The organism is Arcobacter arenosus (genome assembly GCF_005771535.1).
Classification (GTDB): domain Bacteria; phylum Campylobacterota; class Campylobacteria; order Campylobacterales; family Arcobacteraceae; genus Halarcobacter; species Halarcobacter arenosus.
Map to the genome: position 1 here is coordinate 331151 of NZ_VANU01000003.1, position 57671 is coordinate 388821.

Genomic DNA, 57671 nt, shown 5'->3' on the forward strand with positions numbered 1-57671 from the left:
ACTATTTTTTAAAAAACTAGCAACAATTCTAATTAAAATCATTACAACTAAAACTTCAATAATAGCAGCTAAAATAAAAGCATAATAATAAAACTGTGTAATAGAATGAGTATGATAAGCTAATGTTGCAACAGCAATTAAAAGTGTAATTGGCATCGAATGGGAAAAACCAATCATAAAAAATTTATTCCATCCCATCTCTTTAATAAACAACATAGAAGCTACAAATCTAATCCCTACCATAGCTACAACAATTAAAATTGCACTTACAAGTAATCCATCTTGTAATAATGCATCCAATTCAAAAGAAGCTCCAACAGAGATAAAGAAAATAGGCACTAACCATCCAAACCCAAAATGCTCTAACTTGTGTGAAAGTTTATTGTTATGCTTCTCAAAAAATGTTGTAATAAATGTTCCAGCAATAAATGCTCCAAAAGCAACTTTTAAATGTAATGCCATCATAACAGCAATCATTAAAAAGAAAATAGCCATAGATACTCTAATATCTTGTTCTTGGTGATCTTGCTCTGGCATAAGTAAAGCTTTTATTTCAGGAAACCACCAAATTAGATTATGAAATAGTTTGTAAATAAATAGCATAGAAACTAAAAATGCAATAAATAAAACCATTGTTTTATAAAACTCAATATTAATACCAAACTCTAATGCTGCTGATACAGTTGTTAGTGCAAAAATAGAAACGATTTCTCCAATAAGTCCCACTGTAATTGAAAGCTTAATCCAATCAACATCACCATACTCTTTCTTTAAAGCAGCTAATAAACCAATAGAAATAAGTGGTAACACAACTATAAAAATTAAGCCAAGATCTAAATAAATAGCAATTAATGCAGATAAAGAGAATAAAATCACATTATAAAATATAGATTTTCTTAAAATTGTATTTGATATGGTCATAAGCTTTTTTAAATCAACTTCAAGTCCTGCTAGAAACATCAAATATAAGAAACCTAATTCCGCAACAAGTTCTAATACAGCATGCTCTGTAATAAAAGCAAAATATGCTGCTAAAGCCCCTAACATTATCTCAATAGTAATAGTAGGAAGTTTTATAAACTTTGATATTAATGGTGAAGAAAATATAATCAAAGATATAGTGATAATGATTAATATTTCTTCAGTCATTACTTATTCCTAGTTAATTTCTCTAGTAATAGAAAAACCTAATTTTTCAAGTTCTCTTATATCATCTTGTGGAGATTTTCCTGCAGTTGTTAAGTAATCGCCTATAACAAAGGCATTTGCACCTTTTTCAAAGATTTTATACTCTTCATCTCCAAACATCAATTCTCTTCCACCAGCAACCATAATTTTTTTTGCATTTGGAACCATTTTTCTTGTTAAGGTAATAAGTTCAAAAGCCTCTTCTCTTGTTATAGAATTTTCTACTATTGGTAAAGCTTTATTTGGATGGAAAAAATTAATAGGAACATTCATTGGATCCAATGAAGCAATTGATTCAAGCATTGATACCCTTTGCTCTTGAGTTTCACCTAATCCAAAAATTCCTCCACAAACAAGTCTTAGTCCAACTTGTTTTACATTCTTACAAGTTTGATATCTTTCATCCCAAGTATGTGTTGTAACAATTTCAGGATAGAAATCCCTTGCAGTTTCCAAGTTATGATTATATGCATCAACACCAGCTTCTTTTAAAGTCTCTAATTGCTCCACACTTGCAGTTCCATTACATGCAATTAAAATCAATCCTAGATTCTCTTTTTTAACTGCCCTTGCTGCTTCACAAACAAAAGCTAATCTTTTGTCTGTAAGACCTTTTCCTGCAGTTACTAGACAAAAACCATTTGCGTTATTTGCTCTAGCTCTTTTTGCTTCTTCAACTATTTGTTCAATCTGTTTTTGTTTATATCTTTGAATATCAGCTTTATATTTTACACTTTGGGTACAAAACTTACAATCTTCATTACATGTGCCACTTTCAATATTACAAATTGCACATAAAAATATTTGTTCACTTCTCATAAATTATCTCTTTTTTTAAAAACTCTTTTTTATTTATATCCCTTGAGTAATAGTTGATTATATACTCATTATCTTTAATTTCAAGCAACACACATTCTACTAAAGGTTTCTCTCTAGCGCACACTTCACCAGGATTTAGAAAAAGTGTATTATTTTTATATTCACTTTCAAAAATGTGTGTATGACCAAAAATCACCACATCACAATCACCTGTCATATAATAAGGTAAATGCATTAACTTAAAAGTAGTCTCCTTTATCTTGAAAGGATAAGGCTCCTGCTTTATATTATATTTATTGGAAATAGAGATTAATGACATATCATTATTTCCAAATACGCTTACATATGTAAGTTCAGATTCTTCTAATAATTTTAAATTCTCTTCCAAGCATAAGTCACCAGCATGGATAAGATATTCTGCACCATTCTTTTTTAATAGAGAAATCACCTCTTTAGTATATTCTACTTTGAAGTGACTATCTGATAAAACCCCTATTTTCATATTAAAATTTATTTATCTGTTTTTTTAGTCGTTGTTTTTTTCGCTGTAGTTTTTTTTCTACTAGTGGTTTTTTTTGCTGTAGTTTTTTTTGTTGCACTACCCTTTGATTTTGGGTCTTTAGAAATTATCTCTTTTACTTCTTCTAAAGTTAATTCTTGGGCATCAACACCTTTAGGAATTTTAAAATTTTTTCTTCCTTGCTTAATGTAAGGTCCATATCTTCCATCTAAAATCTGAATCTTATCTTCTGCAAAATCTTGGATTAAAGCCTTAGCTTTTGCTTCATCAATCTCTTGAATAACTTCTAAAGCTCTAGGTAATTCAATCGTATAAGGATCATCAGTTTTAAGTGAATAATATTTTGTTTTAACCTGTAAATAAGGACCAAATCTTCCAATATTTGCTTTTATATCTTCACCCTCATTAGTTTGCCCAACGACTCTTGGTAAAGTAAATAAAAATAATGCCTCTTCAAGGGTAATTGTATCCATATTTAAATGATCAGGAATAGCAACGAATTTTGGCTTTTCTTCATCATCTTTTGTTCCAATTTGAACAAATGGACCAAATCTTCCAACTCTTGCACTTATTGGTTTCCCAGATTTTGGATCAATTCCTATCTCTCTTACTTGAAGATAATCTTCTTTATTAACACTCTCTTCTTTTTCATTTATTGTTTTTTTGAAATCACCATAAAACTCATTCATAACTTGTTGCCAAGCTATTTTTCCATCAGCAATTTCATCAAACTCCTCTTCAACTTTTGCAGTAAATCCTAAATCTACAATCTCAGGAAAATGGTCAACTAAGAAACTATTTACTATCTCACCTGTTGGTGTTGGTGCAAGTTTTTTATCTTCTGTTCGTTCTACATATTCCCTTGCTTGAATAGTTGAAATAGTTGGAGCATAAGTTGATGGTCTTCCAATCCCTTCACTCTCTAACTTTTTAACCAAGCTAGCCTCAGTATATCTAGCAGGCGGTTTAGTAAAATTTTGTTCTAAATCTAGTTTTTCTAAATCTAAAATTGTCCCAACTTTAATAGTTGGCAAGATTTTTTCACTACTATCAAGGGCTGCTTCAGGATTATCACTTCCTTCAGTATAAGCTTTCATAAAACCTGCAAAAATAATTCTTTGTCCCTTTGTTTGAAATTCAAACTCTTTATCTTTTCCTGCACTAATTTTATAAGTGGTGTTTGCTATTTTTGCTGGTGCCATTTGTGTTGCTAAAGTTCTTTTCCAAATTAAATCATATAATTTAAATTGTGCATTATCAACATATGGTTTTATTTCACTTGGTTTTAAAGCTAAATTTACAGGTCTAATTGCTTCGTGAGCCTCTTGCGCTCCCTTTGCTTTTGATTTATAAACTCTTGGTTTACTTAAAGAATACTCTTTTCCATACTCATTTTCTATAACTTCTTTTGCCTTACTTGTAGCAACTTTTGAAAGATTTAATGAGTCAGTTCTCATATATGTGATTAAACCACCTGAATGTCCTGGAATATTACCAACATTTCCTTCATATAATTGTTGAGCAATTACCATTGTTTGTTTTACAGATAATCCAATCTTTCTACTAGCCTCTTGTTGTAGTGTTGAAGTTGTAAATGGAGCAGCAGGATTTCTTGTACTTTCTTTCTCTTCAATATCTATTAATTGGAAATTACCTTGATTTATTGAAGATTCTATCGCTTTTGCTTGTTGTTCATTTTCTACTTTTTCATTTTTTCCATCTATTTTTGCCAATAATGAATCAAAAGATGGATTTATAAACTCAGCTTTTATTCTCCAATACTCTTCAGGAACAAAGGCTCTAATCTCATTTTCTCTATCAACAATAATTCTAACAGCAACAGATTGAACTCTACCTGCACTAAGACCATATCTTACTTTTTTCCAAAGTAATGGAGAAAGTTCATAACCAACAGCTCTATCTAAAATTCTTCTTGCTTGTTGAGCATCTACTAAGTGTTGGTTTACTTCCCTTGGGTTATTAATAGCTTCTAAAATAGCATCTTTTGTAATTTCATGAAATACAATTCTTTTAAGTGGGTTTTTTTCAATTTTTAGTGCAGGAATTAGGTGCCATGCAATAGCCTCTCCCTCTCTATCTTCATCGGCTGCTAGGTAAATAGTAGTATCTTTTGAAATCTCTTTTTTTAAATCACTGATAACTTTTTTCTTATCAGTTGAGATTAAATATTTTGGTTCAAAATTGTTTTCTGGATCAAAGCCTAATTTTGACTTTGGAAGGTCTCTTACATGCCCCATTGAGGCCATTACTTTATAGTCTTTTCCTAAAAACTTTGATATTGTTTTTGCTTTTGCTGGTGACTCTACTATTACTAAATTCTTCACTAAAACTACCCTTACACTTATTATAAATCACGCATTCTAGCATAAAAAAATTAAAAGCATTTAATATTAAAAAATTATGATCTCTTCTTGAATTTCTATATTAAACTGCTCTTTTATCCTATTTTTTGCTTCATTTATTAGATACATTGCATCCTCAAAAGTTCCTTCACCCTCATTTACTAAAAAATTCGCATGAACCTTTGAGAAACTCATATCACCTTTTTTTAATCCTTTTAAACCAACCTGCTCTATCAATCTTCCAGCATAATCACCTTCAGGATTTTTAAAACAACTTCCCGCACTTGGAGTGTGGGGTTGGTTATCTCTCATTTTTTTAAACATTTCACTTTTTTCTTTTGAATACCCAGAAGATAAATTAAATACAAGCTCATAAACTATAGTATTGATATTTGTAAATCTATACCCATATTGAATACCTTCTTTTTTTATATAACCATCTTTTGTCTTAATAGAATCTATATAATTAAAAATCTCCCATTCTTTTAAGCCTGCATTCATTTTTATAAGCCCCCCTAAATTACCAGGAAGTCTCCCTAAAAACTCAAAATTAGCTAAATCATGTTTTTTGGCATATGATAAAAGTTTACCTGATTTTACTGCACAACCCACATAAAGTTTGTCATCTTTTTGTTCAATATACTCAAAAGCTTTTCCAAGCTTTGCAAATTTTGGTGGGTCATTTGATACTAAAATATTATTAGCTTGTCCAATAATTTGATAATCATCATAATCACCTATCTCATTTATGTTTAAAACTTCACAAATGGGACCTATTTTTATTGAACTATATTTTTTAAAATCAATCTCTTCAAAGAAGTTTTTCATTATTTAGCTCTAAATTCCTCATACTCACTTGGAATTAAAAAATCTTTTGCTTTTATTAGATTTTCATAATACCCATGTTTATATCCAAGCTCAAAAAGTTTGTCTAATGCTTTAAATTGAATTTCACTTAGCTCTACAGAGTTATCATTTGCATATAAATCTAAATATGTATCTAAAGTATCAGCATCTACCCTAATTAAACCTTTTTCAAGTAACATAGGAGCTAAAACTTTTCTATTTTTATTTGCAACATCAACAGCTTTAATAAGTGTGTTCTCATAATCAATTGCACTATGAAGAGGAATTGATCTTCTTAAGCACATACCTCCTAATGGTAATGGTAAGTCACCTCCACTAAGTTCAACCCAAATATCCCACATCTCTCGTTCTACTTCAAGTTCATCATTAAAAGTTAGAATTGACTCATGAATTAATACACCTGCGTCAACTTCTCCATCTAATACAGCTTGTTCGATATCTAAAAAGTTCATATATGTGATTCTAGCTTCAGGATAAGCTATTTTAAATAGAAGTGCATTTGTCGTAAACTCACCACTAAGTGCAACTTTAAAATTTCTTTTTAGTTTTGTACCTTTTTTCTTAATTAGTTTAGGTCCGTAACCCTCCCCAAAAGAAACAGCCGTTTTAAGTAAAGCATAATCATCCTTTACTAAAGGATATAAGGCAAAAGAAATGGCACAAACATCATATTCACCTTTTAAAGTTGCTTGATTTAATGTCTCAATATCATCAGCTATATTTTCAAATTTTGCATCTTTAGCAGTAACCCAACCAAACTTAATAGCATAATACATAAAAATATCATCAGCATCAGGAGAATGTGCAACACTTATTGTTTTCAAGATAGACCTTTTATCATAAATTTGTATGGGATTGTAACAAGTTATCAATTACTTTTTGTTTAGCCTCGTTTGTACACTAAATATTCAATTATGTCATGCTAAATTCATAAAGAAGTGTTAAAATTTTATAAGTACTCAATATAAGGGGGAACTCATGAGAGTTAAAATTATTGACTGTACGGAAAAACAACATAAAGATGTTGAAAAAATTGTAAATTTTATAAGTGATTATTTACAAAAAAACAATGTCAATTACACAAAATTAACTTTAAAAGAGTTACAATTTGCTCAATGTACTGAATGTAGATGCTGTACACAGAAAAAAAGTGATGAACCTGTAAAGTGTGTTTTAAAAGATGACTTAAATGATGAACTAGATAATATTGAAGCTGCAAATAGATATATAATCTTAGCAGATAGAAATAATCTATTCTCAAAAAATAAGGTTCATGAAAAATTCTCCCAAAGACTAGTTGCATATTACTATTGGCCATATGGGCAAGTGCAATCTACATTAAGAAGAGTAGCTCAAGCAAAAAGCTCTATTTTGATAAATTATAATACTACAAAATATTTTATGAATCATAGTTTTTATACCTCTAAACACTACATGGAACATACTTCTGCCTCAATAGGAGCAAAAGTTATCGACTGGCAAGCAATAACTCCAAAAAAAGATATTATCAAAAGCTATGAAAAAAGATTAATTGAGATGATAGATAAACTTTTACACTCTTTTGTACAAAGAGCCTCTTAAATTTTTTGGACATTAGGAAAAATCCTAATATCCTGAAGTTTGTACATAGTACGAAATAATCTCTAATAATGGGTCAACCATAAAAATTGAAAGAATTGTAATTATTGCACAAAAACCAATTACTGTTTTAATTGAAGTAGTTGCATTTGCCATATATTTTACTTCATTACCTTCAATTGGGTCTTTTAAGAACATATAAACAATTGGTTTTAAATAATAGTATCCTGCAATTGCAGAGTTTATAACCATAATAAGTGCTAATAACATATATCCAGCATTAACACTTGCTCCAATTAAATACATTTTTCCCCAGAAAAGTGCAAATGGTGGAATACCAGCTAATGATAATAAAAATAATCCCATCATTGTTGCAGTAAATGGTGAACTTTTTATAAGACCTGAATATTTTTCCAAAGCATGGTCTGAAGAGAATTTATAATCTTTACTTCTATTTAACCAAAGCATTGTAAATCCACCAAGGTTTGTAACTAAGAACATAATCCAATATAAAAATAGTGCATTTGTTGCTTGTGTAGTTCCTATTAAAATTGCTGCCATTGCAAACCCTGCATTTGAGATTGAAGAGTATGCAAGCATTCTATTAATATCATTTTGAAGTAGTGCAATAATATTTGGAATAGTCATTGATAATACAACAATAACATAAAGAATAATCTCTACAAATCTATCACCACTTGCTATAAATATCTCAAAAAATCTTAAGGCAACAACAAAACCTGCCATTTTTGGAACAATAGACATAAATCCTGCTAAAGCTGCTGTTGCTCCCTCATATACATCAGGAACCCAAACATGAAATGGAACTAGTGATATTTTAAAGGCTAAAGCACCTAACATAAAGATAACACCAATTAACATTACAGGATAGTTATCAAAATTTGATTCAACTAAAATTTGTGACATAAGTCCTAACTCAACAGTTCCAGTTAAAGCATAAAAAATCATTGAACCAAAGGCAAAAAATGCAGTTGCTAAAGCACCCATTGTAAAATACTTAATAGCTGCTTCTAAAGCATTTTTTCTATTATGCATAGCAATAATTGTATATAAAGACATAGAAGCTGTTTCAAGACCTACAAAGATTAAAATTAAAGAATCTGAACTAACCATAAATTGGAACCCTGCAATCATAAATAAATATAAAGCAAAGTACTCAGGATATCTATACTCTTGAAATCTTAATTTACCCATTGCCGTAAAGATAAAAAGAAGTGAAGCAATTACAATTACACCTTGAGAAAGTATCGAGATACCATCCACAAGCATTAAATCAAAAAAGCCTCTTACGTTTCCAGAAAAGCCAATCAATACCCCAAAGTCAACAATTAAAAATAAAACTGTTAACATGATATATAAAGATTTATCTAAATTTCTATTAACTAAATCAATGATTAAAATTACAAGTGCTCCAACTATTGCAACAAGCATAGGAACTATTGTTCCAAAATTTAAACTAGCAAATTCAATTGATACAGGTGGTATATTTATCATTTTTCACCTCCTTGAATACTATTAGACTCCATAAGTCTAGTCTTTGTAGTAGGATTTACTGCTTTTAGTTGCATAACTTCAACAAGGGCAGACACAGATGTATCTACAGGTTTTAAAATAGGTTTTGGATAAACACCTAAGATTACAACTAATGCAACAAGTGGAATTAATGCTGCTAATTCACGCCCTTTTACATCTTCAAGATTTTTATTTTCTTCATGAACAATAGGTCCAAAGAAAGATTTTTTATACATTACAAGCATATAAACAGCACCTAAAATAATTGTTAGTCCAGCAATAATTGTTAATACAGGAGATACTTTAAAAAATCCAAGTAAAGATAAAAACTCACCTACAAAACCAATAGTTAAAGGAAGACCAACAGATGCCATTAACATGATTCCAAAAATAGTTGCATATCTTGGCATTACAGAAGCTAATCCTCCAAAATCTTTTATCATTTTTGTATGTCGTCTATCATATATTACTCCAACAAGCATGAACAGGGCTCCTGATACAATACCATGAGAAATCATTAAGAAGATTGAACCACCAATCCCTTCTACATTTAGAGCAAAAATACCTAAAATAATAACACCCATATGTGAAACTGATGAGTAAGCAATAACTTGTTTCATATCCTCTTGGGCATAAGCTACCATTGCTGTGTAAACAATTGCAATAAGAGCTAAAGCCGCCATTGGATATGTAAAATAAACCGAAGCATCAGGGAATAGTGGTAATGAAAATCTTACAAAACCATAAGTACCCATTTTAAGTAAAACAGCGGCTAAGATTACAGAACCTATTGTTGGTGCTTGACCGTGAGCATATGGAAGCCATGTATGAAATGGGAACATTGGAACTTTGATTGCAAAACCACAAAAGAAAGCAATAAATAACCAAGTTTGCATATCAAATGGTAAAATAAGCATATTCCAATCTAAAATACTAAAGCTCCAGTTTCCTGTTGTTTGGAAATATACATATCCTAGGTATAACATACCAATTAGCATCACCAATGAACCAATAAAGGTATATAAGAAAAATTTTATAGCTGCGTAAATTCTAAGTTGTCCACCCCATGCTCCAACAATATAAAGCATTGGTACTAAAGATAATTCCCAGAACATATAGAAAATGATTGCATCTAAAGCTAAAAATACTCCGACCATAGTCATTTCTAAGAACAATACTGTGATAATCATATGTTTTAGATTTCTTTTTTCAGTTAATCCAATAACTGCAATCATAGTCATAAAAGTAGTCATAATCACTAAAAATAGTGAAATTCCATCAATACCCACTAAATAATTAATACCATATGAACTTATTATTGGTAAGGTTTCATTAAACTGCATTCCAGCTACACTTGTATCAAAATTTGCCCAAAGAAAAATACTTAAAACAAATTCTAATGCAGTAACAACAATACCATACATTCTAATAGAGTCATTTTTAACTAAAAACCCCACAAATGCTGCAAATGCTGGAAAAAATATTAAAATTGATAAAATGTGTTCCATCTACTTAACCCCTTACTTTGCAATACCAAGTGCCACACTAAGCACTAGTAATACAGTAATACCAACAACCATCAATCTTAATGAAGTTGATAAATTTCCACTTTGAATAGGCCTACTTGCCTCACCACTTTTGTATATAACTTTTGCAATACCATCAACAATAGCATCAACAATTTTAAGATCAATATTTTTCCATGAAAATTTAGAAAGTGCCAAATATGGTTTATTGATTACATTCTCAATAAAGTGTGGCATAAAATATTGGTTTGCTAAAACTTTATAACAAAGTCTATTTTTAAATTTCTCACTAAAATATGTACCATCTTTTCTAAATTTAATAACAGCGAAAGCTATACCGCCTAATGCAATTCCAAGTGTTATTACAATCAAAATCCATAAAGTTGCATTACTTACGTGAATCTCAAGTTCTGGTAAAACCTTTGTAACCATCTCAATAAATGGTCCTTTAAAAAATCCTGCAATAACAGCTAAAATAGCAAGTGGAGTCATAGCAGCAATTACAAATGGATATGTTTCATGTGGATGATAATTGAATTTTTTGAAGTTCTCTTCCCCATGGAATACATACATAACAAGTCTAAATGAATAAAAAGCAGTTAAACCAGCAGTTACCCATAAAATAGCCCATAAAATATATGAATGGTGTCCAAAAGCAACCTCTAATATCAAGTCTTTAGAGAAGAAACCTGAAAGTGGGAAGATACCAGCTAAAGCTACTGAAGCAACTGTCATAATAATTGAAGTTCCTTTCATATGCTTATGTAGTCCACCCATATTTTTAATATTTATCTCATCATTTAAAGCATGCATAACATTACCAGCTCCTAAGAATAGAACCGATTTAAAGAAGGCATGAGTAGCAAGATGGAAAAGTGCTACCCAATAAGCTCCAAGTCCAGCAGCTACAAACATATATCCAAGTTGAGATAGTGTTGAAAATGCAATGATTTTTTTAATATTAGTAGCAACAAGTGCCATTGAAGCTGCACCAATAGCGACAAGTGCTCCAAGACAAGCAATAAAATAACCAACTTCTGGAACAACTACAAAAATCTCATTTGCTCTAATTACTAAATAAACCCCTGCTGTTACCATTGTTGCAGCGTGAATTAGTGCAGAAACTGGAGTTGGTCCTTCCATAGCGTTCGCAAGCCATTGGTTAAATGGAAATTGTGCTGACTTACCCATAGCACCAATAAAAAGGAAAATTCCAATTGCAACTATAATTGAAGTATCTAAGCTTCTAATATTTGCAAAAACTTCATCATATTGTAAACTTCCAAGATTCCAATAAATTAAAAATAATCCAACTAACATTCCTAAATCGGCAATTCTATTTGTAATAAAAGCTTCATTTGCGGCAAAACTAGGGCTTATTGATGAAAATGGTGATAAAGTTGAAAATGGTGATTTGTAAATATCATCTGATTTTTCCCTATCTGCAACATGGTACCAAAATCCAATTAATCCCCAAGAACAAAGTCCAACACCTTCCCATCCAATAAATAATCCTGCAAAGTTATCTGACATTACTAAAATCATCATTGAAAATACGAAAGCTGAAAGCCATGCAAAAAATCTATTAAATGATTTGTCATGATCCATATAACCAATTGAATGGATATGAACCATTGTAGAAACAATTGTTACAACAACCATCATCACAACACTAACTTGATCAACAACAAAACCAAATGGAATATCTAATTTTCCTATTTGTATCCAATCAAGCATTCTTACATGAACAATAGCTTCTGTTGAATAAACATATTGAAGCAATATTAAAGAAGCTATCATTGAAACAGCAAGCAAAGCAGATGTAATAATTCCAGTAAAAAGCATTTTAGGTCTGTTTGAGAAACAAGCAGCAATCAAAGAACCTAAAAGAGGGGCAAAAAGCGCAATATATAAATATTTTTCCATCATTAGCCCTTCATACTTTGTAAACTATCTAGATTAATAGTACCAGTTTTCTTGTACCAAAGAATTAATAATCCAAGACCTATTGCAACCTCACTTGCAGCAATTGCTACAATAAAAAAGGCGAACATTTGACCTGTTAAATCTCCATGAAACTTTGATATTGCAGCAAGACCAATATTCACTGCATTTAACATAATCTCAGTAGAAAAAAATAACATAAGTAAATTTTTTCTTCTAATAACACCGACCATACCTATTAAAAATAACACAGCCGAAAGTATAAGGTATGCGTTTAAACTCATTTATTATCCTTTGCCAATGTTTCATTTTCCAATGCATCAATCTCTTCTTCACTTAAATCAGAATAAGAAACATCCATTCTTTTACCAGCCAAAATAATCCCACCAATCATCGCAACAAGTAACATAACTGCTGCAACTTCAAAAGGAATAAGATATTTAGTAAATAAAACAATACCAACATCTTGAGTGTTTCCCCATTCAGGATGAACTGGATATTGTGCTTCAATGTTATTTCCAATAATTGGACTTACAAAGATTATTACAATAATCAAAGCACTAATTCCAGTTAATAAAAATATCAATCTAGGATTATTAACTTTCTCTTTTACAGTTGAAAGTGAATCAAAGAACATCATACCAAAGGCATATAAAGCCATTACAGCACCTGTATAAACTACAATTTGAACTGCACCCAAGAAATCAGCATCTAATAAAAAGAAGAAAGCTGAAATAAAAATCATCCCTGCAGCTAAAGAACTTAAAGCATACAGTGAATTATTTGTAAAAACTGTTATAGAGAACATAACAATTGTTAAAATTGAAAATAGATAAAAAGCTACTATCTCAAACATTTCCCCTCCTTAATAAGACAATGGAGTTTTCTTGATTTTTTCATCTGCATCAGGAGATACAGCACCAAAACCAGGATACTCTTTTTGTTGTGCTAATTTATCAAGAGGAGTTAATAAATCCTCTTTTAAAACAAAATGTGCTCTTTGTTCACTTGCATTTTCATATCTTCCACCATGAACAATAGCAAGCTCAGGACAAACCTCAGCACAATATCCACAGAAAATACATCTACCCATATTGATTGTATACTCCATAACTTCTTTTCTAGAGTTTTCATCAATTTTAGTATCCATTCTAATACAATCAGCTATACAAATCTTTTCACAAAGTCCACAACCAATACATCTGTTTTCACCAGATTCCAAAAGCCCAAGAAGTTTATGAACTGCTCTATATCTAGGTCCTAATGGAGCTTTCTCAATAGGGTACTGAATTGTATGCATCTCATTTTTAAATAATGCTCCAGTCATCATTTTCCAAACAATTTTCAAACCTCCAAAAAGTTCAAGTTTTACTGACCTTTTTGAAACTTGTTTAAATTGTTCCCAGGGAGTTTTTGGATAATCATTTTCTAAAACATTGATATAGTCTCCCATACTAATGTTTCTATCTTTTAGTTTTTCTAAACTCATTCACGACTCCTAAAACATCATTACAAAACCAGTAATTAAAATATTAATTACTGCTAATGGCATTAAGATTTTCCAGCATAACCACATCAATTGGTCAGGTCTAATATGTGGCCAAGAAGCTCTTGTCCATAAAAAGAAGAAAATCAAAAACATAACTTTTAAAATAATTGCTAATCCACCAGGAATAAACCAAAGGTCGTTATATCCACCTAAAAAAACTAATGAAATTAAAAAACATATTGTAAATAGATTTGCATATTCACCAATAAAAAACATACCCCATCTAAGACCTGAATACTCAGTTGCATAACCTGCAACAATTTCAGCTTCATGTTCTAAAAGGTCAAATGGTGTTCTATTTGTTTCAGCAAATCCAGCAATAACAAAAAGAATAAAAGCTAAAGGTTGAGTCCAAACAAACCAATCTCCTAAACCTCCTGCTTGTGCATCATTTATATCAATTAAAGATAAACTTCCAACTATCATAAGTGGAGCAAGTAATGCAAGTCCAGATACAACCTCATAAGATAAAAGTTGAATTGCTGTTCTTGCTCCTCCAAGTAGTGACCATTTATTTGCACTACTCATACCACCTAAAAGTGGTCCATAAAGTCCAATTGAAGCAACACCCATTACAAATAAAATACCAACATTTACATCTGAAATAATTGGTCTTACTGTATATCCAAATAGCTCAAATTCAGGGAAAAAAGGAACTGCAGTCATAGCTATAAAAGCAGTTGCTGCTGTAATAATTGGTGCAATCATAAATACAGGTTTAGCTGCATTTTGTGGAATAAAGTCCTCTTTTGTAAAAAGTTTAATACCATCTGCTGCAAGCTGTAAAACACCATGTGGTCCAACATGCATAGGTCCTAGTCTTCTTTGCATAAAAGCAAGAACTTTTCTTTCGATATATGTTGTAAAACCTGCTAATGCAGAAAATACTGCTAAAACTACAACAGCTTTTACAATGGTTTCAATAATAAATCCTGTCTCCATATTACGCCTTTTTTATTACAGCTTTACTGTATCTATATTGCTCAAATAAACTTTTAGTAGCTAAATCTTTTTGGAAAGTTGAAACATACCCTATTTCACCATCAATTTGTTCATCACAAAAAGCATTTAACTCTAAAGAAGTTCCATTTGAAGAAACATTAACCTTATCACCTTTTTCTAAACCAAGCTTTTCAAATAATGATTTTGAAGCAAAAAATCCAGATTCTAAATCTGAAGCAAATTCGTGGGCTATTGCTGTAAATTCATTGAATTGATTTATTGGATTAGCTCTATAGATAATCATCTCATCTTCATTTAATTCTAAAGTTTTACTTGTAGCTTCATCAAGTTCTTCAACTATAAAAGAACTATTTATACCCTCTTGAAGTTTTTTCTCTTCAACAATTTCAATAGGTAAAATATCATAACCTCTATATTCAACTCTATTATTTCCAAAGTGGTTTGATAGTTTGTCAAAATGAATAGCACTAAAACCTTTTTCTTCAGGTAATTCAATTGTGTATTCAATTGTATATTCAACATCTGTATCAAGTACAGCATTTGCTATATCATTTAAAACATACCCTTTATACCCAATTGCAACATTTGTTGGAATCACTTTTTTGTCAATATTTGTGAACGTTCCCTCTTGTTGGTTAAGTGCTGGCATATCTAAATCACCATCACCTAAAGCACTAATTTGGAAGTCTGCTTTTTCATTATAACCTACACTAAATCCACTTGCATCTTCTTCTAAATCACAAAGTAAACTAACTCCAAGTGTATTTGTTTGACTAGGGATAATTACAATATCAAAATCTGTAAACCTATCAATTAAACCACAAAGTTTTGCTAAATTCTCAGCCTTTGGATGAGTATATAAATCTTCCCCAACCATTAATGAAAACTTATCTTTTTTAGCTAATAAAACATCAATAGTATCTAATAGAGTTTCATCTTGACCTATATTTTCAAGCAGTTTTGTAAACTCATATTCTACTTCTGTTGAAACCTTTTTAGGTACTACTTTTTTAACCTCTTTTTCTTCCCCTGTTTCTTCATCTTTTACGATATTTACAACAGTCTCTTTTATTGTTTCTGTAACAGTTTTAGTTCTTGTTTCTTTTAAACTATCAAGATATGTTTGAACATCTTGAGGCAAGTCTTTTCCAAACTTATCCAAGATTAGATATAAAATTGATTCTTCACAAAGTGGTTTATGGTAAACAAACTCTGTTGTTTTACCTTTTTTACCAATCTTTTCCATAACTGGGTCAGAAATTGGATGAAAATAAACTCCTGCACCTTTATTCATGATAACTGAATTATTAAAGGCATATCTTGCATTTGGTAAGTCTGATTTAAGATATGAACCTACTGATATTACAAAATTTGAATCATGAACATCTTTTAAAGTTGAGCTATATAAAGATTTACCTGAAGTAGTTGAATAATTTTCTAAAAACTTTTTATAATAAAAAGCATCTTTATTAACAAGTTTTGCACCAGTTTTAGAAGCAATCTTTTGTAAGATATAAGCCTCTTCATTTGTAATATATGAATTAAACTTTATAACTTCTGCTTTTTTAAAGGCTTCAACTGCTTTATTAAAAGATTCCTCATCTTTACCACCAACTTTATTTTCAAAATCATAGGCAAATCTTGCCGCACCATTTAAAGTCGAATAGTGGTGTTCATTTGTAACTCTATAGATTTTTTCATCTGAATTTTCAATTGATTCATGTTTTGTTTCATAATACATAAAAGCACAATCACTTGAATGTGGATTTGCTGCAGGAATTTTATTTAACTCCCAAGCGTTTGATTTGTATTGAAAATCTGCACTTACAAGAGCTCCAACTGGACAAACAGAGATACATTCACCGCAATCAGTACAATTATCCTCTTCAAATCCAATTAAAGATTTGTTTAGTTTATTCCACATTGAGTAAGCATCTTTAGGCATTGTATCTTTGAATACTTTATCAATTCCATCTGAGTCTCTTTTTACAGTACTCAAAGCATTTGAACCAATCATATCTTTACATACAGTTACACATTTTTCACAAACAATACAAAGTCCAGGGTCATATTTCATTACTCCCCAAACTGCTGCTGGTCTATCAACATCTTTTATAGTATAGTTTTGAGAATCTACTTTCATATATAATGAGTAATTTTGAAGTTCACACTCTCCACTTTGATCACAAACTCCACATTGTAAAGGGTGATTAACATCATAAACTTCCATTATTGCTCGTCTTTCTTTAGCAATATTTTCAGTTTGAGTTAAAACATTTATCCCCTCTTTTACTTTTGTATTACATGAATATGCTTGCTTCCCATCTATTTCAACAAGGCAAAGTCTACATGCTAAAGTAGGAGAACATCTAGTTAAGTAACAAACAGCAGGAATAAAAACATCATTTGCCCTTGCCACATTTAAAATATACTCACCCTCTTTAGCTTGAATACTCTTTCCATCTATTGTTAATGTAATTAAATCACTCATTATGCATCAACCTTTTCAATCTTTACTTGTTTATACCTATAACCTTGAGATAAGCTACTAGAATCTTCAGTATCCATTGCACATAAAGCAATAGTTCCATAAAGATCTTTGTTAACAGAAAATTTTCTTTTAATCTTTTCACCATTAAAATTAATATAAATATCATCACCATCTTTTACTTTTGCAATTCTCTCAAAAGATGCACTTCCAACTAAAGTATTAGTATCCTCTTCCCCATAAAGTCTATAAACCACTGTTCCATTATATGAGTGTAACTCTTCAGGTTCTTCTAATGATTCATCACAAATTTCATCTAAAATCTTTTGATACTCTTTTTCTAAACAAACAATTTTTAAATCAGAAAATTTGCTAATTACTGATAATATTTTTGTAATATTTTCTACTCTTTCATGGGAAAATATATCTCTTCCAACTATTAGTGTTTTATTAATTTTTGAATTAGCTCTTTCTAAAGCTTCTTCAAACTCTTCTTCCCCAGCAGAGCTTTCAGCAGAGATATAACCGATATCTAATTCAGCTATATAGTTTTGAATTTTTTCATCACTATTTTTTACAAAAGTATCTAATAAAAGTGAAGCAATCCCCTCTTCACTACCAACTTCATATTTAATAAACTGTGAATAGTAAACTTTTAAATCGATATTATCAATTGGATGCATATAAACAAATTCTGCTGTATTTTTAGCAATTGCTTCGATAATTGATTCTTGAATCTCAATATTATCTGCTGCTAAGAATGACCCGAAAGTGATAATATAATCACTTTTTGAAATAATCTCTTTTATATTTTCCATTTTTACTCTTCACTACTTTCTTCAATTATTTTTTCTTCAGGTTTTACTTTTTTAACTACAATAGTCCAGTCAACTTCATTAAATTTTAAAGAATTCATTAAAGTATATCCTGCTTCATAAATCACATCTGCACTTTTTTGAACGCAAGAAAAATCTCCAATTTCAAAAAGGAAAATTGCATTCTCACCTGTCTTTATATCTTTATCCATAAGTTCTAACATTCTGTCATAGAAGTTATCTTTTAATGGTCTTAAATCATATCTTTTCATTTATAACTCCTATACTAACGGTCAATTTCACCAAATACAATGTTTAAACTACCAACAATAGTTACAACATCAGCTAATTGGTGTCCAGGTAATAAATCTTCAAAAATTCCTGTATGCCAAAAAGATGGAGCTCTTAATTTCATTTTATATGCATATGGACTTCCATCACTAACAACCATATATCCTAATTCACCCTTTGGTGATTCTGTTGCAACATAAATCTCACCTTTTGGTGGTCTCATACCTTGCGTCACTAAAACAAAGTGTTGCATTAATGAATAGTTTTGAGTCATAATATCTTCTTTAGATGCTGAAATATATTCAGGTGCATGGGCCATAAGTTCACACTTACTTTCATTATACATAGGAATTAATTGTTTTAAAATCTTTGAAGATTCTCTCATCTCTTGCATATAACATTTATATCTTCCATAAGAATCTCCTGTTGAAGAAACAGGAACATCAAAATCTAACTCATCATATAATCCATATGGCATCTCTTTTCTTAAATCCCATTTGATTCCAGAACCTCTTAAAACAACACCTGAACATGCCCAAGTTTTTGCTAACTCAGGAGAAATAGTTCCTACATTTTCAAGTCTCATTCTCCAGATTCTATTTTCAGTTAAAAGACCTTCATATTTTTCAATCTCTACTTCTAAGATTTTTAAGAAGTTTTCTAACTTTTCACACCAACCTTCTGGTAAATCTAAAGGAACTCCACCTATTCTAACTGCACTATGAGTAAGTCTTGCTCCACAATAATCTTCAATAAGATCCATTGCGAATTCTCTTTCTCTAAAGGCATAAAGGAAAACAGACATTGCACCAACATCAAGTGCATGGGTTGCTAACCAAAATAGATGTGAAGTGATTCTATTAAGTTCTAAAAGCATAGTTCTAATAACCTCAGCTCTTCTTGGTGCTTCTATTCCTAAAAGCTTTTCAATTGCTAAGGCATAACCATAATTGTTTGAAGTTGAAGCAATATAATCCATTCTATCTGTTGTTGGTAAAAATTCATTATAAATCATATTCTCACCCATTTTCTCCATACCTCTATGAAGATATCCAACACCAGGTCTTGCTTTTACTACTTCTTCCCCCTGAAGTTCTAACATTAATCTCATTTGTCCGTGTGAAGATGGATGCTGAGGACCAAAGTTAACAATCATTGTATTATCTTCAGTTTCAAAATGAATATTCTCAAAAAAAGGTTTTAATCTATTTGCTACTTGACTCATTTTTCTTACCTCTTCTCATCTAATGTAATTGATTCGTTTTCATCAAGTTTTTTGATAATTGGAATTCCACCCTCTTCTTGATAAGCTAGTGGAGTATGTTCTGGTTCTTTTCCATCAGTTATATCAACTCCATATGGAACTTCATGACCAAGTCTTGAGAATCTTTGTGTATCATATCTATCAACTTTTGCACAATCTCTTTGTTCTGGTCCAATTACATCTCTATACTCTTTACCAAAAATTTTATCAACCTCATACCATTGAGCTGATTCATCTCCTGTTAATGGATATGTTTTTCTAAGTGGATAATCGTACCAATCATCAGGCATAATGATTCTTTTCATGTTTGGATGATTAGTGATTTTAACTCCATACATATCATACATTTCTCTTTCTGCCCAATTAGCCATTTTAAATACACTATAAACAGATTCAATAGGTTGTTTTTGTCTAATAAAAGTTTTAACTCTCATTCTTTTTCTTTTTGACATAGATAACATCTCATAAAAGATTTCAAAACCACCAAGACTAGCAATATAATCAATTGCAGAGATCTCCATACACATGTCATATTCTAGGTTTTCTTTTAAATATTTTAAAACCTTTACATTATCTTCAGCTTTTATATGAATAACTAACTCTTCAATCTCAATATAAGATTTTGAAATTTCAAATTCTGCAATTAAACTTTCAATATCTTTTGCATAAATTTCATCACTTGAAGGTTCAAATTTTGGAGTTTGAGGAGCCACATAAAATCTATCATTAAAATATGATTTCTTTTGTACATCATTTTTAGGTGTATATTTTCTCATTACACTAACCTTTTTTTCTTCATACTTTTAAATGCTCTTTCTCTTCTTATTTTCTTTTGAAGCATCATTAATGCATATTGTAAAGTTTCAGGTCTAGGAGCACATCCTGGAAGATAAATATCAACAGGTACTACTCTATCAACACCTTGAACAGTTGCATAGGTGTTAAACATTCCCCCTGTATTTGCACATGACCCCATTGAAATAACCCATTTTGGATCAGGCATTTGGTCATATAACCTTCTCATAAATTCTGCGTGTTTTTTTGTTAAAGTTCCTGCAACAATAATACAATCTGATTGTCGTGGAGAGGCTCTAAAAATTGTCCCAAATCTATCAAAGTCGTATCTTGAAGCTCCAGTTGCCATCATCTCAATAGCACAACATGCAAGACCATATGTCATTGGCCAAACTGAATTTGATCTACCCCAGTTTACAACTTTGTCGATAGTTGTAAGTGCAATTGGTGCACCACCATCTTTAAAATAGTTTACTTTATGCTGTGCCATTCAAGAGCTCCTTTTTTCCATGCGTAAACAAATCCAATAGTTAATAATAAAATAAAAAGAATCATCTCAACAAAACCAAACCAGCCTAAGACTTTAAAGTCTACTGCCCATGGAAACATAAAAATGATTTCAATATCAAATAATATAAATAAAAGTGCCATTAAGTAGAACTGTACAGATATACTACTTGGTTGTTTAGTAACTTCTGGTCCACACTCATAAAGAGTTGACTTTAGTTTTTCAGTATCAAGCCTCGCTAACTTTCTTCCTATTCTTCTTGCAATCTCAACAACTACAATGAAAGCCCCAAATGTAAGTACAAACATAAAAAATGCACCAAAATAGGGATGAGAGAACTCCATGTGCGTCATCTTTAATCCTTCATTAATTTTAAAAATTACTTTTAAAGATAATATCCAATCTCCTATAAAGTAAGTCTTAATATAAGAGATTGTTATATCGTTAAATAAATCTTGTTAATTCATAAGTTTATATTATTAAGAAATTCAATTAAGTTAATTTTAATACAGTGATATAATAATAGAATGAGAATTAAGTAATTCTTAAGTGGGTTTTAAAAAAATCCCACTTTATTTTCAGAATCAAATTGCCCCTTCTTCTCTTTCTCAATTTGTTCTTCAAATGCCTTTACAGTAAAAATAGGCTCATCATTTACAGCAATTTTAAATGCTGTATTTTTGATTACCATCTCAATTTGACCACCAGTTAACTCATGTTTTGCCAAAACATTTATATCAAATTCACTATCTAAAGGTAGTTTTTCAGGTAATAGTTTCTCCCATAAATCTACTCTTTGTTCTAAATTTGGTTTCTTAAATTCAATCTTATAATTAAATCTTCTTGAAAATGCTTTATCAAGAGATTCAAGTAAATTTGTAGTTGCAATTAATATTCCATCAAACCGTTCTATCTGTTCTAAAAATATATTTTGCATCTGATTATGCATTTTTTCACTACCACTAGTACTAGATGTTGTTCTTGAACTTAAAAACTGGTCTGCTTCATTTAGTAACAAAATTGGTTCGGTTTTACTTTTTTCTTTTAGCTCATAATACTTATCGAAAATTGCCCTTACATTTTTTTCACTTTCACCCACATACATTGATAAAACCTTAGAACAGTCAAAACTAAGAACCTGTCTTTTTAAACTCTTTGCAAGAGCCAAAGCAGTCAAAGTTTTACCAGTTCCTGCAAAACCATAAAAAATTATCCTTGCTTCAATTCCACTTTTTTTATCTTTTAATCCCCATTGCTTTAATCTATTAAAAACTGTTTTATCCATTTGTTTTAATAAAGCATTTAATATTTCTCTTGTTTTTGTATTTAAAACTACATCATCTAAAGATTTATTAGTTGATATTAGTTCAAATGTACTTTGTTCTTCAATCAAAGATTCTAATTTAACTCTTCTATTTCTCGATTTTTTCTTATTTGGATTTGGGTGAGAGATTTTATATAACACATCTTCAGGAATATAAAAATTTCTATTTATCCCACCAAATGGCGTTAAAACTTCATCATAATCAACTAAACCATTTGAGATTAATTTTGAACTTTCTTCAAGTAAACTTCTATATTTAATTTTTTCATAATCATCACTTGATACAAGTTCAATTAAAGAATTCATATCTCTTATTGTTCCATCTCCACCAGAATATTCCTCTTTTAAAAGTGCTAGAAACAACATTTGTTCTTGTTCATTTAAATCATTAGTTTTAAAGAAATCTTCAATCATAATCTCATTGCTTGTTTCTTTTAATCTATCTCTAATTCTATTTTCAAGAAGAGTTAACTTTGTTTTTAATCTATTAATATTTGGCGAATTTTCATCAAAATTTCTTTTTACTAAATTTAATTGTTGTGCTAAATCAATTTTAAAGAATTGATCTTGCAAATACTCTAAATGATCGGCATAACTCTTTACTTCAGGTAAAACAAACTCTAAAGAACCTTTTTCAAGAAGTTTTAAATATGCAGGGGATAAAGTTACTGCTGAATTTAAAAGTTCAAGTCTTGACATATCGCTTAACTTTATATGGTCAAAACTATTTTGAACTAACCAACCAAGTCCCAAAAGAGATTTAATTTTTTCAACATGGTGTAGATGTTCAAAGTTTTTTACATCGTAAAATTCTGCAAGAATATCTATAACTATTAAAGTTTCCCTTCCTGTTGTGTACTCTTTTGTAATATATTGTAAAATCTTTGCTTCTTCATTAGAGCATTTTAGATGCTTAAAAAACGTAGTTTCTTCTACATTTTTAGCTTTTATAAAATCAATAATCTCATTCATTAATTTATTTTTTCCTTTAAACTTTTATAGAATTTGTCAATATTCTTTTTTTCTTTGAATTTTATAGTGTAGCTATTATTTATAATAATTGCCATATTCTTTTTTTCTATATTTTTTATTTCATTTAATTTATATATAGTTTTATTTTTCTCTAAATCAACGGTAAAACTATTTGAAATCTCCATAACTTCATCTTCACAAATTCCTTTATAAGACCCTTTAGAGTAAATGATATTTTGACAGTTTTTTGATTTAAAATAGTTTTCTATTTTCTGTAAGTTAGAATTATCCATTACATTTAATACAATTACTATTAAAGCTATAAAACCAAAAACTACTAAAAAAATCATTTCTTTAACTCCTTAAAACAAAGAATATATTATTATATTACAACAAAGTTATTAAAGGTTAACCATGAAATTAATTCTTTTTATTTTATCAATAATTTATCTTATCACAGGTTGTTCAACAAAAGAGCCAAAGAAAGAGATTTCTAATATTCAAAAAGCTAAAGAGTATTATTTTGTAGAGGAATTTATTTACAAGAAAAAACAAATAGAATATTTTGAAAAAGAGTTTGAAAATATTTTAAGTTCAAATAATCTTGAAGTGTTAAAAAAGTTTAAAAACTTTTATGAAACTAACTCAAGCTATTTTTTGAATAGTTTCAAAAAAATAGAACTTTTAGAAGAAAAAATTGACAATATTGAAAAAACAAATACAAATTCACACAGATATTTACTAACTAAAGCTTTAAGCGCGAATAAACAAGAAGCAGTGAAAATTTATGAAAAACTTGCAAATGAGGGAAATATTTTTGCAATGAGGGAGTTGGCAAATATATATAAATATGATAATAAAGTTTTATCAATTATATGGTTTGAAAAACTTGTTGAAAAAAATGATATCCAAAGTATAAAAGATTATGCTTTTGCAAATTTACATATGGTAAGTCCTATTCTTGTTCAAAATGTAAAAAAAGCTGTTGAATTATATGAAAGACTAGATTTACTAGGAGAGGTATCAGGATTAGTACACCTTGGAAATATTTATGAATATGGTTACTTTAAAAATGAATTTCCAATTGATAAACAAAAAGCTTTAAAATATTTTGAAAAAGCAGCAAATCAAAACTATACACCAGCTCAAAAGAAATTAGCTAAAATCTATTTATGTGAAGAGTGTGAAGGGGCTAGATACAATAAAGAAAAAGGGATAGAGATTTTAAAAAAATTAACCTCAAAGGGTGATGATGAGGCTAAAGAACTTCTAATTAAACTTAGTTCTATAGGAACTGAAGCGCCCATAGAACAATAGATACAGTTAACAATGAAACTAAAGTTTGCAATGTTATAATCGAAGCCATAAGCCTGCTATCTCCGCCCAATTGTCTTGCTAAAATAAAAGAGGAAGGAGCCGTTGGCATACTTCCAAAGATTAGAAGTAAAGATAATAAAATACCCTCAAGTCCAAATAATCTTGCAATAACAAACATCACAATAGGCATAATAAGAAGTTTTAAAAATGAAGCTAACACTAATTCTAGTTTTGCTTCTTTTATTGAACTTAAGTCAAGAGAAAAACCAATTGATAATAATCCCATAGGAAGTGCTGATGCACTTAGAATTTTTAAGACATTTTCACCAATAATTGGTAAACCTATATCAAGATAGTTTATACCACCACCTATAAAACATGCCACAATCAATGGATTTGTAATAATAGATTTTAAAAGACCAAATAATGTTGCTTTTTTATCACTTACATAAACAGCAAAAGATGTTATACAGATAAAATTTATAAATGGTATTGCAAATGTTATTAGTAAAGCAGTTAGAGCAATTCCTTTATCCCCATATATAGCAGAGATTAAAGCTAAAAGTACATAGGTATTAAATCTAACTGCCCCTTGAATAACAGAACTAAAAGCAGGTCCTGCAGTTTTAAACTTGAAATTCAAAATTATAGTTATAAAAAGTAAAGTTGTAATCCCTAAAATACCAGTTAAAACAAAATCAAAAGCCTCTAAACCATCTAAAGAAGCAGTAGAAAGTTTGTATACTAAAAGTGATGGCATTAGAACAAAATAAGTTAATTTATCTGCATTTGCCCAAAACTCATTAGAAGGGAATTTTATCCTTTTAAAAAAGTAACCAATTAAAATAAGTAAAAATATTGGTATAAGTGCAGAAAAAATATGTTCCATTTAATATAAACTCCATTATAAATAAAAAAGAGGATTATAACATAATTTGACTAATTGGTCATATAATCTTTTTGAAGATAAAAAGTTAAGGAAAACCTTAACTTTTAGATTTGAGATAATCTGTTTAATTGAATAATCATATTTTTTGCACTTTCTTCATTTAATGGTTTTTCATATGTAGTTAAAAGTTCTCTAGCTAAAATATTTGCACCTAGGTGTTGAAATTGTATTCTCATTGCTTGAAGCCCTTTAGCTCCACCCCCTCCACTGTGAGTTGCAAGTCCTACAATTTTTTCATTGAAAGCATCTCTCCAATCTTTTGTAGATCTTGAAGTCCACGCCATTGCATTATTAAGTACTGGTGGCATAACCCCATTGTATTCTGGAGCAACAACAATAAATGCTTTTAATGATAATATTTTATCTGCTAATAATTTTACAGTTTCAGGAATACCATTTTTTTCCTCTTCAACTGTACTATAAAGTGGTAAATTTAAATCTACTAAATTTATAACTTCTGATTCTACATTTAATTCATCTGCTAATTGAGATAGTTTTTCACCTAGTTTCAAATTGTTATTTGAACTAGCAACTAAAATTCCTATTTTTGACATAATAATCCTTCATATTTAATTCATTAAAATTCGAATTTTATAACTTTTAGTTTATGTAAATATTAAATTTATTCTATAAATACTAATCGCAAGGAATAATTCTTGTATATACTTTTAAAAAGGTTATAAAATGAAAAAAGGCTCTAAACCTTTCAATCCTAATGATTTTTTTACTACACAAACAGTAAAAGATATAGTACCAAATTTTGAAGAACTTTATACTTTAAATTTTAAAGAAATAAGCCTAAATGAAGAGCTTACAAAAAGGAATTATGAAATTATTTCAAAAGAGTATAAAGATTTTATGTCCGCATCTTTAGCGGATTATTATGAGTTTGAGGTTGATGAGATAGTTTAATAGGTTATAAATATCCCATTTTCTTAGTATCTATCGAGTGTTTTTTCATTAAATCATTCAATTTTTCTGACCATTTAGTATCTTCACATATGATGTTCATCAGATATTCGCACATTACTAAGGTATTGTAAAGATATCTCTTCTTTAATAAATTAAATTTTGTATTTAAAGCTTTTGGATTTTTAGGTAATGTAAAATCAATGGTAAATCTTTTATTCCAAACTCTAGAATGATGAGCACAAGCATTTCTTATAATTGTTAAATGATGAAGGAAAGAACATAAAATCTTTTCATCCAAATCATAACTTTTTGCTATAGTTTGCCTATATTTTCTCTCTTTTATGTTACTTAACCAATTTGATATTTGACCTAATGTCATCACTTCTACACAAACCCAAACAGGTGGTAATTCTTCTTTATATTTATCGAAATGATGTTTAATAAATAATTCAGCTTTATTTCTATCTATTTCAGATTTCAATTTAACTAATGTTCTAGAATATTTTAGTGCAGATGAGAAAATCTGAGGATTTAGAAGTGCATGAGAACCAAAAGATTCAGCTAAATGATATGCTAATCTACTTCTAATTGAGACTTCTATTCTTTCTATTGCATCAAGTAAAAGTAATCTTAATTCTCTATCAAAAATGTACAAGTTTAAAATATTTTCAAAATATGTATTTTCTTTAAAAGTATGAATAGCATGGTCTTTTTCAAATATCAACCAATATCCAGTGAGACGATAATAATTCAGATTTTCTATATAATATTTTGCTTTTGATTCATCTCTAAAAAGCATACCTCGAGATTTTAATAAACTAATTTGTTCATCAAGAGTTAAGAAGGGTTTGTTAAAGGATTCTTTTAAAGAAGTTTTCAAAAAGTAACTCCTCGGGGTGAGCATTGTAAAGAGGCTTGAGGAGTGTTATTAATAAAATTATAATAAAAACATTCTAAAAATTTGCTTTTAACATGTAAGTAACTTGTAAATGAATAATTAATTTTTATCATTCATAATATTACTATTTTCCTATTTAAATAAGTTTTAATATTATAATATTTTATTTTTCTACTAGTTTATACATATTCTCAATCTCTTGAGCCCAGATTGATTCATCAATTGTTTCTAAAACCAGTGGAATATCATCCATTCTTTCATCATTCATGATAAATTTAAAGGCATCCCAACCAATCTCACCTTCACCCAAACTATGGTGTCTATCTACTCTACTTCCAAGTGGTGGTTTTGAGTCATTTATATGCATACCTTTTAAAAACTCTCGTCCAACTATTTTGTCAAAGTCATTCCAAGTTTTATCGTAGGCTTCCCTTGTTCTTATATCATATCCAGCTGTAAACATATGACAAGTATCAATACAAACTCCAACTCTACTTTTATCTTCTATTTTATCTATGATATAAGCTAAATGTTCAAATTTATATCCAAGATTTGTTCCTTGACCTGCTGTATTTTCTATTACTGCTGTTACACCACTTGTTTTATCTAAGGCAATATTAATTGACTCTGCTATTACTTCAAGACATTGTAGCTCTGCACTATAAATTAAATCATCATAATCTTCTGCTCTTTTAGAAAACTTTTGTAGGTGACTTCCTGGGTGAAAGTTTAATCTATCAAGTCCAAGTATTTCACATCTTTGCATTTCATCTATAAAAGCTTCTCTACTTTTGATAAGTTTTTCCTCTTCTGGATGTCCTAAATTAATTAAATATGAATCATGGGGTAAAATATGTTTTGGCTCTATTCCTGATTCTTCTAAATTTTTAAACCAAAGGTCTAAAGTTTTGTTATCAAATGGTTTAGCATCCCATCTTTTTTGATTTTTTGTAAATAGTGCAAAAGCCTTTGCTCCAAGCTCTTTTGCGTTTAAAGGTGCGTTAAAAACTCCACCTGTTGCACTTACGTGTGCTCCTACATATTTCATTAGATAGTTCCTTGTTTACTTTTTTTGGATTGTACAATTAATCTTTTTTGATTTTTATTAAGATTCCATTTTCTTTATCTCTATGAATAATCTCTTTTTTATCACTTTCAAAAAGATTTTTTAAAAAGTTTTCATCATAATTTCTATTTAAATATTCTTCATTAAAAACCCTAGAGGCTTGACATTCAAAAGTATCTCTACAAATTCTATCTTCATATATTTTAAGTTTTAAAACAGCTGTTCCTGCTGAGAGAATTTGAACTTCTGTATAATTTGAATACTTTGAAATAAAACCTTTATCATAAAATTTTAGCTTAGGAGTTTTTATTAAAATCGTGGCACTTGATACTATTTTTGGCTGAGAAAAAGAACAACCTGAAATAAATAAAACAAACATTAAAAAGTATATAATTCTTTTTATCTCTAATCCTTTTTATAAATATTTTCACTATAATACAAAAAAATAGATAAATTAAAAAATCAAAGGTTATTTTTGTTAGTTCATATTTGTTGCGCAGTCGATTCCCACTACTTTTTAGAAAAACTTCAAGAAGAGTTTCCTAATGAAAAAATGGTAGGTTTTTTTTATGACCCTAATATCCATCCATACAATGAATACAGACTTAGATATTTAGATGTAGAATATTCATGTAAAAAGCTAGGTATTGAATTACTTGAAGGTCCATATAATCTTGAAGAGTGGCTAAAAAAGGTAAAAGGTTTAGAAAATGAACCTGAAAAAGGTGACAGGTGCACAGTTTGTTTTGATGACAGATTAGAAGTTAGTGTAAAAAAAGCTATTGAATTAGGTCATGACAAATTTACAACTTCACTTTTAATTTCACCTAAAAAATCTCAAGATAAATTGGAAAAAATCGGTGCTTCTTTACAAGAAAAATACAATTGTGAATTTATTTTCAGAGATTATAGAAGTGGAAGTGGTACCCAAATCCAAGGGGAAGTTGTAAAAGAAAATTCACTTTATAGACAAAATTATTGTGGTTGTTTATTTGGTTTAACTCAACAAAGAGATCAACAAAAGAAAATTATGGACGAGATGTTTTCACCAATCTCGAATCAAATCTTACCTGAATCAATAGAAAGTAGATTAGAACTTTATAAAAAAAGAGATGAGTTAGAAGAGAAAAAAATTCCATATAAAATCATTAAACAAAGATTTTTAAATTATAGAATTTTAAGTGGAAAATTAAAAATTGACAAAAAAATCGTCCCTTCATATTTTTTATGTTATTCAACTTTAAATAGAAATAAGATGAATGGAAGAATAGATTACGAAAAAGATGAAGTTGCTTATTTAAACAGAGATGAAGTAAAAGTTCTAAGCTTAAATATTTTCAATGAAATAGGTAATAGCTCATACAAATGTGTGAAAGATTTAATATTTAATCCCCCTACTTTTGAATCAGAATTAAATATTAGACAAAAAATTACTCAAAACCCATACGGACTTTCAACAATTGTTGTAATTGATGAAATAATAGATGGTAAATATGAAATTGACTTAGATGCACAAATATATGAAGATGTTAAAGAAGTAATTATATGAAACTTTTGGTAAGTGCCCTTGAAACCTCATCAAATATACACCTAAAAGAACTAAAAAAACACCTAAAAGATGACGTAGAACTTTTTGGTGTTTTTGATAAAGAGTTGGGAAATCCACTTTATGACCTTTCTCACCTTGCAATTATGGGTTTTGTTGATGCAATAAAAAAACTAAGATTTTTCTTTAAATTAAGAGATGAGTTAGTTGACCTTGCAAAGGATTGTGATAAGGTTTTACTAATGGATAGCTCAGGATTTAATCTTCCATTAGCAAAAAAACTAAAAGCCACATATCCAGATAAAGAGATTATCTACTACATTCTTCCACAAGCTTGGGCATGGAAAAAAGGAAGGGTAAAAAAGCTAGAAAAATATTGCACAAAACTATGTTCAATACTTCCCTTTGAAAAAGATATCTATACAAAAAAAGAGATGATTTCTTATGTGGGTCATCCACTTTTAGATGAAATAAAAGAGTTTAAAAGTGAAATTTCAAAAACAAATAAAATTGTCTATATGCCAGGAAGTAGAAAAAGTGAAATCATAAATCATATGCCTATTTTTAAAGAGCTTTCAAAAAAAATCAAAGAGAAAAAACATATATTGATTATTCCTGAAAAATTTGATGATGATTATATAAAAAAAGTTTATGGAGATATTAGTTCATTTGAAGTCTCAAGGGATTCCCATAAAGAGCTTAGAGAAGCTGAGTTTGGTTTTATTTGCTCTGGGACTGCAACATTAGAAGCAGCAATTATAGGAACACCTTTTGTATTAAGTTATATTGCAAAAAAGATTGATTACTTTATTGCAATAAAATTAATAAAACTTCCTTCAATTGGTTTGGCAAATATATTTTTTGAAAAAATGGGTAAAAAACCAATACACAAAGAGTTCTTACAAGATGAAGTTACAGTGGATAATTTATTCAATGAATATAACTCGATGAATAGAAATGATTACTTAAAAAATTCTCAGATTTTAAGAGACTACTTACAAGGTGGTAGTTCCCAAAACGTTGCAAACATAATCCAAACCTAATTTTTTTTTGGATAAAATATATGACTTTTTTAAACATAGAACACAATAGGAAACAATAATGTTAGACATAATGGAAATTCAAGAGATTTTACCTCATAGATACCCTTTTTTATTAGTAGATAGAATTACTGATATGGAAAAAGCAAAAAGTATTACAGGATATAAAAACATCTCTATTAGTGAACCTGCTTTTATGGGACACTTCCCAGGACACCCAATCTACCCTGGTGTATTAATTCTAGAAGGAATGGCACAAGCAGGTGGTGTACTTGCACTAAAAAGTAATGACCTAACAAAAGAAGAATTAGAGAGTAAAGTAATTTATTTTATGAGTATTGATGGTGCGAAATTTAGAAGTCCAGTTAGACCTGGAGATAAACTTGTATACAAAATTGAAGTTAAGAAATTAAGAGGAAACCTAATCGTACTTGATGGTAAAGCTTTTGTAGATGATAATTTAGTTGCTGAAGCCGAATTAAAAGCTATGATTGTTGATAAATAATATAGGTTTGAAATGAGTAATATTCACAAAACAGCAATAATCGAAGATGGAGCAATAATTGGTGAGAATGTAACTATTGGTGCATTCACAATTATTGGGAAAGATGTCAAAATTGGCGATGGAACATCAATTGGTTCGCACACTTTAATTGAGGGTAAAACCACTATTGGTAAAAACAATCAAATATTTTCCCATGCAACATTAGGAAGTATTCCTCAAGATTTAAAATTTGATGGGGAAGATGTAGAGTTAATTATTGGTGACAATAATAAAATTAGAGAATATACTCTTTTTAATCCAGGAACAAAAGGTGGAGGAAGTATCACTAAAATAGGAGACAATAACCTATTTATGGGATATACTCACGTTGCCCATGATGTTATAGTTGGAAACAATTGTGTATTTGCAAATGTTGCAACACTTGCTGGACATGTTGAGATTGATGATAATGTAGTAATTGGTGGTCTTACACCAATCCACCAGTTTTGTAAAATTGGTTCAAATGTTATGGTTGCTGGTGGTTCTGTAGTTACTCAAGACATCCCACCTTTTTGCTTAGCAGAAGGGAATAGAGCTGTTTTAAGAGGACTTAATTTAAATGGTTTAAGAAGAAGATTTGATAATAGATCTGATATTGATGAAGTTAGAAAAGCATATAAGGCGATATTTGAATCAGGTAATCCTATTGCAGATGTAGCTAATGACCTTCTTGAAAACAATGATAATAAATATGTACAGGAATTAGCAAGTTTTGTAGTTAATACAAAACGTGGTATTCCATTTAATAGAAAATAGGAGATAAGTTTAATGGCTAAACTTGAATGTGATTTTTGTGGAGCACCAGATACTTCTGATAATCCAATAATTTCTGGAGACAATGCTTGTATTTGTAAATCATGCGTTAATGCTGCTCACGAAATAATGGTAGGAAACCAAGTTTCAGAAGAAGGTTCTGAAACTTCAAGTATTACAAGAGAACACTTTGAAATTAAAACACCTGCCCAACTAAAAGATATTTTAGATGACTATGTAATTGGTCAAAATAGAGCAAAAAAAGTTTTATCTGTTGCAGTTTATAATCACTATAAAAGAATCTTTAGAAAAGATGAACTTGAAGATGATGTTGAGATAAATAAATCAAATGTACTTTTAATTGGACCTACAGGATCTGGTAAAACATTACTTGCTCAAACAATAGCAAAATATCTTGATGTTCCATTAGCAATTGCTGATGCAACTTCACTTACAGAAGCAGGATATGTTGGGGATGATGTTGAAAACGTTGTTACAAGACTTATTCAGGCCGCTGATGGAGATATTCAAAGAGCTGAAACTGGAATCATTTTTATAGATGAAGTTGATAAAGTTGCAAGAATGAGTGAAAATAGATCAATCACTAGAGATGTTTCAGGAGAAGGTGTTCAACAAGCACTTCTTAAAATTATTGAAGGTTCTGTTGTAAATGTTCCACCAAAAGGGGGAAGAAAACACCCTGGTCAAGATGCAATTCAAGTTGACACAACAAATATTCTATTTATTTGTGGTGGAGCTTTTGATGGTCTTGAAGAGATTGTTAAAAAGAAAAAAGGTGGAAACGTTTTAGGTTTCAACCAAGAGAAAAAAAGTAAAGATAATAATGGAATAATTGCCGATGTTGAAGCCCATGATTTAGTTAAATATGGACTTATTCCAGAACTTATTGGTAGACTTCATATGATTGCTACATTAAATGAAATCTCTGAAGATGATATGGTACACATCTTAACAGAACCAAAAAACGCATTAATAAAACAATATATCAAACTATTCCAAATGGATAATGTAACTTTAGAGTTTGAAGAGGATGCATTAAGACAAATCGCAAAACTTGCTATTGAAAGAAAAACAGGAGCAAGAGGACTTAGATCGATTTTAGAAGATGTGATGCTTGATATTATGTATGATTTACCTGAATATAAAGATAAAACAGTAACAATCACACAAGATGTTGTTTCAAAAAAAAATGAACCAAAAATAGCTTAGAAGGATATAGATGTTATTAGATAAATTAATAGGTGTATTTTCAAATGATATGGCAATTGACTTAGGAACGGCTAATACTATTGTTTCTGTAAAAGGAAAAGGTATTATCATAAATGAACCATCTGTAGTTGCAGTACAAAATGACAGATATGGGAAAGATAAAATATTAGCTGTGGGACAAGAAGCTAAACAAATGATTGGTAAAACGCCATTAAATATAACGGCAGTACGTCCTATGAAAGATGGAGTTATTGCTGATTTTGAAATGACAGAAAGAATGATTAGATATTTCATTGAAAAAGCCCATGCTAGAAAATCTTTTATTAGACCTAGAATAATTATCTGTATTCCTTATGGTATTACACAAGTTGAAAGAAAAGCTGTAAAAGAATCAGCTTTAAGTGCAGGAGCTAGAGAAGTATTCCTTGTAGAAGAGCCAATGGCAGCTGCAATTGGTGCTGGGATTCCTGTTTCTGACCCATCTGGATATGTTGTTGTTGATATTGGTGGAGGTACAACAGAGATTGGTGTAACTTCACTTGGTGGATTAGTTCTTTCAAAATCAATAAAGGTAGCTGGAGATAGATTTGATAAAGCTATTATGGAATATGTAAGACAAAACTACAATCTATACATTGGTGAAAGAACTGCTGAAAATATCAAAATTGAGATTGGTTCAGCTATAAAACAAGATGCAGAACTAAAAATTAAAGTAAAAGGTAGAGACAACTCTGGATTACTTTCAACAATTGAATTAGGAAGTGAAGGTGTTAGAACTGCTATTAAAGAACCTCTAAGAGAGATTGTATCAGCAGTAAGATCTGTTTTAGAAAACATGCCACCAGATTTAGCAGGAGATGTTGTTGACAATGGTGTAATGTTAACAGGTGGTGGAGCACTTATTAGAGGTCTAGATAAATATCTTGCTGATATTATTAAACTTCCAGTTAGAGTTGCAGATGAACCATTATTAGCAGTAGCTTATGGTACAAGCAATGTATTAGATCAGGATGCCCTTTTAAAATTAATTACTAATGAATAAATTTATATTTTTTATTCTTTTTTTAGCTATTTCCCTTGGTTATATTTTTGATATAGACAAGGTTGTAGCTAAAAATTTTACCCCTTTTACTTCACTAAAAAAATTATATATTGATACAAAAACATCAATAAAAGAAACAAAAGACAAATACTTTAATCAAACCAAAACTATAGAGTTTTTACAAAATGAAAACAAAGAGTTAAAAAGCTTTAAACTAAAATATCAATCTGTAAAAAATGAATTAGACAATTTAAATAAAAATCTAAACTATACAAATGCAACAACCCAACAGATTCAATTTACAAAAGTTTTATCATATGTTGATTTTGATGATTATACTAAAGTTTGGTTAGATATGAAAAAAAAGGATGACTCTATTTTAGGAGTTATTTCTGACCAATATGCAGCAGGGATTGTTGTAAATAAAGATAATAAAGCAAAGGCTTTATTAAATGGAAATGAAAAATGCAATTATGCAATTTTTATTGGAGAGAATGAAGCACCAGGAATTATCCACGCTTCAAAAAATGGTCAATACTTAATTGCAAAATTTATCCCTATTTGGTTTGATATAAAAAAAGGGGATGAAGTTATAACCTCAGGAATGGATAGTATATTTTTCAAAGGTTTAAAAGTTGGGCGAGTAATATCAATAAAAAAGATGCAAGATTTGCAAGAGGCTACTATTTTACCCTATGCAAAAGTTTTAAAACAGAATTCATTTTTTATTTATAAAAAAATTCAAGAAGAGGAAAAAGTTAAAGAAGAGGAAACTTCTAGTAAGAAGCCATAATCCCCTCAACTTTATCCCAAGTTAACCCAGAATCTTTTTGCCCCTTAAACATATTATAAATATATCTAGCAAACATATCTGTTTCTAAATTTACTTTTGTTCCTATCTTATATGTTTTAAATAATGTATTTTCAACTGTATGGGGAATAATTGTAAGCCTAAAACTATCTTTTAAAACTTCATTTACAGTTAAAGAAACCCCATCAATAGTTACGCTACCCTTTGGGATAATATATTTTGAGTATTCATTTGGAAGTGAGATAATAAAATCAGTTGAATTTCCATTGTTTTTAATTGATTTAATTGTACCTAAACAATCAACATGACCTTGTACAATATGTCCCTCAAATCTATCTCCCATCATCATAGCAGGTTCAATATGTACTTGACCTCTGTAGTTTTCCATTGCTAAAATTTTTTGAGATTCAGGTGAAAGTTCTACTGTGAAAGTATCACTTGTATATCTTACAACTGTAAGACATGCTCCATTTACAGCAATTGAATCACCAAGTTTTGGAGAGTATTTTGCTTTAAGAGTTAGAAAATTACTTTTGAAGCTAATCACTTCAGCCATCTCTCGAATAAGACCTGTAAACAATTTATTGTTCCTTTAAAAAAATTTGTAAATTTTAAAATATTTGGTATAATACCGAAATTTTAATGAGAAGCTGGTTTTACTAAGCTTTATTCTGCAAGCTTAATACAAAGCAAAAAATCAAAATAAAATTTTGAAATTTTTTAGATAAGTGGAAGAAAACATTTATCTAAGAAATTTCCATCGAAAAAATACGAAGGAAGAAATATGTACGACATTATTGTTGTAGGTGGTGGTCATGCAGGTATTGAAGCTTGTTTGGCGGCTGCTAGAATGGGTAAAAAAACCCTACTTATTACGATGTTAGTTGAACAAATTGGCGCTGCTTCTTGTAACCCTGCAATTGGTGGTCTTGCCAAAGGTCACCTAGTAAGAGAATTAGATGCTCTTGGTGGGGAAATGGGATTATGTACTGATGCAACGGGAATTCAATTTAGAATTTTAAATGCAAGTAAAGGTGCAGCAGTTCAAGGCTCAAGAGCTCAAATTGATATGGACAAATATAGAGAGTATATGAGAAAGGTTTGCCATAGTACTCCTAATTTAGAAGTTTATCAAGATGAAGTTAGTTCACTTTTAGTTAATGAAAATGAAGTTTATGGTGTAAAAACAAAACTAGGAGAAGAGTTCAAAGCAAAAAAAGTTATCCTTACAACGGGAACTTTCATGAGAGGTTTAATTCACATTGGTGAAAACACTTATGATGCGGGAAGAGCTTGGGAATTACCATCTTCAACACTATCTATACAATTAAAAGAGTTAGGACTAAAAGTTGGAAGACTTAAAACTGGAACTCCTGCAAGAATCGATTCTTCATCAATAAATTTTGATGTAATGGATGCCCATGGAGGAGATGAAAAACCAACTCCTTTTTCATTTAGAACAGATAAATCAACTTTTGCACCTAAACAATATCCATGTTATATAACATATACAAATGTTGGAACACATGATACTATTACAGGAAATTTCCATAGAGCACCACTATTTACTGGTCAAATTCAAGGTTCAGGACCTAGATATTGTCCAAGTATTGAAGATAAAGTAAATAGATTTTCTGAAAGAGATAGACACCAATTATTTCTTGAGCCACAAACTGCTATGTGTACAGAATACTATATAAATGGACTTTCAACTTCTTTGCCAATTGATGTTCAAAAACAGATGATTCATTCAATTAATGGTTTAGAAAATGCAAAAATTATTAGATATGGATATGCTATTGAGTATGATTATGTTGACCCAACTGAATTAAAACATACCCTTGAAACAAAAGATATAAAAAATCTTTACCATGCAGGACAAATAAATGCAACGACAGGATATGAAGAAGCTGCTGCTCAAGGTATGATGGCAGGGATTAATGCTTCTTTAGCAATTGATGGTAAAGAACCATTTGTATTAAGACGAGATGAAGCTTATATTGGAGTTTTAATTGATGACTTAGTTACAAAAGGAACAAATGAACCATATAGAATGTTTACTTCAAGGGCTGAGTATAGACTTCTTTTAAGGGAAGAAAATGCTGACCTAAGACTTTCTCAATATGGATATGATTTAGGTTTAGTTTCTGATGAACAAATACAAAAAGTTGAGCATAAAAGAAAAACTTTAAATGATGCAGTTGAATTTATGGCAAATGAATGGTTTACATCTAAAAAAGAAAACCTTGAACTACTTGAATCTTTAGGTGAAGACAAGATTAAAGATAGAGCACTTTTAATTGATATTGTTGGAAGAAGTAGCGTTGATGCATCAAAATTTGATAAATTAGTTCCAAGTTTAGCAGATACAGATGAATATTTAAAAGAACAAATTATTATTGAAGCAAAATATTATAGATATATTCATAAACAACAAAAACAAATAGAAAAAATGAAAAAAATGCTTCAATTAAAAATACCTGAAAATTTTGAATATAAAAATATCCCTGGATTGTCAAATGAAGTAGTTGAAAAACTTGAAAAGTTTAGACCACCTACACTATTTAATGCAAGTGAAATCTCTGGAGTTACACCAGCTTCATTAGATATTTTACATATGTACTTAAATATTCCAAAAAAAAGCAATGATTGAGAAAATAAAAAACAATAAAATTGCTCAAATAGTGATATTAAAACTACTAACAATCCTTGCTATTGCAGGGAATTTATACTTCTCATAATTAATTCACCTATTAAAATTTTCTTTTAATAGGTGTTTATTACATATTCTCAATCAAACAATAACTCTTAAGCATATAAATAATAATTATTTTCAGTTTTTAATAAAAAAATAAGTCTCATATGTTAAAACTATTCTATAATAATATATCTCTACTAAAAGGGAGAAAAAATGAAAACTTATGACACTATTATAATTGGAGGAGGTAGAGCCTCTTCTTTAGCAAAAAAAATAGGTGCCCTTGGTAAAAAAGTTGCCTTAATTGAGAAATCAAGCTTAGGAGGAACCTGTGCAAACAGAGGATGTGTCCCTTCAAAACTTCTAATTGGATATGCCGATGTTATTAGAAATATTCAAGCTTCAGAAAGACATTATATATCAAGTAAAATAGAAAATATCAATTTAAAAGAGATTTTTGAAGATAATAATTCATTTATCAATAGTGTTGATGAAAGTTATAAATCTCGATTAAATGAAAATGTCGATTTATATAGAGGAGTAGGATATTTTCTTTCAAATAATGTAGTTGAAATAAACAATGAAAAACTAACATCAGAAAAAATCATCATAGCAACGGGAACTTCTCCAAAAGAACCACTTTTTGAAGGAGCATGGACAAGTGATGATATATTTCCACTAAAAAAAATACCCTCTTCTATTTCTATAGTTGGGTCAGGGTTTATTGCTTGTGAACTTGCAAATGTTTTTAATGCTTTAGGGATTAAAACAAAACTTCTTGTAAGAGGAGATGAACTTTTATCAAATGAAGATGAAGATATACAAGAAACTTTTAAAAAAGAGTTTAGCCAAAATATTGATATAGAGTTTAATACTACTGTAAAAGATGCTAAATACAAAGATGATTCCTTTGAAATTATTCTTGAAAATAAAGACAAAAGCATAAAAAAATATAAGAGTGAAGCCTTATTATATGCAATAGGAAGAGAATCAAATGCTAAAAGCCTAAAACTAGAAAATACAGATATTGAAATAGATGATAGAGGATACATAAAAAGAGATGATTTTTTTGAAACAAAGGCAAAAGGTGTATATGTTGTAGGAGATGCAGCAGGAGAATATATGCTACAACATGCAGCTGCATATGAGATGAATTATCTTTATAAAATTCTATTTGAAGATAAAAAAGAGCCTTTAAACTTTAAATATATGCCCCATGCTGTATTTACTAGTCCAGAAATTGCAAGTGTAGGACTTACGCAAAAGCAAGCTCAAGAAAAAAACTTAGATTTTGTTGTATCAAAAACTTCATGGAAAGCAAGTGCAAAGGCGCAAGCTATGAAAATTGATTATCCTTTTACAAAGTTTATTGTTGATAAAAATAGTTATGAGATACTTGGTTGTCATATGATTGGGCCACAAAGTTCAACAATGATTCATCAAGTATTAACAGTAATGTATATAGATAATGATATCAGACATTTAAAAGAGATGCTTTATATTCATCCTGCACTAAGTGAAACTCTTTTACCAGCTGCTATAAATACAATTAAAGATATTGAAAAAAGGAAATAGTTTTATGAGTAATTTCTTAGAACCAAAGGTAACAAAAAACTATAAAGATGAGATTAGACATATTGGTTTTGAACTTGAATTTGCAAATATTGAGATAGAAGATGTTTTATCTATTTTAGAAAAAAAATTTGGTTTCAATATAAAAAAAGTTAATAACTATCTTTTTAAAATTGATTCAAAATATGGTGATTTTATACTTGAATTGGATTTTGAACTTCTAACTCAACAAAAAATTCCAAAAAATATAAAAGAGTTATCAAAAAAAATAGGTATAGAGATAAAAGAAGAGGATATTGAAAATATTGAAAAAATCATAGGTGAACTTTCAAAAGATATTGTTCCCTATGAGATAAGTACGCCACCTCTTCCTTTAAATGAAGTATCAATTATCCATAAGATAATAAAAGAATTAGCAAAAAATCATGCAAAAGGAACTAAATATAAAATATATTATGCTTTTGGTTTACATATTAATATTGAAGTTATATCTTTAGATGTAAAAAGTTTACTAAGTTATACAAGAGCATATTTAATACTTCAAAACTATATAAATAAAGATGCAAAGATAGACTTAGCAAGAAAAATTACACCTTTTATTGATAACTTTAAAGATGAGTATATCAAATATGTATTAGATAAATCATATAATCCTTCAATTGATGAATTTATTGAAGATTATTTAAAATTTAATCCAACAAGAAACAGGTCCCTTGACCTTCTTCCTATTTTAACTTTTATAAATGAAGATAAAGTAAGAGCAAAACTTCCAGAAGAGAAGATAAAACCAAGACCTGCATTTCACTATAGATTATCAAACTCAATGATTGGAAAAGAAGGATGGGAAATTTCAGAAGAATGGAATAGATGGATTCTAGTAGAAAACTTAGCAAACGACAAAGAGTCATTGAACTTTTTAGCAAAAGAGTATTTAACCCATCTAGATAATATTATTAATTTATCAACTTGGGAGGGGAAAGTAGAATCATGGCTAAACCATTAGTTGGAATTTGCTTACCAGATAAAGGCAATTTTTTTGCATATTTATTTATAAAATGGAATTTAAAAATACAAGGCGCTTCTTGTGTTAGGTTAAGACCATCAAAAAACAATATTGATTTTAAAAGATTAGATGGATTAATACTTAGTGGAGGAAACGATATAGACCCAACTTTATATGGTGCCAATAAAGATGCTCATAATACAGAACTTGATAAAAAAAGAGATGCCTTTGAATTAGAAATAATTGATAAAGCTTATAAAGAAGAGCTTCCTATCCTTGGTATTTGCAGAGGGGCACAATTAATTAATATCTATTTTGAAGGAAATCTTTATGCAAAAATACTTGATTTAGATGAGTACTTGATACATCAAAACTCTATCTTTCCTATAAAAGAAGCAAAAGTTAAAAAAAATACTGATTTACACTCTGCTGTAAAAGAAGATGAAATAGTAATAAATAGTATACACAACCAAGCAATTAATAAAGTGGGAAAAGATTTAGAAGTTTCATCAAAACATGAATCTATTATTGAATCTGTTGAAAAAAAAGATTATCCTTTTTTACTTGCTTTACAATGGCATCCAGAATACTTAGTATATTTAAAAGAGCATAGAAATATTTTTAAAAAGTTTGTCAAAGCTTGTATCGATTATAAAAGTTAGTAAAAAAAATTTCAGTAAAAATATACATTTTCATTAATCATTTTTATTAACTTTACAGTAATATAATAAATTATAATTTAATATATTTAATTATTTATGGAGTATAAATGAAAGTCTATATATACGCTAAAGGTGGTCATACTTTTGGTTTAGATGCAATAAGAAGATGTTCTTATATTACTAAACTTTTAGATGAAAAAAAATGTGACCCTATTTTATGTGTAAATGAGTTTAGTGCAGGAGCTTATGCAAAGAAACAATTAAATATAAAAAATTACATAACAACTGAAACATTAAATGAGCTTTCAAAGGTTTTAAATAAAGGAGATACTCTAATCTATGAAAGTGATGAAAAATCAGATTTTATTGAATCAGAAGCAAAAAATCATTTTTCTTTTCTTTATAAAATCCCTGATGATATCCCTATATCTATCATCAATAAATTTTTATATAAAAAACATAATTCAAAAAAAATTGAAAAACTATTTTTTTATGGTGATGAAGACTACTCTAAAGATTTAATTAACTTATGTGAAAAAACTACAAAATATGAAATTCCACTTCTTTTAGGAAAATATTTTTTTATTGGAGATGAAAAAAAACTTGAAAACAGTTTTTCACAACTTTTAAACTCCCATGAATATGTAAATTGTATTCAAAATACAAAATACCTCTTATGTGGTTCATTAAATACTTGCTTAGAATCAATTGAATGTGGCAATAAACCAGTCTTACTAAAAAGAAAAGATAAAAACTATGATGAAAGATTGATAAAGGAGATTCATCTACCTACAATAAACTTTACAAGTTTTGATGAAACTTTTACTAAATTTGAAAAAATTATAAAGAGCTATCCCAAGTTAAACAAAAAAGAAAAGTTTGATATTGATACAATTATAAATGATATTTTTGTTAGAATCAATACATACAGAAGACTAAACAATTAGAAATATAATACCAACTTATAATATTTTATGGTTATTATAAGTTTACTTTATATATAATTTGAAAAATACAAAATGACAGGATAGTGACATGGAAGCGAAAACTGCTACAATGAAAAAAACTTCATTTAGAATTCAAAGATACTACGCTTATGTTGCTGCTACTATAATAGCATTGGTTGTACCATTTATTAGAATTGATGGTAACCATATCTTTTTACTATCTTTTGATAAAAAGCAGCTTCATTTAATGGGTGTTGCATTTGATATGCAAGAATTATATTTAATGCCATTTTTACTAATGCTTTTATTCCTTGGGATTTTTGCAGTTACTGCAATTGGAGGAAGAGCTTGGTGTGGTTGGGCATGTCCCCAAACTATTTTTAGGGTTATATACAGAGACTTAATTGAATCAAAACTTTTAGGCTTAAGAAGAATTAAAAATAAGCAAAAAGAACCAGATTGGAGTAAAGCAGAAAATGCTTCAAAAAAAGTTATTGCAATTTTAATTTGGACAGTTTTAGCTTTAATTGCTGCAGCTGATTTTATGTGGTATTTTGTTCCCCCTGAAGATTTCTTTGCATATATTCAAAACCCAACAGAACACTGGTTTCTAATCGGTTTTGTTTTAGTTATTGCTGGATTTTTAGTATATGATGTAGTTTGGCTAAAAGAGGACTTTTGTGTTTATGTTTGTCCATATTCAAGGGTTCAATCAGTACTTTATGATGATGATACTTATCAAGCTATCTACTCTACAAAAAGAGGTGGTAATATATACAATAGTGATAAAGAAAAAATCATTTTTAAAGCAAAAGATTTGCCAAATGAAACAGATGAATGTACTGCCTGTGAATCATGTGTAACAGTTTGTCCTACACATATTGATATTAGAAAAGGTTTACAACTTGAATGTATTAACTGTTTAGAGTGTGTTGATGCATGTACAACAGTTATGGGAAAACTTGGAAAACCTTCATTAGTTCAATGGACAAGTACAAGGGATATAGAAAAAGGTGAGCCAACAAAACTTATTAGAAGATCAACAATTATGTATTCAGTTGCCTTAATTATAATTCTAGGTCTTTTATTTGTTATGGGTGGTAAAAAAGAGTATATGTTGTTAAATGTTAATAAAACAACACAACTTTATAAAGTAAAAGAGGGGAATGTTGTTTCTAATAACTTCTTATTCCTATTCCAAAATACAGATAATAAACCACATACATATGCCTTAGAGATTATTGATAATAAGGATATTAGAATTGAAAGATTTAAGCCTTTTACCTTAAGTCCGAAAAGAATGGCAAAAAAAGTAGTTATTCTAGAAACTGATAAAATATTAGTTAATGATAAAACTAAAGATACGCCAATTACTGTTACTATAAGAGCTTATGCAGTTGATGAACCTGATAGAGTTACTGTAACTAGAGAAGCAGTATTTATCTATCCAAGAGCTGACAAGCTTAAAAACTAAAAAACTAAAAGGGGTTTAATCTCCTTTTAGTTAACTTCTTATTTACTTACTATTAGTTATAATCGCGAATAATTTTATTTTATTTTTTCAAAATCACGGAGTTTCTTACAATGACAAAATTTATATTTGTAACAGGTGGAGTATTAAGTTCACTTGGTAAAGGTATTACATCTGCATCTATTGCAACTATCTTAAAACAATCAGGTTTTAATGTTTCTATGTTAAAAATCGATCCATATTTAAATGTTGACCCAGGGACAATGAGTCCCCTTGAACATGGTGAAGTTTTCGTTACAGCAGATGGAGCAGAAACAGACTTAGACTTAGGAAACTACGAAAGATTTATTGATAAAACTTTAACAGCTAAAAACTCTTTTACAACAGGACAAGTTTACCAAAGTGTAATTAGAAGAGAAAGAGAAGGTGGATATTTAGGTAAAACAATTCAAGTAATCCCTCATGTTGTAGATGAAATCAAAGACAGAATTTATGCAGCAGCGGAAGACAATGATTTCTTAATTATTGAGCTTGGTGGAACAGTAGGAGATATTGAAGGTTTACCTTTTATGGAAGCAATTAGAGCAATTAGACATGAACTTCCAAAATCAAATACAATGAATATTCATGTAAGTTTAATTCCATTTATTAAAGCTGCTGGTGAATTAAAAACAAAACCTACTCAACACTCAATTCAAGAATTAAGAAGAATTGGTATTACTCCACATATGTTAGTATGTAGAACAGAAAAACCTCTTCCAAAAAACCTAAAAGATAAATTAGCACTTTCTTGTGATGTTGATAGAAATGCTGTAATTGAAGCGGGAGATGCACAATCAATTTATTCAGTGCCTCTACACTTTATCAAAGAGGGAATTTTAAATCCTTTATCTGAGCATTTCAATGTAAAATTAAAACCAAATATGGAAAAATGGGATACTTTAGTAAAAAATATTTTAGTTCCACAAGAAGAGGTAACTATTGCCTTTGTTGGTAAATATTTAGATTTAAAAGAATCATATAAATCTCTAATTGAATCACTTATCCATGCAGGAGCACACTTAAACACAAAAGTAAATATTCACTGGTGTGATTCACAAAGAATTGAAGATAACGGAGCTTATGATGTTATTGGAAATGCCGATGGTATTTTAGTTGCTGGTGGTTTTGGACATAGAGGTGTTGAGGGTAAACTTGAGGCTATTAAATATGCTAGAGAAAACAAAATCCCATATCTTGGAATTTGTCTTGGTATGCAATTAGCAGTAATAGAATATGCTAGAAATGTTCTTGAAATTGAAGAAGCAAACTCTATTGAGTTTGATCCTGAAACAAGTGAACCAATTATTTATTTAATTGATGAATTTATTGACCAAAATGGAGATAAACAATTAAGAACTCACAAATCACCAATGGGTGGTACAATGAGACTTGGAGAATACCCATTTGAACCTTTAAAAGGGACAAACTTACAAAAAGCATATGGAAATGAAGAGGTTTATTACGAAAGACATAGACATAGATATGAAGCAAACCCAGCATATAAAGAGAGATTAGAAGAAGCTGGAATGATTATTTCTGGACAATCAAATGGACTTATTGAAGCTGTTGAGATTAAAGATCATCCATGGTTTGTGGGAGTTCAATTCCACCCTGAATTTACTTCACACTTAGAAACTCCAAACCCAATTATTACAGAATTTGTAAGACAGGCTAATACACATAATTAATGACTAAAATTACAAAAAAAGAGTTATTTAATTTATTAAGAGCTAGACATCAAGGGGAAAAGTACACAAAACTTGCTGAACTTCCAACCCCTGATGGCTTCAAAGATATCAACAAGGCTTCAAAAAGAATTAAAGAAGCCATAAGAAACAACGAACAGATCACTATTGTAGGTGATTATGATGTTGATGGTGTTGTTTCAACTACTATAATAGTTGATTTTTTTAGAAAAATCGATGTAAATGTAAATTATATTATCCCTAATAGATTTGAGCATGGTTATGGATTAAGCCCTAAAATTGTTGATATGATTAGCGAAGGTTTAGTAATTACTGTTGACAATGGTATTTCAGCTTGCGAAGCGGCAATTAAACTAAAAGAAAAAAATATTGATTTGATTATAACCGATCATCATACCGTTGGTTGTGAGATTCCAGATGCATTTGCCATTATAAATCCCAAACAAGAAGACTGTAACTTTCCTTTTAAAGATATTTGCGGGGCTCAAGTTGCTTGGTATTTATGTGCATCACTAAAAAAAGAGCTTAACCTTGATATAAACCTTCAAGAGTTTTTTGATCTTTTATGTGTGGCTATTATTGCTGATATTATGCCTATGACAAGCCTTAATTATACAATGGTAAGACAAGGTTTAAAGATGATGAAAAAATCAACTAGACCTGCTTTTATTAAAATAAATGAGATGATGCAAAAAGATTTATATGTATCTGATGATATTGGTTTTACAATTGCACCAAAGATTAATAGTGCAGGAAGAATGGATGATGCTTCAATAGCCTTAAGCTTTTTACTTTCACAAAATCAATATGAAGCAAATGATGCACTACAAATGTTGGAAGAGTTAAACTGTTACAGAAAAACTTTACAAGAAGAGATTTCACAAAAAGCAAATAATGCTACAAACCCAGAAGATAACGCAGTTGTAGTTTGGGGGGAAGATTGGCATGAAGGAGTTATTGGTATAGTTGCTTCAAAACTATCAAATTCCTATAAAAAACCAGCTTTTATTTTCTCAATAAAAAATGGTATTGCAAAGGGAAGTGCTAGAGCAAATGCAAATATAAATCTTCATTCTATCATTACTGAAACTTCTGATTTACTTTTAGGATTTGGTGGGCACAAAAATGCAGCTGGATTATCACTTAAAGCAAACAACCTTGAAGAGTTTAGAAATAGAATAAATCAACTTTTAAATGTAGAGCCTGAAGAGTTACATATAGAGCATGATGTATTAGGTGAACTTGATGTATCAAGTGTTGACTTAGAGTTTTTAGATATTATTGAAAAATTTGAACCATATGGCTTACAAAACCATAGACCTATTTTTAAAATTAGTAATTCTAAAATTATAAAATCAGAACTTTTTGGCAAAGATAAAAACCATCTAAAATTAACACTAAATAACAATGGATATGTTTTTGAAGCTTTAAGATTTCATGCAGATAGAAAGATTTTGCCAGATTATATAGATATGGTTGTATCTGTAAATAAAAATGAATTTAGAGGGCAAATAAACCCTCAGTTTTTGATTCAGGATATATTATAAGACCATAGGGGTAATTACGTTTAGTCTTTTACTCTCTCTTTCCATATCTTTAATTTCACCATCCATCAAAGTAGAACCTGTTGCTGAGCTCAATATTGTACCGTTTTGAAGATCAACTAATCTCATAAATACAATCAAACTCTCTTTTGTAAAAGTATAGCTTCCAATAAGTGCATATTTACTATCTAATTCACTTTGAATAATTTCACTTTGTTTTCTTGTGAGCATATTAAATCCACTTTTTCCATATTGAAAATATCTACTTAACTCAACTTGTTTAATTAGAATCCCTCTATTTGAAATAGAGTTTTTTAGATTTTCAGCTAATAAAAAACCTAATTTAGATTTATTATTTAACTTTTCAATATTTACAAAATCTGAGATTAATACAACCTCATCTTTTAATGTTGTTAGAATTTTATTTTCTTGTTTTTTTACTAAGCTCTCAACTAAAGACCCAAAACTGTTTGCACCACTTAAGTCTTTATGATTTATAATCGCAAAATCTTTCACAACTAAATTAGGTTGAGAACAAGAGATAAAAAATAGAGGAAGTATTAAAAGTATTAAAACTTTTAATACTTTGAAAAATTGAAGTTTCATTAAATCTATTTTTCTTCTATGATTTTAATAGTTCTTGCAGGTTGACAATCTTTGAAAATTAGACAGTCATTTTTCATGTTGTGGTTATATGTTGCCCTAGCACTAGTAATTATTCTTCCTGTAATATTGTCCATAACTCTAGCGTTTAACATAACCTTACCATACTGTCTTGAATAAGTTCCCACTACAACATAAGTATTTGGAACTTTATCTTTAAGTTTATGAGGATTTCTTGTAATAAAATATTCACCTCTTTCATTTACAGAAACAGCCATTTGTCCTCTATATTCTATTATATTGAAACCTCTATTTGACATCTCATTAATCAAACTTTCACTAACAATTCTTCCAAACTCAGTTGTTTTTTTGAAATTGTCTAATCTAACAAATGATGTAATTAATACAGGTTTACTTGTTGACATTTTTTGATTTCTCATCATTTGTGTAGCTAATGAATTAATAGTAGCTTCCAATGTAGATTGAGAAGTGATATTCATTTGCCTATCATTTGCAATTTGAATATGTTGTTTTGTTATCTGAACATCTTGATTTTCTTTCTCAACATTCTTATCAACATAAGTTTTTTGTACAGTACTATTTGTAGTATTTGTTTTACTCGTATTTTCTGAATTTGTAAAATTTGAAAGACTACATCCTGTAAATAAAGACACAGAGGCAATTACAAGACATGATTTAGCAAAAGTTTTAAGCATAAAATCCCCTTTTTATAGTTCTTAAGATTTTATTAAAAAATAACTTACATTTTCTTAAAAATCTAACTAAAAGACTAGTAACAAAGTCCCATTTTTTCAAACTTATGATAAAATCTTCATTAAATTTGAAAAAGGAGTTTATATGTCAAAAGTTTTAGTAATAATTTCTAGTGGATTTGAAGAGATTGAAACAGTTTCAATTATAGATATTTTAAGAAGAGCAAAGGTTGATGTAACAGTAGCAACAATTAATGACATATTGACACAAGGAGCTAACCAAATTACTATCAAAGCGGATGAAAAACTTGAAAATATTTCTGATTTAAATGGCTTTGATATGGTTGTTCTTCCAGGTGGAGGAGAAAATTGTCAAAACCTAGCTTCATCTCAACTTGTAAAAGATACCTTACAAAAGATGAAAGCATCTGATAAATATGTAGCTGCTATTTGTGCCTCACCATACGCTTTACATGAAGCAAAGGTATTAAACAATACTTATACTTGTTATCCTAGTTTTGAGAAAAAAATTGATTCAGCTGTATATACTGATAAACAAGATGTCGTTATAGATGAAAAAGTTATAACTTCAAGAGGTCCTGCTACAGCAATGCAATTTGCTTTAGAATTAGTTAAAGCTTTAGAGGGTGAAGAGAGATTTAAAAATATAAAAAATGGACTTTTAGTTTCGCACTTTTAATTTTTCTAAAATCTCTTGATTCTTATTCCAAAAATCTAAAAAACTATGGGAGATAGACTTATCTCTCATAAAAGAGTAAGCTTTTTCTTTTTTTGAATAATAAACTTCATCTTTTTTTGACATTTTTAAAATTGCTTCACTTAATTGTGTTTCATTATTTAAATCTATTATATATCCACAATCATCTTTTACAAAAGTTTTTGGTCCCCCTTCATTTGTAATAATTACAGGAAGTCCCGAGGCCATAGCTTCCATAACAACTTGTCCTAATGTATCAGTGGTTGAAGGAAAAATAAAACAATCGCTAGAAGCATAAAGTTGTGATAGTTCCAATTCTTGTTTTCTTCCAACTAAAGTAATATTACTTTTTTTTAATTTATCTTTATCTAAAAACTCAATCTCTTTATCTCCAACAAGAATCAATTCACACTCTTTAAAGAAATTTTCCATCCAAACCTTTAAAAGAATATCAACATTTTTTTCAACGGAAATTCTACCAGTATATAAAAATTTAAACTTTTCTTGTTTAATATCATACTTTTCCCAAATTGAATCATCTTTAAACTTTTTATCAAAATTTTTTATGTCTATCCCAGCTTTTAAAGTATATAAATCCTCTTTTTTAAAACTTAATTGCTCTTCAATGGTTTTAAAATATTCTTCCGATCTAGAAAAAATAGCCTTATAACTTTTATAAAATAGTTTTAAAAATAAAATAGTACCTTTTTTTACAAATTTACTTTTTGTGTTTTTATACATATAAGCAGGGAAATCTGTATGATAAATTCCAACAACTGGTATTTTTAGTATTTTTGCACTTATAAGGGCACATAAACCAACAGTCCCTGGAGTTGAGATATGCAATAGGTCAGGATTTAATTTTTTTATCTCATTTTTTATTTTAAAAAAATTTGGCAAAACTAAATCTAAGGATTTATAAAATGGCATTTTCATTGTAAATAAAGGCTTAATATTTTTTATATTAGATATTTTTTCATAATGTGTTTTTTTAGTTGATGTAATAACACAAAAATCTTTTTTTAAAACAAGTGCTTCCTTTGAAAAATCCTGGATAAATCTCGAAACACCATTTACATCATATACAGTATCACTTACTAAACAAATTTTTATTTTTTCCATTTTGAGATTCTATTACTCTTTGATTACAAGGGTGTTACATGTTATTAATTTGTAATCAAAGGGTAATAAAATCCAATTCATGAAATACAAAAGCATATTTATATCAGATGTCCATTTAGGGACAAAATTTTCTAATACGAAAAAACTTTTAGACTTCTTTAAAAACAATGACAGTGAAAACCTATTTTTAGTAGGAGATATCATTGATGGATGGGCCATAAAAAGAAAGTTTATTTGGCCACAATCCCACTCTGATGTTATTCAAAAGATATTAAAAAAAGCTAGAAAAGGTTGTAATGTAGTATTTATAACTGGTAATCACGATGAATTTTTAAGACCTTTTGTACCATTAGTTTTAGGAGATTCGTTAGATATAAAAAATGAGATTGAATATACTTCTATAAAAGGTGAAAAATATTTAGTTACCCATGGAGATTTTTATGATTCAATCACTATGACAAAAAGATGGCTTGCTATTTTAGGTGATTATGGATATGACTTTTTATTAAACTTGAATCAAATGTTTAATGTTATTAGAATAAGATTAGGAATCAAGTCAAAATGGTCCCTTTCTAAATATATAAAAGATAATGTTAAACAATCTGTTTCATTTATAACTGACTTCGAAGATACATTAGCAAACCATGCAAAACATAAGGGATACAAAGGTATCATTTGTGGACACATTCATAAAGCTGAAATCAAAGATATAAATACAATAGAGTATATAAATTGTGGAGATTGGGTAGAGTCTTGTACCGCTATTGTTGAAACATATGAAGGTGAGTTTAAAATTATTAACTGGTTAGAGGATTGATGGAAAAAAAATTTGCTATTAGTTTAGGTGGAGGTGCAGCAAGAGGGGCTTTTCACTTAGGTGTTTTACACTTTATGGAAGAGAACAATATCCAAATTGATGCATATTCAGGTAGTTCAATTGGAGCTATTATTTCAGCTTCTCATGCATCTGGGGTAAAGGCAAAAGAACAATTAAAAATATTCTCTTCTAAAGAGTTAAAAAGTGTTTTAAAATTCAACTACTTTAAAAATGGTCTATTAAAAATTGAAAGAGAAAATAAAATACTAAATGACCTTCTTCCTATTTCAAACCTTGAAGAGATGCCCAAAAAAGTATATGTAACGGCCTATGACTTAAAGAAAAGACAATTACACTATTTTGATAAAGGTGATTCCCATATTTTATGTATGGCATCGAGTGCTTTAATTCCCCTATTTAAACCAATTTCTTATGAAAATATGTATTTAATTGATGGGGGACTTTTTGATTGTTTACCAATAAAAGTTTTTGAGAAGCAAGAATATGAAGTTTTTGCAATCGACCTTTTCCCAAAAAGTCATAAAAAAATAAAAAAACTTAGTTTCAATCCAATTAGATATATAAAAAAGGGACTTTTTACCCAACTTTATGAAAACCATTCCCACTCAATTTTAAATGCAAACACTTATCTTGGAAGTTATGAGATAAGAGATTATTCAATGTTTACTTTTAAAGAATTAAATAACTGTTTTAACTTTGGATATAAAGAAGCAAAAAAGATTTTTCTAAGTAATAAATCTACTCTTAAAGTATAAAACTAAACCCTGAATTTTTTTAAGACTTTTATCTCTCATTGGATATAATCACAAAAAATTAAATCCAGAAGAAAAGTTAAAATAATGTCACAAACTCCACAATTTACACACTTACATTTACATACAGAATATTCACTTTTAGATGGTGCCAATAAAATCAAACCACTTGCAAAAAAAGTAAAGGCAATGGGAATGACAAGTGTTGCAATGACAGACCATGGTAACATGTTTGGAGCCATTGACTTTTATAATGCAATGAGAGCAGAGGGAATTAAACCAATCATCGGAATGGAAGCATATATTCACAATTCAGAAGATATTGGGGATAAAACAAATAGGCAAAGATTCCACTTATGTTTATATGCAAAAAATGATACTGGATACAAAAACTTAATGTATCTTTCTTCACAAGCTTATATGTATGGTTTTTACTACTACCCAAGAATAAATAAAAAACTTTTAAGAGAAAATAGTGAAGGACTAGTTTGCTCTGCTGCTTGTTTACAAGGGGAGATTAACTGGCATCTAAATTTACAAAATGAAAGAAATGTTAAAAATGGTGCAAAAGGTTACGAAGCTGCAAAAAATATTGCTTTAGAGTATAAGGAAATTTTTGGGGATGATTTTTACCTTGAAATCATGAGACATGGTATTGGAGACCAACACTATGTAGATGATCAAATATTAAGAATCTCCCAAGAAACGGGTATAAAAGTGGTAGCCACAAATGATACCCATTATTTAGAACAAAAAGATGCTGATGCCCATGAAGCTTTTATGTGTATTGCAATGAATAAACTTTATGATGATCCAAACAGATTAAGACACTCTGTTCATGAGTTTTATTTAAAATCTCCAGAACAAATTGCAAGACTTTATGCAGATATTCCTGAAGCTATTGAAGCAACTCAAGAGATAGCAGATAAATGTAATTTGGAGATAAAACTAGGAAACCCTACTCCACCAAACTTTAAATTTACAAGGGATAAATTAAGAGAGCAAAACCTTGAAATACCATTTCCAGATGAAGAATACTCTTTAGAAAACGATAAAGCACTTTTTATCCATGAATGTTGGAAAGGTTTAGAAGATAGACTTAAAATTGTTCCTCCTGAAAAGCATCAAGAATATCGAGATAGATTACAAGTTGAGATTGATATTATCAACAATATGAAATTCCCAGGATATATGCTTATCGTTTGGGACTTCGTTATTGTGGCAAAACAGATGAAAATCCCTGTAGGACCAGGAAGGGGTTCAGCAGCAGGAAGTTTAGTTGCCTATTCTTTATATATTACAGATATTGACCCTATGCCTTATGGTTTACTATTTGAGAGATTTCTAAATCCAGAAAGGGTATCGATGCCCGATATTGATATGGACTTCTGTCAAAGTAGAAGGGGTGAAATTATAGATTATGTTGTACAACAATATGGTCGTGCCAATGTTGCACAAATTATCACCTTTGGTAAACTTCTAGCTAAAGGGGTTATTAGAGATGTTGCTAGAGTTTTAGATATGCCCTACTCAAAAGCAGATGCTATGGCAAAACTTATTCCAGATGAATTAGGAATTAATCTAACTGATTCATGGGAAAAAGAACCTAAAATTAAAGAACTTTGTGAGATGGATCCCCTTTCAAAAAGAACATGGGACTTTGCTTTAGCACTTGAAGGATTAAATAGAAATGCTGGTACCCATGCAGCAGGTGTTGTTATCTCAAATGAGCCTTTATGGAAAAAAACACCCCTATTTAAACCAAGTGGATTAGACACCCTTGCAACTCAATATAATGGTAAATATGTAGAGGATGTTGACTTAATTAAATTCGACTTCTTAGGTCTTAAGACCCTAACAGTAATTGAAGAAGCAAATAAACTAGTTGAAAAAAGACATGGAAAAAGAATCAACTTTATCCTAGAAGATGTAAATGATAAAGGAGTTTATGAACTAATCCAATCAGGAAATACAATTGGATTATTCCAGATAGAATCTGCTGGTATGCAAGACTTGGCTAAAAGACTTAAACCATCAGGTTTTGAAGATATCATTGCGATGCTTGCCCTTTATAGACCAGGTCCAATGGAATCGGGAATGCTTGATGACTTTATTGATAGAAAACATGGACGAGCAGAAATTTCATACTTCTATGATGAATTTGTTGAACCTTTAAAACCTATACTTGAGCCAACTTATGGGGTTATTGTTTACCAAGAGCAAGTTATGCAAATTGTACAAACTATTGGTGGATTTAGTCTTGGTGGTGCGGACTTAGTTAGACGGGCTATGGGTAAAAAGATTAAAGAGGAGATGGATAGACTAAAAGGTGAGTTTGCTGAAGGTGGAGTAAAAAAAGGTTATGTAAAAGAGCACTGTGAAGAGCTTTTCGACCTGATTGTAAAATTTGCCGGATATGGATTTAACAAATCTCACTCAGCAGCTTATGGACTAGTAACTTTCTATACAAGTTTCCTAAAAAAATACTACCCTACAGAGTTTATGGCAGCCCTACTAACTCTTGAAAAAGATAATACAGATAAAGTTGTAAAATATGTGGATGAAGTTAAAAGAATGGGGATTGAACTATTTCCACCTGATATCAATAAATCTTTTTCTGTATTTTCAGCAAGACAAACAGATGGTCAAGAGGTTGTAATGTTTGGTATGGGTGCCATTAAAGGTGCTGGGGATGTGGCAATTAACCAAATTATTAAAGAAAGAGATGAAAATGGAGAGTTTAAGGACTTATCAGATTTTATCTCTAGAATTGATGGGAGTAAAGTAAATAAAAGAGTAATTGAAGCACTTATTAAAGCTGGTGCTTTAGATTGTTTTCATTATTCTAGAAAAGCAATGCTTCAACAAATTGAGATAATTGGTGAAACTGTTGGAAAAGCTATGCAAGCTAAAAAGATGTCAACTGGTTCATTGTTTGGAGATAGTGAAGAATTAACAAGGGTAGAGATAGAACTTGAACACCTTCCTGAGTTTGAGCCTAAAGAGATTTTAGAGTTTGAAAAAGCTTCATTAGGGTTTTATGTATCTGGACACCCCCTTGATGGATATAGAGATGAACTTGACAAAATCAATTATACTTTAAGTTCTGGAATCGATGAAGTTGCAGATGGTTCACAAGCTCTTATAATTGGGAAGATTGAAGAGATAACTCAAAAAATCTCTAAAAAAGGTAATAAATTTGGTATAGCAAATGTACTTGACCTTCACGGAAATATTGAGATTATGCTTTTTGAAAATAGATTAAAAGAGTTAGAAGATGATTTTGGTATCGATTTATCTAACCCATGGGATTCAGAACCAATTGCATTTAAAGTAAAGGTTACCAAAGACGGTGACTTTACAAGAATGAATATACTAAAAATAGAATCTTTAGAAGACGCGAAAAAAGACAAAGTTAAAACAAAACATGTTGAAAAACAGGAACCACCTTTAACAATAGCACTTCCCCATACAGACAATGCTGATAATGTATACAAATTATTTGATATTGTTGCAAATAATCAAGGGAAAAGACCCCTTAAAATATTAGTAAAAGCAAAACTTGCTGATATAGAACTAGAAAGTGGATTTAGTGTAACTTCTAAAGTAGAAGAATTAATAAAAAATATTGATGGAGCATATGTAGTAGCATGAAACAAATCTTACTAACAAATGATGATGGATTTGATGCAATTGGTTTGAAAGCTTTAATTGAAGCTTTAAGTCCCATTGCCAAAATAATAGTAGTAGCCCCTGCCAAAAATAAATCAGCATGTGGTCACTCTTTAACTTTAGATAGACCTTTAAGACTTGTAAATGTTGATGATGATTATTACAAAATTGATGATGGTACACCAACAGATTGTGTTTTTATATCTTTAAACAATCTTTTTAAAGAGGGTTTTAAACCAGACCTTGTGATAAGTGGTATAAATATAGGTGCTAATATGGGTGAAGATATTACTTATAGTGGTACAGCAGCAGGAGCTATGGAAGCAGTATTACAAGGTATTCCAGCAATTGCTATTTCACAAGTGTGCAGAAATAGATGTGAAGATATAAAAGAAGGCTTTGATTTTGCATTAGCTAAAAAAACCATTGCAAAGATTGCAAAAAAAATTCTTGATGATAAATTCCCTTTAGAAAATAGAAAATTTTTAAATATAAATATTCCTCCAATTTCAATTGAAGAGTGCGAAGGGATAAAAATCACAAAGGCTGGATTTAGAGAATATGGAAACGATACCCATAGACATTATAATCCTAGGGGTGAAGAGTTTTATTGGATTGGATTACACCCTTTAATTTGGCAAGAAAGTCCAAATAAAAACTGTGATTTTGAAGCAATTAAAGCAAATTATGTATCAATTACTCCAATAATGTTAGATTTAACTTCATATAATGATATTGAAAAACTAAATAATTGGTTATAATTACAAATATTAAAAAAGGAATAAAATTGGATTTAAAAGAAGTTGTACTTCCACATATTGAAAAACTTGTTGGTGACTTAAAAGATAGTCAAGAATTAAAAGAAGTGCTAAAAAGAAGATTTACAAAAAAAGAATATAAAGTTTTTATTGCAATTGAAGAGGGTGTTGAATCTGAAGATATAGCAAAACAACTTGGAGACAAAGTTGACAGAATAGAAGAACTTTATAAATCAGCTTGTAAAAAACTAAATCAAGAAAAAATAAAACAAGAATTGGTTTACTAAATAATTAATCCCTTATTTTGATAGGAGAAATCCTATCAAAAAATACTTTACTTATATTTTTTGTGTAAAAAAGACACAAACTTAAAAAAATTAATCATTTTCAAAAAGAATTATAAATCATAATAAAACTGAAATTAGTAACTTTAAAACAGATAAATTCCCTTAAAATTGTATTTTTTCCACTACTTTAATAAGTTAAACTAATAATAATATCATAATATAGTTTTATATAATAATGTGCATAAATGAAGGTTATAGTTATATTTATATTCAATTAATATTAATTTATTTAGAATCTTTAATAATAGATGTACGAGCTTTTTTAACGTCAAAGCTTGACTCATTTTGAATACTAGATAAAGGAAAAATATGTCAGATTTTATTAAAGATTCTAATACTGATGTAACTAATGAGAAATCAAAAGTACTTAGTAGAAGAGACTTTTTCAAAAAAACTGGTGCCATGAGTGCTGTAGCAGCAAGTAGTGTTGTTGCTCCATCATTACTTAAAGCATCAGAAGATGACCCTGCTATTATGCACCATCCTAAATGGGGACAATCTTGGGGTGACCCAGTTACAAAAAATAGATATGGTATCCCATCAGCTTATGAACATAATGTAACAAGAAGAAATACAAAACTTTTAGCTTCAGGTAACTATAGAGCTTCTATTGCTGTTACTCCAATTCATGAATCAGATGGAATTATTACTCCAAATGGTTTATTCTTTTCAAGATGTCATGGTGGTATTGCCCATGTTGACCCAAATGAATATAGACTTATGATTACGGGACTTGTAGAAAAACCAATTGTATTAACACTTGCACAATTAAAAAGATATCCAAGAGTAACAAGAACACATTTTATTGAGTGCCCTGCAAATGGTGGACAAGAGTGGAGAAGACCTCAATACAATTCTTTACAATTTGCAAAAGGATTTATGTCTTGTGCTGAATGGACTGGTGTTTATATCAAAACTATTTTAGAAGACTTAAAATTAAAACCTGAAGCAAAATGGATGTTAGCAGAGGGTAGTGATAACTCTGAAATGGGAAGATCAGTTCCTGTAGAAAAAGTTTTAGATGATGCAATGATTGTTTGGGGACAAAATGGTGAAGCATTAAGACCTGAACAAGGTTATCCAGTAAG

General features: G+C 29.5%; 56 protein-coding genes (2 of these 56 running past the window's edge). 25 read left to right on the forward strand and 31 right to left on the reverse strand.

The genetic code is table 11. The features are described from left to right. The 6 genes from FDK22_RS08780 to FDK22_RS08805 all read right to left on the reverse strand — a co-directional run. Window positions 1–1149, reverse strand: the 5' portion of a protein-coding gene (locus FDK22_RS08780; RefSeq protein ID WP_138152540.1) for a cation:proton antiporter. It extends 30 nt beyond the left edge of the window; only the first 1149 of its 1179 coding nucleotides appear in the window; the start codon lies at window positions 1147–1149; its stop codon lies off the left edge, out of view. 9 nt (window positions 1150–1158) lie between these two features. Further along, window positions 1159–2007 (reverse strand): biotin synthase, encoded by an 849-nt coding sequence (locus tag FDK22_RS08785; protein WP_138152541.1) that lies wholly within the window; start codon window positions 2005–2007, stop codon window positions 1159–1161. Then, entirely contained in the window at window positions 1997–2509 is a 513-nt protein-coding gene (locus tag FDK22_RS08790) for a YfcE family phosphodiesterase (RefSeq protein WP_138152542.1), read from the reverse strand. The genes FDK22_RS08785 and FDK22_RS08790 overlap by 11 nt, the downstream gene beginning before the upstream one ends. Before the next feature lie 8 nt (window positions 2510–2517). Next, window positions 2518–4872, reverse strand: a complete 2355-nt coding sequence (gene topA / locus FDK22_RS08795; RefSeq protein ID WP_138152543.1) for a type I DNA topoisomerase — start codon at window positions 4870–4872, stop codon at window positions 2518–2520. A 66-nt stretch (window positions 4873–4938) separates the two neighbouring features. Next, entirely contained in the window at window positions 4939–5718 is a 780-nt protein-coding gene (locus FDK22_RS08800) for a UDP-N-acetylmuramate dehydrogenase (protein ID WP_138152544.1), read from the reverse strand. Further along, window positions 5718–6584: a menaquinone biosynthesis family protein gene (locus FDK22_RS08805; protein WP_138152623.1), complete on the reverse strand. Its 867-nt coding sequence runs from the start codon at window positions 6582–6584 to the stop codon at window positions 5718–5720. Before FDK22_RS08805 ends, FDK22_RS08800 begins: the two co-directional genes overlap by 1 nt. A 151-nt stretch (window positions 6585–6735) precedes the next feature. Here FDK22_RS08805 and FDK22_RS08810 point away from each other — a divergent pair, with 151 nt between their 5' ends. Then, entirely contained in the window at window positions 6736–7338 is a 603-nt protein-coding gene (locus FDK22_RS08810; RefSeq protein WP_138152545.1) for a flavodoxin family protein, read from the forward strand. A 24-nt stretch (window positions 7339–7362) separates the two neighbouring features. Here the strand turns inward: FDK22_RS08810 and nuoN are convergent, their stop codons facing one another. The 16 genes from nuoN to FDK22_RS08890 all read right to left on the reverse strand — a co-directional run bounded on the left by nuoN (window position 7363) and on the right by FDK22_RS08890 (window position 23657). Next, window positions 7363–8850 carry an NADH-quinone oxidoreductase subunit NuoN gene (nuoN, locus tag FDK22_RS08815; RefSeq protein ID WP_138152546.1) on the reverse strand — a complete coding sequence of 496 codons (1488 nt, stop codon included), beginning with the start codon at window positions 8848–8850 and terminating at the stop codon, window positions 7363–7365. Further along, window positions 8847–10376: an NADH-quinone oxidoreductase subunit M gene (locus FDK22_RS08820; RefSeq protein ID WP_138152547.1), complete on the reverse strand. Its 1530-nt coding sequence runs from the start codon at window positions 10374–10376 to the stop codon at window positions 8847–8849. Before FDK22_RS08820 ends, nuoN begins: the two co-directional genes overlap by 4 nt. Window positions 10377–10388: 12 nt before the next feature. Next, window positions 10389–12320, reverse strand: coding sequence for an NADH-quinone oxidoreductase subunit L (gene nuoL / locus FDK22_RS08825; protein WP_138152548.1), 1932 nt, complete (start codon window positions 12318–12320; stop codon window positions 10389–10391). A gap of 2 nt (window positions 12321–12322) precedes the next feature. Next, window positions 12323–12622, reverse strand: a complete 300-nt coding sequence (gene nuoK / locus FDK22_RS08830) for an NADH-quinone oxidoreductase subunit NuoK (protein ID WP_138152549.1) — start codon at window positions 12620–12622, stop codon at window positions 12323–12325. After that, entirely contained in the window at window positions 12619–13194 is a 576-nt protein-coding gene (locus FDK22_RS08835) for an NADH-quinone oxidoreductase subunit J (RefSeq protein ID WP_138152550.1), read from the reverse strand. Before FDK22_RS08835 ends, nuoK begins: the two co-directional genes overlap by 4 nt. Window positions 13195–13203: 9 nt before the next feature. Beyond that, window positions 13204–13827, reverse strand: coding sequence for an NADH-quinone oxidoreductase subunit NuoI (gene nuoI, locus FDK22_RS08840; protein ID WP_138152551.1), 624 nt, complete (start codon window positions 13825–13827; stop codon window positions 13204–13206). A 9-nt stretch (window positions 13828–13836) separates the two neighbouring features. After that, entirely contained in the window at window positions 13837–14829 is a 993-nt protein-coding gene (nuoH, locus tag FDK22_RS08845; protein ID WP_138152552.1) for an NADH-quinone oxidoreductase subunit NuoH, read from the reverse strand. Window position 14830: 1 nt separating this feature from the next. After that, window positions 14831–17341 carry an NADH-quinone oxidoreductase subunit G gene (locus FDK22_RS08850; protein ID WP_138152553.1) on the reverse strand — a complete coding sequence of 837 codons (2511 nt, stop codon included), beginning with the start codon at window positions 17339–17341 and terminating at the stop codon, window positions 14831–14833. Beyond that, window positions 17341–18156, reverse strand: coding sequence for a hypothetical protein (locus tag FDK22_RS08855; protein WP_138152554.1), 816 nt, complete (start codon window positions 18154–18156; stop codon window positions 17341–17343). The genes FDK22_RS08850 and FDK22_RS08855 overlap by 1 nt, the downstream gene beginning before the upstream one ends. 2 nt (window positions 18157–18158) lie before the next feature. After that, on the reverse strand, window positions 18159–18425 hold the full coding sequence (locus FDK22_RS08860) for an NADH-ubiquinone oxidoreductase subunit E family protein (protein ID WP_138152555.1): 267 nt from the start codon (window positions 18423–18425) through the stop codon (window positions 18159–18161). 14 nt (window positions 18426–18439) lie between these two features. Continuing rightward, window positions 18440–19669, reverse strand: coding sequence for an NADH dehydrogenase (quinone) subunit D (nuoD, locus tag FDK22_RS08865; RefSeq protein WP_138152556.1), 1230 nt, complete (start codon window positions 19667–19669; stop codon window positions 18440–18442). Between the two features lie 5 nt (window positions 19670–19674). Then, window positions 19675–20484, reverse strand: coding sequence for an NADH-quinone oxidoreductase subunit C (locus FDK22_RS08870; protein ID WP_138152557.1), 810 nt, complete (start codon window positions 20482–20484; stop codon window positions 19675–19677). After that, the gene (locus FDK22_RS08875) at window positions 20484–20993 is read right to left on the reverse strand and encodes a NuoB/complex I 20 kDa subunit family protein (protein WP_138152558.1); all 510 of its coding nucleotides are present in this window, start codon (window positions 20991–20993) and stop codon (window positions 20484–20486) included. Before FDK22_RS08875 ends, FDK22_RS08870 begins: the two co-directional genes overlap by 1 nt. After that, window positions 20975–21364 carry an NAD(P)H-quinone oxidoreductase subunit 3 gene (locus FDK22_RS08880; protein WP_138152559.1) on the reverse strand — a complete coding sequence of 130 codons (390 nt, stop codon included), beginning with the start codon at window positions 21362–21364 and terminating at the stop codon, window positions 20975–20977. Before FDK22_RS08880 ends, FDK22_RS08875 begins: the two co-directional genes overlap by 19 nt. Before the next feature lie 203 nt (window positions 21365–21567). Next, window positions 21568–23307, reverse strand: coding sequence for an ATP-binding protein (locus FDK22_RS08885; RefSeq protein ID WP_138152560.1), 1740 nt, complete (start codon window positions 23305–23307; stop codon window positions 21568–21570). Beyond that, a complete protein-coding gene (locus FDK22_RS08890; RefSeq protein ID WP_138152561.1) occupies window positions 23307–23657 on the reverse strand; it encodes a hypothetical protein in 351 nt (116 codons plus the stop codon). The genes FDK22_RS08885 and FDK22_RS08890 overlap by 1 nt, the downstream gene beginning before the upstream one ends. A 64-nt stretch (window positions 23658–23721) precedes the next feature. On the opposite strand from FDK22_RS08890, the gene FDK22_RS08895 reads away from it, so the two are divergent. Beyond that, window positions 23722–24624, forward strand: a complete 903-nt coding sequence (locus FDK22_RS08895; protein WP_138152562.1) for a tetratricopeptide repeat protein — start codon at window positions 23722–23724, stop codon at window positions 24622–24624. On the opposite strand, the gene FDK22_RS08900 is transcribed toward FDK22_RS08895, so the two are convergent. Both FDK22_RS08900 and FDK22_RS08905 read right to left on the reverse strand, forming a co-directional pair. Beyond that, window positions 24593–25513 (reverse strand): AEC family transporter, encoded by a 921-nt coding sequence (locus tag FDK22_RS08900; protein ID WP_138152563.1) that lies wholly within the window; start codon window positions 25511–25513, stop codon window positions 24593–24595. The two genes, FDK22_RS08895 and FDK22_RS08900, sit on opposite strands and share 32 nt — an antisense overlap. Window positions 25514–25617: 104 nt before the next feature. Then, entirely contained in the window at window positions 25618–26127 is a 510-nt protein-coding gene (locus FDK22_RS08905) for an NADPH-dependent FMN reductase (RefSeq protein ID WP_138152564.1), read from the reverse strand. Between the two features lie 130 nt (window positions 26128–26257). Here FDK22_RS08905 and FDK22_RS08910 point away from each other — a divergent pair, with 130 nt between their 5' ends. Continuing rightward, window positions 26258–26485, forward strand: coding sequence for a hypothetical protein (locus FDK22_RS08910; protein WP_138152565.1), 228 nt, complete (start codon window positions 26258–26260; stop codon window positions 26483–26485). Between the two features lie 4 nt (window positions 26486–26489). Here the strand turns inward: FDK22_RS08910 and FDK22_RS08915 are convergent, their stop codons facing one another. From FDK22_RS08915 to FDK22_RS08925, 3 genes are all read right to left on the reverse strand, one after another. Next, window positions 26490–27365, reverse strand: coding sequence for an Abi family protein (locus FDK22_RS08915; protein WP_171012954.1), 876 nt, complete (start codon window positions 27363–27365; stop codon window positions 26490–26492). A 181-nt stretch (window positions 27366–27546) separates the two neighbouring features. Beyond that, entirely contained in the window at window positions 27547–28431 is an 885-nt protein-coding gene (nfo, locus tag FDK22_RS08920; RefSeq protein ID WP_138152567.1) for a deoxyribonuclease IV, read from the reverse strand. 37 nt (window positions 28432–28468) lie between these two features. Then, entirely contained in the window at window positions 28469–28828 is a 360-nt protein-coding gene (locus FDK22_RS08925) for a hypothetical protein (protein WP_228711681.1), read from the reverse strand. Window positions 28829–28924: 96 nt separating this feature from the next. On the opposite strand from FDK22_RS08925, the gene FDK22_RS08930 reads away from it, so the two are divergent. Genes FDK22_RS08930 through mreC form a run of 7 tightly spaced genes read left to right on the forward strand, consistent with a single transcriptional unit; the run spans window position 28925 to window position 35397 of the window. Then, on the forward strand, window positions 28925–29998 hold the full coding sequence (locus FDK22_RS08930) for an epoxyqueuosine reductase QueH (RefSeq protein WP_138152568.1): 1074 nt from the start codon (window positions 28925–28927) through the stop codon (window positions 29996–29998). Next, window positions 29995–31038 carry a lipid-A-disaccharide synthase gene (gene lpxB / locus FDK22_RS08935; RefSeq protein WP_138152569.1) on the forward strand — a complete coding sequence of 348 codons (1044 nt, stop codon included), beginning with the start codon at window positions 29995–29997 and terminating at the stop codon, window positions 31036–31038. Before FDK22_RS08930 ends, lpxB begins: the two co-directional genes overlap by 4 nt. A 58-nt stretch (window positions 31039–31096) precedes the next feature. Further along, window positions 31097–31540: a 3-hydroxyacyl-ACP dehydratase FabZ gene (gene fabZ / locus FDK22_RS08940; RefSeq protein ID WP_138152570.1), complete on the forward strand. Its 444-nt coding sequence runs from the start codon at window positions 31097–31099 to the stop codon at window positions 31538–31540. Between the two features lie 12 nt (window positions 31541–31552). After that, window positions 31553–32335 (forward strand): acyl-ACP--UDP-N-acetylglucosamine O-acyltransferase, encoded by a 783-nt coding sequence (gene lpxA, locus FDK22_RS08945; RefSeq protein ID WP_138152571.1) that lies wholly within the window; start codon window positions 31553–31555, stop codon window positions 32333–32335. 12 nt (window positions 32336–32347) lie between these two features. After that, complete coding sequence (gene clpX / locus FDK22_RS08950) at window positions 32348–33562, forward strand: ATP-dependent Clp protease ATP-binding subunit ClpX (protein ID WP_138152572.1); 1215 nt, start codon at window positions 32348–32350, stop codon at window positions 33560–33562. A 10-nt stretch (window positions 33563–33572) separates the two neighbouring features. After that, complete coding sequence (locus FDK22_RS08955) at window positions 33573–34604, forward strand: rod shape-determining protein (RefSeq protein ID WP_138152573.1); 1032 nt, start codon at window positions 33573–33575, stop codon at window positions 34602–34604. Beyond that, complete coding sequence (gene mreC / locus FDK22_RS08960; RefSeq protein WP_138152574.1) at window positions 34597–35397, forward strand: rod shape-determining protein MreC; 801 nt, start codon at window positions 34597–34599, stop codon at window positions 35395–35397. The genes FDK22_RS08955 and mreC overlap by 8 nt, the downstream gene beginning before the upstream one ends. Here the strand turns inward: mreC and FDK22_RS08965 are convergent. Further along, window positions 35381–35995, reverse strand: coding sequence for a riboflavin synthase (locus FDK22_RS08965; protein ID WP_138152575.1), 615 nt, complete (start codon window positions 35993–35995; stop codon window positions 35381–35383). The two genes, mreC and FDK22_RS08965, sit on opposite strands and share 17 nt — an antisense overlap. A gap of 204 nt (window positions 35996–36199) precedes the next feature. Here FDK22_RS08965 and mnmG point away from each other — a divergent pair, with 204 nt between their 5' ends. The 8 genes from mnmG to recJ all read left to right on the forward strand — a co-directional run bounded on the left by mnmG (window position 36200) and on the right by recJ (window position 47063). Then, on the forward strand, window positions 36200–38068 hold the full coding sequence (mnmG, locus tag FDK22_RS08970) for a tRNA uridine-5-carboxymethylaminomethyl(34) synthesis enzyme MnmG (RefSeq protein WP_138152576.1): 1869 nt from the start codon (window positions 36200–36202) through the stop codon (window positions 38066–38068). Between the two features lie 258 nt (window positions 38069–38326). After that, the gene (locus tag FDK22_RS08975; protein ID WP_138152577.1) at window positions 38327–39688 is read left to right on the forward strand and encodes a dihydrolipoyl dehydrogenase family protein; all 1362 of its coding nucleotides are present in this window, start codon (window positions 38327–38329) and stop codon (window positions 39686–39688) included. 4 nt (window positions 39689–39692) lie between these two features. After that, complete coding sequence (locus tag FDK22_RS08980; RefSeq protein ID WP_138152578.1) at window positions 39693–40688, forward strand: amidoligase family protein; 996 nt, start codon at window positions 39693–39695, stop codon at window positions 40686–40688. Next, a complete protein-coding gene (locus FDK22_RS08985; protein WP_138152579.1) occupies window positions 40673–41350 on the forward strand; it encodes a gamma-glutamyl-gamma-aminobutyrate hydrolase family protein in 678 nt (225 codons plus the stop codon). The genes FDK22_RS08980 and FDK22_RS08985 overlap by 16 nt, the downstream gene beginning before the upstream one ends. 107 nt (window positions 41351–41457) lie before the next feature. Next, window positions 41458–42297, forward strand: a complete 840-nt coding sequence (locus FDK22_RS08990) for a hypothetical protein (RefSeq protein ID WP_138152580.1) — start codon at window positions 41458–41460, stop codon at window positions 42295–42297. Window positions 42298–42385: 88 nt separating this feature from the next. After that, complete coding sequence (ccoG, locus tag FDK22_RS08995; protein ID WP_138152581.1) at window positions 42386–43771, forward strand: cytochrome c oxidase accessory protein CcoG; 1386 nt, start codon at window positions 42386–42388, stop codon at window positions 43769–43771. Between the two features lie 110 nt (window positions 43772–43881). Further along, window positions 43882–45498 carry a CTP synthase gene (locus FDK22_RS09000; RefSeq protein ID WP_138152582.1) on the forward strand — a complete coding sequence of 539 codons (1617 nt, stop codon included), beginning with the start codon at window positions 43882–43884 and terminating at the stop codon, window positions 45496–45498. Next, complete coding sequence (recJ, locus tag FDK22_RS09005) at window positions 45498–47063, forward strand: single-stranded-DNA-specific exonuclease RecJ (RefSeq protein ID WP_138152583.1); 1566 nt, start codon at window positions 45498–45500, stop codon at window positions 47061–47063. Before FDK22_RS09000 ends, recJ begins: the two co-directional genes overlap by 1 nt. Here recJ and FDK22_RS09010 read toward each other — a convergent pair. Further along, window positions 47058–47666 carry a FlgO family outer membrane protein gene (locus FDK22_RS09010; protein ID WP_138152584.1) on the reverse strand — a complete coding sequence of 203 codons (609 nt, stop codon included), beginning with the start codon at window positions 47664–47666 and terminating at the stop codon, window positions 47058–47060. The two genes, recJ and FDK22_RS09010, sit on opposite strands and share 6 nt — an antisense overlap. A gap of 5 nt (window positions 47667–47671) precedes the next feature. Then, entirely contained in the window at window positions 47672–48379 is a 708-nt protein-coding gene (locus FDK22_RS09015; RefSeq protein ID WP_138152585.1) for a FlgO family outer membrane protein, read from the reverse strand. Between the two features lie 142 nt (window positions 48380–48521). On the opposite strand from FDK22_RS09015, the gene FDK22_RS09020 reads away from it, so the two are divergent. Then, window positions 48522–49076 carry a DJ-1 family glyoxalase III gene (locus FDK22_RS09020; protein ID WP_138152586.1) on the forward strand — a complete coding sequence of 185 codons (555 nt, stop codon included), beginning with the start codon at window positions 48522–48524 and terminating at the stop codon, window positions 49074–49076. Here the strand turns inward: FDK22_RS09020 and FDK22_RS09025 are convergent. After that, a complete protein-coding gene (locus FDK22_RS09025; RefSeq protein ID WP_138152587.1) occupies window positions 49059–50216 on the reverse strand; it encodes a glycosyltransferase in 1158 nt (385 codons plus the stop codon). The two genes, FDK22_RS09020 and FDK22_RS09025, sit on opposite strands and share 18 nt — an antisense overlap. A gap of 79 nt (window positions 50217–50295) precedes the next feature. Between FDK22_RS09025 and FDK22_RS09030 the strand changes: the two genes are divergently transcribed. From FDK22_RS09030 to soxC, 6 genes are all read left to right on the forward strand, one after another. Beyond that, on the forward strand, window positions 50296–51033 hold the full coding sequence (locus FDK22_RS09030; RefSeq protein ID WP_138152588.1) for a UDP-2,3-diacylglucosamine diphosphatase: 738 nt from the start codon (window positions 50296–50298) through the stop codon (window positions 51031–51033). Further along, window positions 51033–51809: a patatin-like phospholipase family protein gene (locus FDK22_RS09035; protein WP_138152589.1), complete on the forward strand. Its 777-nt coding sequence runs from the start codon at window positions 51033–51035 to the stop codon at window positions 51807–51809. The genes FDK22_RS09030 and FDK22_RS09035 overlap by 1 nt, the downstream gene beginning before the upstream one ends. Window positions 51810–51893: 84 nt before the next feature. Next, complete coding sequence (gene dnaE, locus FDK22_RS09040; RefSeq protein ID WP_138152590.1) at window positions 51894–55460, forward strand: DNA polymerase III subunit alpha; 3567 nt, start codon at window positions 51894–51896, stop codon at window positions 55458–55460. Then, on the forward strand, window positions 55457–56239 hold the full coding sequence (surE, locus tag FDK22_RS09045; RefSeq protein WP_138152591.1) for a 5'/3'-nucleotidase SurE: 783 nt from the start codon (window positions 55457–55459) through the stop codon (window positions 56237–56239). Before dnaE ends, surE begins: the two co-directional genes overlap by 4 nt. A 26-nt stretch (window positions 56240–56265) precedes the next feature. After that, a complete protein-coding gene (locus tag FDK22_RS09050) occupies window positions 56266–56523 on the forward strand; it encodes a hypothetical protein (protein ID WP_138152592.1) in 258 nt (85 codons plus the stop codon). A gap of 369 nt (window positions 56524–56892) precedes the next feature. Further along, a protein-coding gene (gene soxC, locus FDK22_RS09055) for a sulfite dehydrogenase (RefSeq protein WP_138152593.1) crosses the window boundary here: on the forward strand, window positions 56893–57671 show its 5' portion. 598 nt of this gene lie beyond the right edge of the window; the window shows 779 of its 1377 coding nt (coding positions 1–779); its start codon is at window positions 56893–56895; its stop codon lies off the right edge, out of view.

Excerpts from the sequence above, each read along its gene's own strand:
- FDK22_RS08790 (WP_138152542.1), bottom strand. The coding sequence starts at position 2,509 with ATGAAAATAGGGGTTTTATCAGATAGTCACTTCAAAGTAGAATATACT.
- FDK22_RS08860 (WP_138152555.1), bottom strand. The coding sequence starts at position 18,425 with ATGAAAAGATATGATTTAAGACCATTAAAAGATAACTTCTATGACAGA.
- nuoH (WP_138152552.1), bottom strand. The coding sequence starts at position 14,829 with ATGGAGACAGGATTTATTATTGAAACCATTGTAAAAGCTGTTGTAGTT.
- FDK22_RS08975 (WP_138152577.1), top strand. The coding sequence starts at position 38,327 with ATGAAAACTTATGACACTATTATAATTGGAGGAGGTAGAGCCTCTTCT.
- FDK22_RS09015 (WP_138152585.1), bottom strand. The coding sequence starts at position 48,379 with ATGCTTAAAACTTTTGCTAAATCATGTCTTGTAATTGCCTCTGTGTCT.
- lpxB (WP_138152569.1), top strand. The coding sequence starts at position 29,995 with ATGAAACTTTTGGTAAGTGCCCTTGAAACCTCATCAAATATACACCTA.
- FDK22_RS09010 (WP_138152584.1), bottom strand. The coding sequence starts at position 47,666 with ATGAAACTTCAATTTTTCAAAGTATTAAAAGTTTTAATACTTTTAATA.
- clpX (WP_138152572.1), top strand. The coding sequence starts at position 32,348 with ATGGCTAAACTTGAATGTGATTTTTGTGGAGCACCAGATACTTCTGAT.
- FDK22_RS08925 (WP_228711681.1), bottom strand. The coding sequence starts at position 28,828 with ATGTTTGTTTTATTTATTTCAGGTTGTTCTTTTTCTCAGCCAAAAATA.
- recJ (WP_138152583.1), top strand. The coding sequence starts at position 45,498 with ATGACTAAAATTACAAAAAAAGAGTTATTTAATTTATTAAGAGCTAGA.
- FDK22_RS08875 (WP_138152558.1), bottom strand. The coding sequence starts at position 20,993 with ATGGCACAGCATAAAGTAAACTATTTTAAAGATGGTGGTGCACCAATT.
- nuoK (WP_138152549.1), bottom strand. The coding sequence starts at position 12,622 with ATGAGTTTAAACGCATACCTTATACTTTCGGCTGTGTTATTTTTAATA.
- FDK22_RS08905 (WP_138152564.1), bottom strand. The coding sequence starts at position 26,127 with ATGTCAAAAATAGGAATTTTAGTTGCTAGTTCAAATAACAATTTGAAA.
- nuoI (WP_138152551.1), bottom strand. The coding sequence starts at position 13,827 with ATGAGTTTAGAAAAACTAAAAGATAGAAACATTAGTATGGGAGACTAT.
- mnmG (WP_138152576.1), top strand. The coding sequence starts at position 36,200 with ATGTACGACATTATTGTTGTAGGTGGTGGTCATGCAGGTATTGAAGCT.
- FDK22_RS08985 (WP_138152579.1), top strand. The coding sequence starts at position 40,673 with ATGGCTAAACCATTAGTTGGAATTTGCTTACCAGATAAAGGCAATTTT.
- FDK22_RS09035 (WP_138152589.1), top strand. The coding sequence starts at position 51,033 with ATGGAAAAAAAATTTGCTATTAGTTTAGGTGGAGGTGCAGCAAGAGGG.
- FDK22_RS08890 (WP_138152561.1), bottom strand. The coding sequence starts at position 23,657 with ATGATTTTTTTAGTAGTTTTTGGTTTTATAGCTTTAATAGTAATTGTA.
- mreC (WP_138152574.1), top strand. The coding sequence starts at position 34,597 with ATGAATAAATTTATATTTTTTATTCTTTTTTTAGCTATTTCCCTTGGT.
- nuoL (WP_138152548.1), bottom strand. The coding sequence starts at position 12,320 with ATGGAAAAATATTTATATATTGCGCTTTTTGCCCCTCTTTTAGGTTCT.
- FDK22_RS08835 (WP_138152550.1), bottom strand. The coding sequence starts at position 13,194 with ATGTTTGAGATAGTAGCTTTTTATCTATTTTCAATTTTAACAATTGTT.
- FDK22_RS09000 (WP_138152582.1), top strand. The coding sequence starts at position 43,882 with ATGACAAAATTTATATTTGTAACAGGTGGAGTATTAAGTTCACTTGGT.
- FDK22_RS08900 (WP_138152563.1), bottom strand. The coding sequence starts at position 25,513 with ATGGAACATATTTTTTCTGCACTTATACCAATATTTTTACTTATTTTA.
- nuoD (WP_138152556.1), bottom strand. The coding sequence starts at position 19,669 with ATGAGTCAAGTAGCAAATAGATTAAAACCTTTTTTTGAGAATATTCAT.
- FDK22_RS08785 (WP_138152541.1), bottom strand. The coding sequence starts at position 2,007 with ATGAGAAGTGAACAAATATTTTTATGTGCAATTTGTAATATTGAAAGT.
- surE (WP_138152591.1), top strand. The coding sequence starts at position 55,457 with ATGAAACAAATCTTACTAACAAATGATGATGGATTTGATGCAATTGGT.
- FDK22_RS08855 (WP_138152554.1), bottom strand. The coding sequence starts at position 18,156 with ATGGAAAATATAAAAGAGATTATTTCAAAAAGTGATTATATTATCACT.
- fabZ (WP_138152570.1), top strand. The coding sequence starts at position 31,097 with ATGTTAGACATAATGGAAATTCAAGAGATTTTACCTCATAGATACCCT.
- FDK22_RS08955 (WP_138152573.1), top strand. The coding sequence starts at position 33,573 with ATGTTATTAGATAAATTAATAGGTGTATTTTCAAATGATATGGCAATT.
- FDK22_RS08980 (WP_138152578.1), top strand. The coding sequence starts at position 39,693 with ATGAGTAATTTCTTAGAACCAAAGGTAACAAAAAACTATAAAGATGAG.
- FDK22_RS08910 (WP_138152565.1), top strand. The coding sequence starts at position 26,258 with ATGAAAAAAGGCTCTAAACCTTTCAATCCTAATGATTTTTTTACTACA.
- lpxA (WP_138152571.1), top strand. The coding sequence starts at position 31,553 with ATGAGTAATATTCACAAAACAGCAATAATCGAAGATGGAGCAATAATT.
- FDK22_RS09025 (WP_138152587.1), bottom strand. The coding sequence starts at position 50,216 with ATGGAAAAAATAAAAATTTGTTTAGTAAGTGATACTGTATATGATGTA.
- FDK22_RS08810 (WP_138152545.1), top strand. The coding sequence starts at position 6,736 with ATGAGAGTTAAAATTATTGACTGTACGGAAAAACAACATAAAGATGTT.
- FDK22_RS08895 (WP_138152562.1), top strand. The coding sequence starts at position 23,722 with ATGAAATTAATTCTTTTTATTTTATCAATAATTTATCTTATCACAGGT.
- FDK22_RS08850 (WP_138152553.1), bottom strand. The coding sequence starts at position 17,341 with ATGAGTGATTTAATTACATTAACAATAGATGGAAAGAGTATTCAAGCT.
- FDK22_RS08885 (WP_138152560.1), bottom strand. The coding sequence starts at position 23,307 with ATGAATGAGATTATTGATTTTATAAAAGCTAAAAATGTAGAAGAAACT.
- FDK22_RS09020 (WP_138152586.1), top strand. The coding sequence starts at position 48,522 with ATGTCAAAAGTTTTAGTAATAATTTCTAGTGGATTTGAAGAGATTGAA.
- FDK22_RS08820 (WP_138152547.1), bottom strand. The coding sequence starts at position 10,376 with ATGGAACACATTTTATCAATTTTAATATTTTTTCCAGCATTTGCAGCA.
- dnaE (WP_138152590.1), top strand. The coding sequence starts at position 51,894 with ATGTCACAAACTCCACAATTTACACACTTACATTTACATACAGAATAT.
- FDK22_RS08880 (WP_138152559.1), bottom strand. The coding sequence starts at position 21,364 with ATGACGCACATGGAGTTCTCTCATCCCTATTTTGGTGCATTTTTTATG.
- FDK22_RS08870 (WP_138152557.1), bottom strand. The coding sequence starts at position 20,484 with ATGAGAAAATATACACCTAAAAATGATGTACAAAAGAAATCATATTTT.
- FDK22_RS08800 (WP_138152544.1), bottom strand. The coding sequence starts at position 5,718 with ATGAAAAACTTCTTTGAAGAGATTGATTTTAAAAAATATAGTTCAATA.
- ccoG (WP_138152581.1), top strand. The coding sequence starts at position 42,386 with ATGGAAGCGAAAACTGCTACAATGAAAAAAACTTCATTTAGAATTCAA.
- nfo (WP_138152567.1), bottom strand. The coding sequence starts at position 28,431 with ATGAAATATGTAGGAGCACACGTAAGTGCAACAGGTGGAGTTTTTAAC.
- FDK22_RS08990 (WP_138152580.1), top strand. The coding sequence starts at position 41,458 with ATGAAAGTCTATATATACGCTAAAGGTGGTCATACTTTTGGTTTAGAT.
- nuoN (WP_138152546.1), bottom strand. The coding sequence starts at position 8,850 with ATGATAAATATACCACCTGTATCAATTGAATTTGCTAGTTTAAATTTT.
- FDK22_RS09030 (WP_138152588.1), top strand. The coding sequence starts at position 50,296 with ATGAAATACAAAAGCATATTTATATCAGATGTCCATTTAGGGACAAAA.